The organism is Allorhizobium borbori, assembly GCF_014196535.1.
In the GTDB taxonomy this organism is placed as follows: Bacteria; Pseudomonadota; Alphaproteobacteria; order Rhizobiales; family Rhizobiaceae; genus Ectorhizobium; species Ectorhizobium borbori.
The window spans coordinates 1-56,950 of sequence record NZ_JACIDU010000014.1 but is presented as its reverse complement, the minus strand read 5'-3'; the positions used below and the strand labels follow the sequence as shown (position 1 = coordinate 56,950).

General features: G+C 62.1%; 50 protein-coding genes (1 of these 50 cut by a window edge). 24 read left to right on the top strand and 26 right to left on the bottom strand.

Annotated elements, in window-relative coordinates:
* Nucleotides 1–1,128, bottom strand: partial view of an ABC transporter ATP-binding protein gene (locus tag GGQ66_RS16360; RefSeq protein ID WP_183793879.1) — the 5' portion only. It extends 744 nt beyond the left edge of the window; only the first 1,128 of its 1,872 coding nucleotides appear in the window; the start codon lies at nt 1,126–1,128; its stop codon lies off the left edge, out of view.
* Between the two features lie 198 nt (nt 1,129–1,326).
* Between GGQ66_RS16360 and GGQ66_RS16355 the strand changes: the two genes are divergently transcribed.
* On the top strand, nt 1,327–2,643 hold the full coding sequence (locus GGQ66_RS16355; RefSeq protein WP_306414079.1) for a vWA domain-containing protein: 1,317 nt from the start codon (nt 1,327–1,329) through the stop codon (nt 2,641–2,643).
* A 72-nt stretch (nt 2,644–2,715) separates the two neighbouring features.
* Here GGQ66_RS16355 and GGQ66_RS16350 read toward each other — a convergent pair whose 3' ends face one another.
* Complete coding sequence (locus GGQ66_RS16350) at nt 2,716–4,587, bottom strand: ABC transporter ATP-binding protein (RefSeq protein ID WP_183793809.1); 1,872 nt, start codon at nt 4,585–4,587, stop codon at nt 2,716–2,718.
* A gap of 377 nt (nt 4,588–4,964) precedes the next feature.
* Here GGQ66_RS16350 and GGQ66_RS16345 point away from each other — a divergent pair, with 377 nt between their 5' ends.
* Nucleotides 4,965–5,423 carry a tRNA (cytidine(34)-2'-O)-methyltransferase gene (locus GGQ66_RS16345; RefSeq protein WP_183793808.1) on the top strand — a complete coding sequence of 153 codons (459 nt, stop codon included), beginning with the start codon at nt 4,965–4,967 and terminating at the stop codon, nt 5,421–5,423.
* A 30-nt stretch (nt 5,424–5,453) separates the two neighbouring features.
* Here GGQ66_RS16345 and GGQ66_RS16340 read toward each other — a convergent pair whose 3' ends face one another.
* Both GGQ66_RS16340 and GGQ66_RS16335 read right to left on the bottom strand, forming a co-directional pair.
* The gene (locus tag GGQ66_RS16340; protein WP_183793807.1) at nt 5,454–6,737 is read right to left on the bottom strand and encodes a hemolysin family protein; all 1,284 of its coding nucleotides are present in this window, start codon (nt 6,735–6,737) and stop codon (nt 5,454–5,456) included.
* A 106-nt stretch (nt 6,738–6,843) separates the two neighbouring features.
* Entirely contained in the window at nt 6,844–7,101 is a 258-nt protein-coding gene (locus GGQ66_RS16335) for a hypothetical protein (protein WP_183793806.1), read from the bottom strand.
* A gap of 177 nt (nt 7,102–7,278) precedes the next feature.
* Between GGQ66_RS16335 and hemF the strand changes: the two genes are divergently transcribed.
* Together hemF and GGQ66_RS16325 are read left to right on the top strand one after the other, a co-directional pair.
* Nucleotides 7,279–8,193 carry an oxygen-dependent coproporphyrinogen oxidase gene (gene hemF, locus GGQ66_RS16330; RefSeq protein ID WP_183793805.1) on the top strand — a complete coding sequence of 305 codons (915 nt, stop codon included), beginning with the start codon at nt 7,279–7,281 and terminating at the stop codon, nt 8,191–8,193.
* 215 nt (nt 8,194–8,408) lie between these two features.
* Nucleotides 8,409–8,663, top strand: a complete 255-nt coding sequence (locus tag GGQ66_RS16325) for a hypothetical protein (RefSeq protein WP_183793804.1) — start codon at nt 8,409–8,411, stop codon at nt 8,661–8,663.
* An 80-nt stretch (nt 8,664–8,743) separates the two neighbouring features.
* Here the strand turns inward: GGQ66_RS16325 and GGQ66_RS16320 are convergent, their stop codons facing one another.
* From GGQ66_RS16320 to GGQ66_RS16310, 3 genes are read right to left on the bottom strand one after another with little or no spacing between them, the layout of a single operon-like run.
* Nucleotides 8,744–10,003, bottom strand: coding sequence for a CCA tRNA nucleotidyltransferase (locus GGQ66_RS16320; protein WP_183793803.1), 1,260 nt, complete (start codon nt 10,001–10,003; stop codon nt 8,744–8,746).
* Nucleotides 10,000–10,635 (bottom strand): CoA pyrophosphatase, encoded by a 636-nt coding sequence (locus GGQ66_RS16315; protein ID WP_183793802.1) that lies wholly within the window; start codon nt 10,633–10,635, stop codon nt 10,000–10,002. The genes GGQ66_RS16320 and GGQ66_RS16315 overlap by 4 nt, the downstream gene beginning before the upstream one ends.
* Nucleotides 10,632–11,252 carry a DUF1285 domain-containing protein gene (locus GGQ66_RS16310; RefSeq protein ID WP_183793801.1) on the bottom strand — a complete coding sequence of 207 codons (621 nt, stop codon included), beginning with the start codon at nt 11,250–11,252 and terminating at the stop codon, nt 10,632–10,634. Before GGQ66_RS16310 ends, GGQ66_RS16315 begins: the two co-directional genes overlap by 4 nt.
* 118 nt (nt 11,253–11,370) lie before the next feature.
* Here GGQ66_RS16310 and GGQ66_RS16305 point away from each other — a divergent pair, with 118 nt between their 5' ends.
* Genes GGQ66_RS16305 through GGQ66_RS16280 form a run of 6 tightly spaced genes read left to right on the top strand, consistent with a single transcriptional unit; the run spans nt 11,371 to nt 19,107 of the window.
* Complete coding sequence (locus GGQ66_RS16305) at nt 11,371–12,381, top strand: AAA family ATPase (protein ID WP_183793800.1); 1,011 nt, start codon at nt 11,371–11,373, stop codon at nt 12,379–12,381.
* Nucleotides 12,382–12,426: 45 nt separating this feature from the next.
* Nucleotides 12,427–13,347, top strand: coding sequence for a DUF58 domain-containing protein (locus GGQ66_RS16300; RefSeq protein ID WP_183793799.1), 921 nt, complete (start codon nt 12,427–12,429; stop codon nt 13,345–13,347).
* Nucleotides 13,344–16,142, top strand: a complete 2,799-nt coding sequence (locus GGQ66_RS16295; RefSeq protein WP_183793798.1) for a DUF4159 domain-containing protein — start codon at nt 13,344–13,346, stop codon at nt 16,140–16,142. The genes GGQ66_RS16300 and GGQ66_RS16295 overlap by 4 nt, the downstream gene beginning before the upstream one ends.
* Nucleotides 16,143–16,146: 4 nt before the next feature.
* A complete protein-coding gene (locus tag GGQ66_RS16290) occupies nt 16,147–18,225 on the top strand; it encodes a hypothetical protein (RefSeq protein ID WP_183793797.1) in 2,079 nt (692 codons plus the stop codon).
* Nucleotides 18,222–18,644 (top strand): GNAT family N-acetyltransferase, encoded by a 423-nt coding sequence (locus GGQ66_RS16285; protein ID WP_183793796.1) that lies wholly within the window; start codon nt 18,222–18,224, stop codon nt 18,642–18,644. Before GGQ66_RS16290 ends, GGQ66_RS16285 begins: the two co-directional genes overlap by 4 nt.
* 31 nt (nt 18,645–18,675) lie before the next feature.
* The gene (locus GGQ66_RS16280; RefSeq protein ID WP_210287294.1) at nt 18,676–19,107 is read left to right on the top strand and encodes a GNAT family N-acetyltransferase; all 432 of its coding nucleotides are present in this window, start codon (nt 18,676–18,678) and stop codon (nt 19,105–19,107) included.
* On the opposite strand, the gene GGQ66_RS16275 is transcribed toward GGQ66_RS16280, so the two are convergent.
* The 4 genes from GGQ66_RS16275 to GGQ66_RS16260 all read right to left on the bottom strand — a co-directional run bounded on the left by GGQ66_RS16275 (nt 19,104) and on the right by GGQ66_RS16260 (nt 23,552).
* Nucleotides 19,104–21,029, bottom strand: a complete 1,926-nt coding sequence (locus tag GGQ66_RS16275) for a methyl-accepting chemotaxis protein (protein ID WP_183793795.1) — start codon at nt 21,027–21,029, stop codon at nt 19,104–19,106. The two genes, GGQ66_RS16280 and GGQ66_RS16275, sit on opposite strands and share 4 nt — an antisense overlap.
* Before the next feature lie 246 nt (nt 21,030–21,275).
* On the bottom strand, nt 21,276–21,782 hold the full coding sequence (locus GGQ66_RS16270; RefSeq protein WP_183793794.1) for a GNAT family N-acetyltransferase: 507 nt from the start codon (nt 21,780–21,782) through the stop codon (nt 21,276–21,278).
* Between the two features lie 202 nt (nt 21,783–21,984).
* A complete protein-coding gene (locus GGQ66_RS16265) occupies nt 21,985–22,941 on the bottom strand; it encodes an HD-GYP domain-containing protein (RefSeq protein ID WP_183793793.1) in 957 nt (318 codons plus the stop codon).
* 119 nt (nt 22,942–23,060) lie between these two features.
* Entirely contained in the window at nt 23,061–23,552 is a 492-nt protein-coding gene (locus tag GGQ66_RS16260; protein ID WP_183793792.1) for an NUDIX domain-containing protein, read from the bottom strand.
* Between the two features lie 40 nt (nt 23,553–23,592).
* Between GGQ66_RS16260 and GGQ66_RS16255 the strand changes: the two genes are divergently transcribed.
* On the top strand, nt 23,593–24,504 hold the full coding sequence (locus GGQ66_RS16255) for a metallophosphoesterase family protein (RefSeq protein WP_183793791.1): 912 nt from the start codon (nt 23,593–23,595) through the stop codon (nt 24,502–24,504).
* Here GGQ66_RS16255 and GGQ66_RS16250 read toward each other — a convergent pair.
* Nucleotides 24,501–26,078 (bottom strand): ABC-F family ATP-binding cassette domain-containing protein, encoded by a 1,578-nt coding sequence (locus GGQ66_RS16250; RefSeq protein ID WP_183793790.1) that lies wholly within the window; start codon nt 26,076–26,078, stop codon nt 24,501–24,503. The genes GGQ66_RS16255 and GGQ66_RS16250 overlap by 4 nt on opposite strands.
* Between GGQ66_RS16250 and GGQ66_RS16245 the strand changes: the two genes are divergently transcribed.
* A complete protein-coding gene (locus GGQ66_RS16245; protein ID WP_183793789.1) occupies nt 26,077–26,382 on the top strand; it encodes a hypothetical protein in 306 nt (101 codons plus the stop codon). The two genes, GGQ66_RS16250 and GGQ66_RS16245, sit on opposite strands and share 2 nt — an antisense overlap.
* On the opposite strand, the gene leuA is transcribed toward GGQ66_RS16245, so the two are convergent.
* The 3 genes from leuA to GGQ66_RS16230 all read right to left on the bottom strand — a co-directional run bounded on the left by leuA (nt 26,370) and on the right by GGQ66_RS16230 (nt 30,293).
* Nucleotides 26,370–28,088, bottom strand: coding sequence for a 2-isopropylmalate synthase (gene leuA / locus GGQ66_RS16240; protein ID WP_183793788.1), 1,719 nt, complete (start codon nt 28,086–28,088; stop codon nt 26,370–26,372). The genes GGQ66_RS16245 and leuA overlap by 13 nt on opposite strands.
* A 320-nt stretch (nt 28,089–28,408) precedes the next feature.
* Nucleotides 28,409–29,593, bottom strand: a complete 1,185-nt coding sequence (locus GGQ66_RS16235; RefSeq protein WP_183793787.1) for a benzoate/H(+) symporter BenE family transporter — start codon at nt 29,591–29,593, stop codon at nt 28,409–28,411.
* 109 nt (nt 29,594–29,702) lie between these two features.
* On the bottom strand, nt 29,703–30,293 hold the full coding sequence (locus GGQ66_RS16230; protein ID WP_370686367.1) for an ATP-dependent Clp protease proteolytic subunit: 591 nt from the start codon (nt 30,291–30,293) through the stop codon (nt 29,703–29,705).
* 167 nt (nt 30,294–30,460) lie between these two features.
* Here GGQ66_RS16230 and GGQ66_RS16225 point away from each other — a divergent pair, with 167 nt between their 5' ends.
* On the top strand, nt 30,461–30,958 hold the full coding sequence (locus GGQ66_RS16225; protein ID WP_183793785.1) for a GNAT family N-acetyltransferase: 498 nt from the start codon (nt 30,461–30,463) through the stop codon (nt 30,956–30,958).
* Between the two features lie 109 nt (nt 30,959–31,067).
* Nucleotides 31,068–31,796, top strand: a complete 729-nt coding sequence (locus GGQ66_RS16220; protein ID WP_183793784.1) for a DUF2076 domain-containing protein — start codon at nt 31,068–31,070, stop codon at nt 31,794–31,796.
* 54 nt (nt 31,797–31,850) lie between these two features.
* Here GGQ66_RS16220 and queF read toward each other — a convergent pair whose 3' ends face one another.
* From queF to GGQ66_RS16205, 3 genes are all read right to left on the bottom strand, one after another.
* The gene (queF, locus tag GGQ66_RS16215) at nt 31,851–32,315 is read right to left on the bottom strand and encodes a preQ(1) synthase (RefSeq protein WP_183793783.1); all 465 of its coding nucleotides are present in this window, start codon (nt 32,313–32,315) and stop codon (nt 31,851–31,853) included.
* Entirely contained in the window at nt 32,312–33,229 is a 918-nt protein-coding gene (locus tag GGQ66_RS16210) for a cation diffusion facilitator family transporter (RefSeq protein ID WP_183793782.1), read from the bottom strand. The genes queF and GGQ66_RS16210 overlap by 4 nt, the downstream gene beginning before the upstream one ends.
* A 259-nt stretch (nt 33,230–33,488) precedes the next feature.
* Complete coding sequence (locus GGQ66_RS16205; RefSeq protein ID WP_183793781.1) at nt 33,489–35,678, bottom strand: anthranilate synthase; 2,190 nt, start codon at nt 35,676–35,678, stop codon at nt 33,489–33,491.
* A 294-nt stretch (nt 35,679–35,972) separates the two neighbouring features.
* Between GGQ66_RS16205 and GGQ66_RS16200 the strand changes: the two genes are divergently transcribed.
* A complete protein-coding gene (locus tag GGQ66_RS16200) occupies nt 35,973–36,734 on the top strand; it encodes an extensin-like domain-containing protein (protein ID WP_183793780.1) in 762 nt (253 codons plus the stop codon).
* 56 nt (nt 36,735–36,790) lie between these two features.
* Here GGQ66_RS16200 and GGQ66_RS16195 read toward each other — a convergent pair whose 3' ends face one another.
* On the bottom strand, nt 36,791–39,091 hold the full coding sequence (locus tag GGQ66_RS16195) for a TonB-dependent hemoglobin/transferrin/lactoferrin family receptor (protein WP_183793779.1): 2,301 nt from the start codon (nt 39,089–39,091) through the stop codon (nt 36,791–36,793).
* Nucleotides 39,092–39,340: 249 nt separating this feature from the next.
* Between GGQ66_RS16195 and GGQ66_RS16190 the strand changes: the two genes are divergently transcribed.
* Nucleotides 39,341–39,859 (top strand): TIGR00645 family protein, encoded by a 519-nt coding sequence (locus GGQ66_RS16190; protein WP_183793778.1) that lies wholly within the window; start codon nt 39,341–39,343, stop codon nt 39,857–39,859.
* A 72-nt stretch (nt 39,860–39,931) separates the two neighbouring features.
* Here the strand turns inward: GGQ66_RS16190 and GGQ66_RS16185 are convergent, their stop codons facing one another.
* Together GGQ66_RS16185 and GGQ66_RS16180 are read right to left on the bottom strand one after the other, a co-directional pair.
* Nucleotides 39,932–41,047 (bottom strand): DUF2333 family protein, encoded by a 1,116-nt coding sequence (locus tag GGQ66_RS16185; RefSeq protein WP_183793777.1) that lies wholly within the window; start codon nt 41,045–41,047, stop codon nt 39,932–39,934.
* 148 nt (nt 41,048–41,195) lie between these two features.
* Nucleotides 41,196–42,206 (bottom strand): hypothetical protein, encoded by a 1,011-nt coding sequence (locus GGQ66_RS16180; protein WP_183793776.1) that lies wholly within the window; start codon nt 42,204–42,206, stop codon nt 41,196–41,198.
* A 215-nt stretch (nt 42,207–42,421) separates the two neighbouring features.
* Here GGQ66_RS16180 and GGQ66_RS16175 point away from each other — a divergent pair, with 215 nt between their 5' ends.
* From GGQ66_RS16175 to GGQ66_RS16145, 7 genes are all read left to right on the top strand, one after another.
* Entirely contained in the window at nt 42,422–43,372 is a 951-nt protein-coding gene (locus tag GGQ66_RS16175) for a choline ABC transporter substrate-binding protein (protein ID WP_183793775.1), read from the top strand.
* Between the two features lie 36 nt (nt 43,373–43,408).
* Entirely contained in the window at nt 43,409–44,284 is an 876-nt protein-coding gene (gene choW / locus GGQ66_RS16170; protein WP_183793774.1) for a choline ABC transporter permease subunit, read from the top strand.
* Nucleotides 44,281–45,321: a choline ABC transporter ATP-binding protein gene (choV, locus tag GGQ66_RS16165; protein WP_183793773.1), complete on the top strand. Its 1,041-nt coding sequence runs from the start codon at nt 44,281–44,283 to the stop codon at nt 45,319–45,321. Before choW ends, choV begins: the two co-directional genes overlap by 4 nt.
* A 244-nt stretch (nt 45,322–45,565) precedes the next feature.
* A complete protein-coding gene (locus GGQ66_RS16160; RefSeq protein ID WP_183793772.1) occupies nt 45,566–46,054 on the top strand; it encodes a HugZ family pyridoxamine 5'-phosphate oxidase in 489 nt (162 codons plus the stop codon).
* A 349-nt stretch (nt 46,055–46,403) separates the two neighbouring features.
* Nucleotides 46,404–46,721: an ArsR/SmtB family transcription factor gene (locus GGQ66_RS16155; protein ID WP_183793771.1), complete on the top strand. Its 318-nt coding sequence runs from the start codon at nt 46,404–46,406 to the stop codon at nt 46,719–46,721.
* Between the two features lie 123 nt (nt 46,722–46,844).
* Entirely contained in the window at nt 46,845–48,539 is a 1,695-nt protein-coding gene (gene ade, locus GGQ66_RS16150; RefSeq protein ID WP_183793770.1) for an adenine deaminase, read from the top strand.
* A 77-nt stretch (nt 48,540–48,616) separates the two neighbouring features.
* The gene (locus GGQ66_RS16145; RefSeq protein ID WP_183793769.1) at nt 48,617–49,366 is read left to right on the top strand and encodes an SDR family oxidoreductase; all 750 of its coding nucleotides are present in this window, start codon (nt 48,617–48,619) and stop codon (nt 49,364–49,366) included.
* Between the two features lie 61 nt (nt 49,367–49,427).
* Here GGQ66_RS16145 and GGQ66_RS16140 read toward each other — a convergent pair whose 3' ends face one another.
* From GGQ66_RS16140 to bglA, 5 genes are all read right to left on the bottom strand, one after another.
* The gene (locus GGQ66_RS16140; RefSeq protein WP_183793876.1) at nt 49,428–51,053 is read right to left on the bottom strand and encodes a cation acetate symporter; all 1,626 of its coding nucleotides are present in this window, start codon (nt 51,051–51,053) and stop codon (nt 49,428–49,430) included.
* A 41-nt stretch (nt 51,054–51,094) separates the two neighbouring features.
* Entirely contained in the window at nt 51,095–51,403 is a 309-nt protein-coding gene (locus tag GGQ66_RS16135; RefSeq protein ID WP_183793768.1) for a DUF485 domain-containing protein, read from the bottom strand.
* 454 nt (nt 51,404–51,857) lie between these two features.
* Nucleotides 51,858–53,528 (bottom strand): cation acetate symporter, encoded by a 1,671-nt coding sequence (locus tag GGQ66_RS16130; RefSeq protein WP_370686366.1) that lies wholly within the window; start codon nt 53,526–53,528, stop codon nt 51,858–51,860.
* On the bottom strand, nt 53,525–53,833 hold the full coding sequence (locus tag GGQ66_RS23110) for a DUF485 domain-containing protein (protein ID WP_237358956.1): 309 nt from the start codon (nt 53,831–53,833) through the stop codon (nt 53,525–53,527). The genes GGQ66_RS16130 and GGQ66_RS23110 overlap by 4 nt, the downstream gene beginning before the upstream one ends.
* Before the next feature lie 175 nt (nt 53,834–54,008).
* Nucleotides 54,009–55,640 carry a beta-galactosidase BglA gene (gene bglA / locus GGQ66_RS16125; protein ID WP_183793766.1) on the bottom strand — a complete coding sequence of 544 codons (1,632 nt, stop codon included), beginning with the start codon at nt 55,638–55,640 and terminating at the stop codon, nt 54,009–54,011.
* A gap of 144 nt (nt 55,641–55,784) precedes the next feature.
* Here bglA and GGQ66_RS16120 point away from each other — a divergent pair, with 144 nt between their 5' ends.
* A complete protein-coding gene (locus GGQ66_RS16120; protein ID WP_183793765.1) occupies nt 55,785–56,858 on the top strand; it encodes a glycosyltransferase family 4 protein in 1,074 nt (357 codons plus the stop codon).
* The last annotated feature ends 92 nt before the right edge of the window (nt 56,859–56,950 follow it).

The window sequence follows — 56,950 nt, the reverse complement described above, 5'->3', positions numbered from 1 at the left end:
GGTAACGTTTTCAAAGCGAATCTCGGGGCCTTTCACCACCAGCGCCCTGGCATCCGGCCTGTCGGTCAGGCCGATGGGTTCGGCGATCATCTCGGCCGCGTTCTGGATGGTGCCGATATTGCGCATCAGACCGTTGATCTGGCCCATGGTGCGCCCCAGCAGCATGTTGAACCGCAGCATAAGCCCCAGCGAAAAGGCGATACCGCCGGTCGTCACCTGCCCCTTCATCCATAGGTCGATGGCAAGAATCGCCAGTATCGCGATCATCACGCCGGCCAGAAGGGTCATCGTGGATCTTGCACCGACGATCAGCCGGGAAAAGGCCAGGGCGGCCCTGCGGCTGCGCTCGAACCCGTCCAGCACATAGGCGTCGCTGTCCTTCTCGCTGGAGAAAAGCTTGAGTGTCTGGATATTGGCGAAGGAATCGGTGATGCGCCCGTTGAGCATCGAGGCGGTGTCGGCATATTCCCGCGCCCGGACGCGGATGCGGGGCACGAAATAGCAGGCAATGAAACCGAATCCGACCACCCACAACAGGATCGGGATGGCCAACCGCCAGTCGAGCCCCACCATCAGCACGAGCGTGGACATCAGATAGATCGCCACGAACCAGATGTTCTGGATCAGCGTCGACACGAGATCGTAAACCGCCTGGGTGCCCTGTGCGATGCGGGTCACGATCCGCCCGGACAGATCGTTCTGAAAGAAGGACAGCGATTGCCGGGAGACGTGGCGGTAGGCTTGCCAGCGCGCGAGGAAAGCGAAACCGGGCGCCATGACCTGCTCGTCCGTCAGCGCGTTCAGCAGAACGATCGCGAAGCGCCAGAACACGACAACGGAAAGCATCAGGGCCAGTTCCCAGCCGTGATCGGCAAGAAGCCGGCTCCAGCCGCCCTCGCGGGCCGTGACATCGAGAATATCGACCAGACGCCCGGTGAAATAGAACAGTCCCGCCTCGATCAGCGCCGTCAGCCCGCCAAGAACGATCAGCGCGGCGGTCATGCCCTTGGCCTGCCGCACGTAAAACCAGACGAAGCCCCAGACCGTGGCCGGCGGCCGATGGTCCGCCCTGTCTGCGAAAGGTGAAATCCAGTTTTCGAAGGGGCGGAGAAGGGCGCGGATCAACATAAACGACCTATAGGCCGAACCGGCGGCGCGACAAAGCCACAAGCCGGACGACCGCACATTATATTTCCGTAATGAAGGCGAACGGGGGTGTTCCCGCACCTGTCGCGGTTTGGCACGCTTTGCCGGAAAAGCCGCAAATACTGCGTTTTTCAGTTCGGGACAGGGCGAAAAACCCTAAAATTGGCAGGCTTCACTAAAATGCAACCAAGCCTGTTAAGCCATAGCCTATCTTTTTCTTCTAATTTACCCGAGACAACCGGACGACTTCACGAGATCGGCAGAAAAGCGATGAAGACCGCAAGCAAAAGAGACGACCGCAAGTGCCGCTTCTGGAGCGACAGACGTGGTAACTTTGCCATCATGACTGCCTTGATCCTGCCGGCGGCGATTTTCACCGTGGGCGTGTCGGTCGATCTGATCTCGGCTCTTGACCTGAAATCCGACCTGCAATCGAGCGCGGATGCCGCTGCGCTGGCCGCGTCTTCGGCAATGATCAGCACGACCAAGACCTACACGAAGGCTCAGGCCGAAGCAGAAGCCAAGCAGCTTATCGTCACCCAGTTGAGCCAGTCGCTGGCCGCGAGCGGCAGTTCATCGCTTTCGGATCAACTGGCAGACAATACTGAGGTCACCGTCAGCAAGGTTCCAAGCCCGAAGGCTACGATCTATAACGCCGTGGTGACGACAAGTTTCAACATGCCGCTGACGCCGATGACGCGGCTGTTTGCCGGCGACACCATGACGGTCAAGGTCAATAGCAGTTCGCAGTCGTCACGCTCGAACACGGTCGGCCTGTCCATGTATCTGGCTCTCGATCGTTCGGGCTCTATGTCATTTCTGACCGATGAAACTGATCCTGACAGCGCCTCGTGTGACAACTATACGAGCACGAGCTGGCCGAACAAGGATACCGGCGTTGGTGGTTGCCGCATGCGCAAGGTGAAGGCGCTGAAGAAGGCTGCCGACAGCCTTTTCAAGGCATTTGACAAGATGGACCCATCAAAAAATCTCGTTCGCGTCGGCGCCGTCGCCTACACCCACGAGACATACCCGCCGCAGGCGATTACCTGGGGGACAAGCGCTGCATCTGCTTATGTCACGGCCATTCCGGATAAGCCGGAGGGTGGAACGGATTCCAGCGGTGCCATGCAGGTCACCTATGACGCACTGAAATCCTCGAATACGACGGAAGCAACCGCGCATAGCAGCGTCGGCAACACCTCGTTCAAGCGTTTCATTCTGCTGATGACGGACGGGGAAATGACCGGCTACAGCAACGCATGGAACGCCACACTCGATCAGGCGACCCGCGACATCTGTACCCGTGCCAAGAATGACGGCATCACCATCTATACCGTCGCCTTCATGGCACCGGCCAGAGGAAAGTCGCTGCTGAGCTTCTGCGCCACCGACGCCTCCTCGTATTATGAGGCGACCAACATGACGAGCCTCGTCAGCGCCTTCGAAGCCATTGCAGCCAAGGCCACCAAAAGCACATCGCTGCTCACGCAGTAAAGCCGCCAAGGAAAAGCAGAACAGGAAAGGCCCGCACTTGGCGGGCCTTTTCACGTTGCGGGAACCCGTGGGTCAGGGCTGAGCCGCTGCGGCCTTCTCCTCGGCCTCGGCGTCCGTCTGGTCGGCCAGAAAGCCGCCGGACTGGCGGTTCCAAAGATCGGCATAAAGACCGCCTTCGGCAACCAGCGCGTCATGCGTACCCTCTTCCACGACACGGCCACGGTCGAGAATGACCAGCCGGTCCATCTCGGTCAGCGTCGACAGGCGGTGGGCGATCGCGATCACCGTCTTGCCTTCCATCAGCGCGAAGAGGTTCTCCTGGATTGCCGCTTCCACCTCGGAATCGAGCGCAGACGTCGCCTCGTCCAGAATGAGCACCGGGGCGTTCTTGAGGAACACGCGGGCAATGGCGATACGTTGCCGCTGGCCGCCGGAAAGCTTCACGCCTCGCTCACCCACATGGGCATCGAGCCCCGTGCGCCCCTTCATGTCGGTCAGCGCCTCGATGAAGTCCCAGGCGTTCGCCCGCTTGGCCGCGTCGATGATATCGGCGTCGCTGGCATCCGGATGACCATACGCGATATTCTCGCGGATGGTGCGATGAAGCAGCGACGTATCCTGCGTGACGACGCCGATCCCGGCCCTCAGCGTATCCTGCGTCACCGCGGCAATATCCTCGCCGCCAATGGTGATGCGGCCCTTTTCCAGATCGTAAAACCGCAGAAGCAGGTTCATCAGCGTCGTCTTGCCGGCGCCGGAGCGCCCGACAAGACCAACCTTCTCGCCCTTGCGGATGACGAGGTTCATGTCGTCGATGACGCCTTTGGTCTTGCCGTAATGGAAGGTGGCGTGATCGAAGACGATATCGCCCGCTGCACTTTTCAGCGCCTTCGCGCCCGGCTTGTCGGTGATTTCGTGCGGCTTCACCATCATGTCCATGCCGTCATAGACCGTGCCGATATTTTCGAACAGCGCGGTCGATTCCCACATGATCCAGTGCGACATGCCGGTGACGCGCATGACGAGCGCGATCGCCGCTGCAAAGGCACCCGCCGTGACATCGCCGTTCAGCCAGAAATAAAGACCACCGGCAGCCGTCAGGCCCATCAGCGCCGCATTGTTGAAATCGACGGCAATATTCAGGCCCGTGATCTGCCGCATCTGCCGGTAAACCGTGTCGAGGAACGTATCCATGCTGTCACGGGCGTAGGCTTCCTCCCGCCCCGCATGGGAGAACAGCTTGATGGTGGCAATGTTGGTATAGGAATCGACAATCCGCCCGGTCATGGCCGAGCGTGCATCCGCCTGTTCGCTGGAAAGCCGGCGCAAACGCGGCACATACCAGCCGAGGATACCGATATAGATCGCCAGCCACAGAATGAGTGGCGCAACGAGCCGCAGATCGGCCGACGCCACCACGAACAGCATCGAGCCGACGAAGGAGATCGCATAGATGAAGACGTCGATGATCTTCATCACGCTTTCACGCACCGCAAGCGATGTCTGCATGACCTTGGTCGAAACACGGCCTGCGAATTCATTCGCGAAGAAGTTCATCGAATGGCGAATGAGATAGCGATGCATCAGCCAGCGCGCCATCATCGGATAGTTGCCGGCCAGAACCTGATGCATGATCAGGCTGTGCAGCGCGCCCATGCCCGGCAACGCCACGAAAGCGACGAACGCCATGAAGCCAAGCTTCCCCCCCTCGTTCTGAAGGAAGGTCGCCCGGTCGGCGGTCGAAAGCCAGTCGACGATGTTACCGAGAAAGCTGTAAAGCGCGGCTTCCGCCACCGCGATGCCGAACGACATGAGGCCGAGCAGAACAAGCCAGCCGGCGGCGGGCTTGCTGTAATGCCAGCAAAAGGCAACGAGCCCGCGCGGCGGCGCGGTCGGCGTCTCCGCCGGATAGGGATTGAGGCGCTGTTCGAACCAGCGATACATGGCACACTCCGAAATGAAACCCGGCTGAAACGCGCGGCCCGGAAAAGCCGTCATGCGGTCAGCCGCTGAAAAGGACTTAGAGATTGGGATTGACGACCCGATGAAGAAATTGACCCGCAAGGGCGGAATCAGGCGGAAATCGTTCGCTCAAGGAGGCGGATGATCAGGGTATATGTCATGTCATGCCTCCTTTCTTCACGGGTTACGTTGGGTGCAGATTAACCAATCGTTTCTCTTTTGGGAAGCGCCTGAAGGACAATCGGCCCATCTGTTGCCATGTCGCCACAGACAGGGGCTCCCCATCATTCCCTGCTTTCGCACGCAACAAGACTGGCAAAACAGCTTTTCAGTCGCGCTGAAAATGCTAAGCAGAGCCCATGAGCCAGCTTCGTATCGCCCTTTACCAGCCCGATATTCCCGGCAATGCCGGCACCATCCTGCGCCTTGGCGCCTGCCTGGGCATCGGCATCGATATTATTGAACCCGCCGGCTTCGTGCTGTCGGACGCCAATCTGCGCCGCGCCGGCATGGATTATATTGCCAAGGCCATGCTCACCCGCCATGTGAACCACGCGGCCTTCGAAGCATGGCGCGCCACCACCGGCCGCCGCATCGTTCTGGCTTCGACCAAAGCGGCCCTGCCCTACACGGATTTCCACTTCCGCCCGGATGACGTGCTGCTCGTCGGCCGCGAAAGCGCGGGCGTGCCCAACGATGTGCACGATGGCGCGGATGCCCGCATCCTCATTCCCATGCAGTCCGGTCAGCGTTCGCTGAACGTGGCCGTATCAGTGGCCATGATCGCGGGAGAGGCCCTGCGGCAGACGGGGTTCTGAGCGCGGACACTCCTGACCCCAAACGTCGCGTCAATTCTCTCCGTCAATTCGTGAGGCGAGAATCTTGTCGACGCGCCAGCCGTCCATATCGACGATTTCGAAACGCCACTTGTCGCTTTCCACAACCTCGCCGACCCGCGGCAAATGGCCGAGCAGTTCGATGACGAGACCGGCGGCCGTCTGGTAGGAGCGCTTTTTCGGCAACGGCACGCCAAGCTGGTCGGCCATTTCGTCGATCGGCATTTCGCCGGAAACCAGCCAGGAGCCATCCTCGCGCTGAACGAGATAGTCCTCGTCCTCCGCAAAATCGGCGCGGAACACACCGGCAATCGCTTCCAGCACGTCGGCGGGTGTCACCACGCCTTCGAAGTGACCGTATTCGTCGTGAACGAGCAGGATCGGTACCTGCGCCTGCCGCAGCGTTTCGAGCACGCGCGTTGCGTCCATCGTGTCGGGAATGATCGGCGCTTCTTTCAGCCAGTTGCGAATGTTGATCTCGCCGGTGCGCAGCACCTCGGCCAGCACGTCTCGCGTCTGCACCACACCCACCATGGTTTCCTGTCCGCCTTCCGAAACCGGAAGCCGCGAATGGCGCGCTTCCATCAGCGTGGCGCGAATATCCTCGTCGCTGTCGGAAAGATCAATCCAGTTGACATCCTTGCGGGTCGTCATGAGACCGCGCGCCGAACGGTCGGCAAAGCGCATGACCCCGGAAATCATCTCGCGTTCGCCGCCCTCGATGATGCCCGAGGCTTCGGCTTCGGCAACAAGGGTGCGGATTTCCTCTTCGGAAACGGTGCTTTCGCTTTCGGAGCGACCCATCAGCCGGAAAATGAGCTGGGTCGAGGCATTGAGCAGCCAGACCGCCGGCCCACCGATGCGTGACAGAAGGCTCATGCCCGGCGCGACCATGCAGGCGATCCGCTCCGGATTGGAGAGCGCGAGATGCTTGGGTACGAGTTCGCCTACCACCACGGAGAGATAGGTAATGATCGAGATGACGACACCGAAGCCGAGCGGGCCTGACACGCTGGCGGGCACACCGTTCTCGAGGAAAATGTCGCTCAGCCGTTCGCCGAGGGCGGCACCCGAAAACGCACCGGCGAGAATGCCGACGAGCGTGATGCCGATCTGGACGGTCGAAAGAAACCGGCCCGGGTCTTCAGCCAGTTGCAGGGCGGTGGCAGCCCCGCTGCGACCTTCGGAAATCATCGCCTTGAGGCGGGCCTTGCGGGCAGAAACAATGGAAAGCTCGGAAAGTGCGAAAACGCCGTTGAGCAAAATCAGAAAGATAGCGATGAAAAGTTCTAGCAAGACCTGTGATGCGCCGGATATGTTTTGGCAGGGCGCGCCTTCTGTTGATGATGACCTAAAGTAAAGACAGTTTCTTCTCTAATCAAGCGCCCCACCGAAGGCTCGATCAATCGGCGCTGGGCAAGCGGCGCATGGTGAACTCGATCCGGTCGCCCTCGATCTGCCGCCAGCTTTCCACTTCCGTCCAGTAGGCGGCTTTCGGAAAGGTATCGAACCACTCGCGCGCCTTCTGGCGTGCTTCTTCGCGCGTCAGGCAAAAGGTCTCGCGCACGAACATGCCCTCGCCCGCATTCTTTTCGCGGCGATGGTCGCGAATGCGGCGCTTCAGCGCCTCCATCTTCGGCGGCTGCATCGGTTTTGCCATTTCCCGCCTCCTTATACGCAATACAATAATGGGCAACGCGGCATTTGACCAGACATCACAACGGCCACGGCGCTTCGCCGTGTTCCGTCAATCTGGTCCAAACCTCTCGTTACTGATAAGCATGGTGAAATTATGGACGCCGAATCGTGGCCGTCATGACCCGAAACGGAGGAAGACATGGAGCGCCCCCATCTGCCGGCAGGCCTGCCGGACGATATTGAAGCCCGCAAGGACGAAGCCCGTCAGTGGTTCGAAACCCTGCGCGACACGATCTGCGCCTCCTTCGAGGCCATCGAGGACGAACTGACCGGGCCGTTGAGCGATCAGGAACCGGGCCGCTTCGAGGGCAAGGACTGGCTGCGCGACGAAGGTCGCGGCGGCGGCGGGCGCATGTCGATGATGACCGGCCGCGTCTTCGAGAAAGTCGGCGTCCACACCTCCACGGTACACGGCGAATTCGCCGAAGACTTCCGCGCCCAGATCCCTGGCGCCTCCGAAGATCCGCGCTTCTGGGCATCCGGCATTTCGCTCATCGCCCATCCGGTGAACCCAAACGTACCCGCCGTCCATATGAACACGCGCATGGTCGTCACCACCAGCCACTGGTTCGGCGGCGGCGCTGACCTGACGCCGGTGCTCGATCGCCGCCGCACGCAGGAAGACCCGGACAGCCAGCTTTTCCACCGCGCCATGGAAATCACTTGCCGCCGCCATGAGCCGGTGGCCGATTACGATGCCTACAAGGCCTGGTGCGACGACTATTTCTTCCTCAAGCATCGTAACGAGGCGCGCGGCATCGGCGGCATCTTCTTCGACTGGTTGCACCCTTCCGAGGACAAGGGCGGTTTCGATCCGACCTTCGCCTTCGTGCGCGATGTCGGCCGCGCCTTCAACATGGTCTACCCGAAGCTGGTTCGCTCGAACTTCAACAAGGAATGGACCGAGGATGATCGCGACGAACAGCTCGTGCGCCGGGGTCGTTACGTGGAGTTCAACCTGCTCTATGACCGGGGCACGATCTTCGGCCTGAAGACCGGCGGCAACGTCGATGCGATCCTCTCATCCATGCCGCCGGTGGTGCGCTGGCCCTGACCCAACCGCAAGCTGCGCATCCGCGTGACAGTTCGGATGCGTAATACGATCCGCGGATTTCGTGTCACACGTTTGTGAGCGTTTAAATCGTTTCAAAACCCAAAAAATCGGGCAAAAATTCCGATATCAACCCAAACTGCGCGGTTTTGTCCGTTTGCGTTCGCGCCTATCCATGGTAGCGTTCTCCCGGTGATTTCATCGGAGGAGGAAATACTATGGTTACGCAGATTAGCATGCCGTCTTCGGCTCAGGGAACACCCTCTGCCACCCCCCTCAACACGCCTGAATTCATTGATCGTCTGGCGACCGAACTGCGCAGTCAGGGCGATGTCGACCTGCCGCATTCCTACTATGTCGAGCAGGTCAAGCTGCGCCTGGCAGGTCAGACACCGGCTGAACCCGCGTCTGAACGGACCCCGGCACCTTACGAGTCGTCCGATTGCTTCCGTGCCTGGGCGCTGGGTGAATAAGCCCTGCCACCCGCCACGAATCTGAATGCGGATGAGAAGCCCCCGTCAAAAGCCGGGGGCTTTTTGGTATCGCGAAACCTTCAGCCCTCGCCGGCCAGTTTCTTCAACCGTTCCAGAAGCTTGTCGCGGCTCAACGAGAAATTCATGTCGACCCACTGGTTCTCCAGTGTCGCCAGCACCTCGCCCACCTTCGGCCCGGCAGGCAGGCCAGCCTTCAGCACATCCGCCCCGCTCAAGGGGAATTTCGGTTTTTCGAAACGTTCGGCAAGAGCCAGAAGCGTCGAAAGCCGGGCGGCGCGCAGCATGGCCGCATCATTGCCCCGCGCCTGCATACGCGCCGAGGCCAGCGAAAGCTTGAGCCGCGCGACAAGGCCCGGCGCACCGTGGCGATAGAGGAGCCGCGCGAAGACGGCATCCGTCACCTCGTCGGGAATGGCCGGCGCATTCGCCCATTGCTGTAAAAAAGCGGCCTCAGCCCTCGAAAGCCGCAGCCGGTCGGCCAGCGCCTCCAGACGCGCCGCATCCGGCGGGATAATGGCGATAAGCCTCAGCAACGGATCAGACGACCAGCCCAGCGATTGCTCAGCCTCGATCAGCGCCGGAATGGCGTCGATACCCCACTTCTCGCTTTCGGGAATGATATCGGTCAGAATGCCCGTCTGGCGCATCCACAGGAGCGCGCGGCCCGGATCACGAGCCGCCAGAAGCTTCTTCATCTCGCTCCACACCCGCTCCGCGGACAGCGTTTTCAGCCCGGACCTGCCGCGCACGCAGGCGCGCAGACCGTCGGCATCCGGACGCCCGTCGCCATACCAGGCGAAGAAGCGGAAGAAACGCAGGATGCGCAGATAATCCTCGGCAATCCGCTGCGCCGCCTCACCGATGAAGCGCACCGTCTTCGTCTCGATATCCGGCAGGCCGTCGACGAGATCGATAACATTGCCGTCCTTGTCCGCGTAAAGCCCGTTGATCGTCAGGTCGCGCCGGTCGGCATCCTCCTGCCAGTCGGTGCCGAACACCACGGTGGCGCGGCGTCCGTCCGTCTCCGCGTCGCGGCGCAGGGTCGTCACCTCGAAGGGCTTGCCGTCCACCACCAGCGTCACCGTGCCGTGGTCGATGCCGGTCGGCACCGCCCTGATACCGGCGGCCTCGGCGCGATCGATCACCGCCTGCGGCAAAAGCGTCGTGGCAATATCGGCATCGTTGATCGGATGCCCCATCAGCGCATTGCGCACCGCGCCGCCGGCAATGCGGGCTTCACCGCCATCGCTGTTCAGCAGGCTCAGCACCCGCTGAAGCGCGGCATCCTGAAACCAGTCCTGATGGGCGAGGTTCGTCATGCGTAAAGCCTTTCATAGAGGGTGCGCACGATGCTGGCCGTGATGCCCCAGATATTCCGCCCCTCATAGGGCATGCGATAATAGAAGCGGTCGGCGCCCGCGAAGGGGCGCGAGCCGCGCTCGTGGTGGGCCGGGTTCATGAGCCAGGACAACGGAACCTCGAACACCTCGTCCACCTCGTCCGGGTTCAGCGCAAGATGAAAGCCGGGCGTTACGACGGAGAGTACCGGCGTGATGCGAAACCCGGTGAAGGACAGATATTGCGGCAGCCGGGCCACGATCTCCACGCCTTCGCGCGGCAGGCCGATTTCCTCCTGCGCCTCGCGCAGTGCCGCCTGTTCGGGCGAGGCATCCTCGGGATCGATGCCGCCGCCGGGAAAGGCGATCTGGCCGGAATGCTTGCGCAGCTTGGAGGTCCGCTGGGTAAAGATCACCCGTGCCTCATCGCCGTGATCGACCACCGGCACCAGCACGGCGGCGTCCTTCAGCTTGAGGCCAAGCACGATCTCCTGCGCTTCCGGGTTGATGAGGTGGTCGCCATGGTCGCGCCAGGCAGTTTCCACGGGGCCACCACTCTGGGTCAGCGCCCGACGACGGAATTCAGCGGCGGAATAAAGCGGAAAGGCACTCATGCGGAAAGACGATCCAGTTCTGAAAGCGGCATGACGGGGAAGATCGCACCGGCCGAGCGCAGGCAGAAGGTTTCGACACCATCGATCTCAAGCACCTCGCCGAGCGCGGCGATGTCCTGCGTCAGCGCCCGCGTGGCGAGCGCCTCAAGCCGGCCGCGCACGAGAAGATAGGGCTTCAGCCCGCCATCCTCGGCCGTTGCAAATCGCAGCGGATGATCGGCATCAGCGGTGACGACATCGCCAAGATTGGTGCGGAAGGTCAGCCTCTGCGTCGCGCCCTCGCCCTCCACCGTCATCTCGACGGCAAGGAACGGCGCATCGACCACGCGAATGCCAACCTTTTCCACAGGTGTCACAAGATAGGTCTTGCCGTCCTCATCCCGGCGCAAAACGGTGGAAAACAGCCGAACGAGCGGCACCCGGCCAATGGGGGTTCCCATATAGAACCATTGCCCATCCGCCTTGATTTCCATGTCGATATCGCCGCAAAACGGCGGTTCCCAGCGTTCGACGGGCGGCAGACCGCGCCCTTCGCCGCCCGAAATATCCCGTGCGCGGGCAATCAGGGCAACGAGGCTGTCCGTGCTGTTGCCGCCGTGCTTTTCCTCTGCCGCCATTTTTGCGTCCCGGTTGATCTTTATTACGTCACCCTCACGAGATAGTCATTTCACACGCGCTTGTCAGCGCCCCGCAGGGGGATAAAGTTTTGAGGCAGTCTTTGATGAGGAGAACGGCATGGGTATGATGGCAGGCGCGGATGTGCTGGACGAGAAGACCATGATCGCAGCCGCTGAAAAGGCGCTGGCCGACATTGCCACCATCCGGCAGGAGGTCTCGAAGGCAATCTTCGGTCAGGAAGCAGTGGTGGAAAGCACCCTGCTTGCCGTGCTCTCCGGTGGCCATGCGCTTCTGGTCGGCGTTCCCGGCCTTGCCAAGACCCGCCTCGTCACCACGCTCGGCACCGTGCTCGGCCTCGATGCCAACCGCATCCAGTTCACGCCCGACCTTATGCCCTCCGACATTCTCGGCACCGAAGTCATGGATCAGGACGAGAACGGCCGCCGCTCCTTCCGCTTCGTGAAAGGCCCGGTCTTCGCCCAGCTCCTGATGGCCGACGAAATCAACCGCGCCAGCCCGCGCACGCAATCGGCACTGCTGCAATCCATGCAGGAATACCACATCACCGTTGCCGGCCAGCGTTATGACCTGCCTGCCCCCTTCCATGTGCTCGCGACCCAGAACCCGCTGGAGCAGGAAGGCACCTATCCCCTGCCCGAAGCCCAGCTCGACCGCTTCCTGCTGCAGGTCGATGTCGGCTATCCCGATCTCGCCGCCGAACGGCGCATCCTGCTCGAAACCACCGGCATTTCCGAAACCCAGCCGTCGGCCGTCATCCATGCGGCCCGCCTGCAGGAAATCCAGCGGCTCATTCGCCAGATGCCGGTGCCCGATGGCGTGGTCGATGCCATTCTCTCGCTCGTGCGCTCCGCCCGCCCCGGCGAAGGAAACGACCTGACCGACAGGCATGTGGCCTGGGGCCCCGGCCCTCGCGCCGGCCAGTCGCTGATGCTGGCCGCCCGCGCCCGCGCGCTCTATCACGGTCGCCTCGCGCCCTCCATCGATGATGTCCACGCTCTGGCCGGCCCGGTTCTGCAGCACCGCATGGCGCTCACCTTTGCCGCACGCGCCGAAGGCATTTCGGTGCGCGACGTGATTTCGGGTCTGGTGAAGGACGCACGCAAGTAATGCTGCCGCACGGCTTTTCGCGGCTCAGGAACGGAAGGATGCCTTTTGGCTTCGATCGGTGAAAGCGTCGGTTCCACACCCGCCCGGGATGCGCTGACGCGCGCGCGCCAGCGCGCCATGCTGGTGCCCGATTGCGTGGTCGAGGCACGCCGTATCGCCAACACCGTGATCGCCGGCTGGCATGGCCGCCGCCGTCGCGGCATCGGCGAGAATTTCTGGCAATTCCGCCCCTATGCCGAGGGCGAATCCATCGCCCGCATCGACTGGCGCCGCTCGGCCCGCGACGATCATCTCTACGTTCGTGACCGCGAATGGGAAGCCGCCCACACCGTCTGGCTCTGGGCCGACCTTTCGCCATCCATGACCTACAAGTCCCGCTTCGGCACCGTCTCCAAGGAAAGCCGCGCGCTCGTCCTCATGCTGGCGCTTGCCGAAATTCTGGCGCGCTCGGGCGAACGCATCGGCTGCCCCGGCATCATGGAACCCGTCGCCGCCCGCAACGCCGCCGAACGGCTGGCGACGGCGCTTATCCACGCGCCGGACACGCAGGGCCTGCCGGATACGCGCATGATCCGTGGCGCAAGCGACATCGTTCTGATCGGCGATTTCCTCGATGACCCCGACCTGCTGATGGAAAATATCGGTCCCTTGGCAAGACGCGGCCTGCGCGGCCATCTCATCGAGGTCTACGACCCCGCCGAGGAAGACTTTCCCTATAGTGGCCGCACCGAGTTTTCCGATCCGGAAACCGGCGCGAAGCTCACCTTCGGCCGTGCTGAAACGGTGCGCGAGGACTATCGCCGCATCTGGTTCGCCCGCCGCGAGGCGCTCGGCGATCACCTGCGCCATCTGGGCTGGAACTTCGTGCCCCATTCCACGGGTGCGCTCGCCTCGCAGGCGCTCATTGCCGTTCACGCCTATCTCTCGGGCCAGCCGACGGCACCGGCGCGAAAGGAGCGGACATGAACGCGCTCAGCTTCGCGACGCCCGCCGTCCTTGGTGCTCTGCTTGCCTTGCCGCTCATCTGGTGGCTGCTGCGTCTCACCCCGCCGCGCCCGCAGCAGGAAGTCTTCCCGCCGCTCAAAATCCTGGCCCGCGTGCTGAAGCGTGAGGAAACCCCGGCCAAAAGCCCATGGTGGCTCACAGCGCTGCGCATAGCGCTCGCTGCCGCCATCATTCTGGCGCTGGCCGGGCCGGTTCTGAACCGCGATACGACCGCCTTGTCGACCTCCGGCCCGCTGACCCTCGTCATCGACAATGGCTGGGCTGCGGCCCCCGACTGGGAGCGCCGCACCCAGACCGCCGCCACGCTGATCGACGCCGCCGAACGCGCCGACCTGCCGGTTTCCATCGCCTTCACCGCCGAACAGGCGCAGGATGCGACACCGGGCACAGCGGCCGGCGCCCGCGAAAAACTCGCCGCCGCCCGCCCGCGTCCGCTGGCAACGGATCGCGCCCGCACCGTCGAGACCGTGGCCGCCGCCCTCGATGGCGCGACGCCGGGCACGCTCGCATTCCTCACGGATGGCATCGAGACGGATGCGCAAACACCCGCGCTCGACCGCCTCGCCAACCTGCGCCCGGCGGATCTGCGTGTTATACAAGCCGACGCCGCCCGCATCGCAGCTCTGACCACCGTCACCAATGGTGCGACCTCCATGAGCGCGCGGGCCGTGCGCCTCGATGGCGCAGCCCCCCTCGTCGCCACGGTTTCGGCTCTGGATGCGCAGGGGCGCGTGATTGCCTCCGGCCCGCTCACCTTCGGCCCCGGCGAACGGGAAACGACGGCGGAACTGAACCTGCCGTTTGAACTGCGCAACGATTTCGCCCGCCTGCAGATCGACGGGTTCCAGACCGCCGGTGCCGTGCGACTTCTCGATGACGGCTTCAAGCGCCGCCGCGTGGCGCTCATATCCGGCGAAAGCGGCAGCGATTTCCAGCCGCTTCTTCAGCCGCTCTATTACATCGAGCGTGCGCTCGGCCCCTATGCCGATCTGGTGAAGCCGGACAGCCCCGATCTCGCCACCGCCATTCCCGCGCTGCTGGAACAGAACCCATCGGCCATCATCATGGCCGATGTCGGTCGCCTGCCCGCCGGCGTTTATGAGCCGATGCAGCGCTGGCTGGCCAATGGCGGCACGCTCATCCGCTTCGCCGGGTCGCGTCTGGCCGCAGCCCCGGCTGACGATCCGCTCGTGCCGGTGCTGCTGCGCCAGGGCGAACGCGCCTTCGGCGGCGCATTGTCGTGGAGCGAGCCGCAGCCGCTTGCCCCCTTCCCGCCAACCGGCCCCTTCGCCGGCCTGCCAAATCCCGATGGCGTGACCGTCACCCGTCAGGTGCTGGCCGAGCCCGTGCCCGATCTCGCCCAGCGAACGCTGGCAAGCCTTGCCGATGGCACTCCGCTCGTGACCATGAAGGATGACGGCGCCGGCCGCATCATCCTTTTCCACGTCAGCGCCGAGGCCACCTGGTCGAACCTGCCGATCTCCGGTCATTTCGTGGAAATGCTGCGCCGTCTCGTGCAGCTTTCCCGCTCCGGGGGCGTATCGGCGGAAGCGCAGGCTGCGGCAACCGCCACCCTGCCGCCCTGGCGTCTTCTGACGGCCAACGGCAGCCTGACGGCGGAAACCGGCAATGCCCGCCCGCTGACGCTGAACCCCGCAACACCGCCGAAGGCAAGCCACGATACCCCGCCCGGCCTCTACGGCTCGGAGGATGGCTTCACCGCGCTCAACCTGCTGCCTGCCGATGCGACGCTGGAGCCCATCGCCTCATCCGCCGCCATGCCCGTGACGCGGCTGGCGTTGGCCGGCGACAGCGCCCGTCCGCTCTCGCCCTGGCTTTATCTCGCGGCGTTCCTGATGCTTCTTGCCGATGGCCTCATCATGCTCTTCATCAACGGCGCCTTCCGCCGCCTGCCGAAGGCGGCTGCCGCGGCGGCGGCCCTTGCCGCACTTGCCTTCCTCGCGCCGCTCGCCCCTGACTATGCCCGCGCCGACGACAGCCGCCCCGGCGACGAACTCATCCTCGACCGGCTGAAAACCACCCGGCTTGCCTATGTCACCACCGGCGAACCGGAAGTGGACAGGATCTCGCAGCAGGGGCTGGCCGGCCTCACCGATTTCCTGCTCTGGCGCACAGCGCTGGAACCCGGCCAGCCGGTCGGCCTCGACATCGCCAAGGACGAACTGGCCTTCTACCCGCTGATCTACTGGCCGGTTTCAGCCACGGCGCCGATGCCCTCGCCCGAGGCGATCTCGCGCATCGACGCCTATATGCGCGCCGGCGGCACGGTTCTGTTCGACACGCGCGACCAGATCGGCGGCCTCGGCGGCACCCAGACAAGCCCGAACACCGAGCGGCTGCAGGCCATTCTCGGCAATATCGACATTCCGCCGCTGGAGCCGGTGCCGGAGAACCACGTTCTCGCCCGCTCTTTCTATCTGCTGCACGATTTTACGGGCCGTTACAACGGCAGCCCGCTCTGGGTGGAGGCGCGCTCTGACGGCCGGGCCTCGGCCACCTCGCTGTCGTCGTCGGGCGATGGCGTGTCGCCGATCCTCATCACCGGCAATGATTTTGCCGGGGCCTGGGCCATCGATGACGCCGGAAACGCCGTTCTGCCGACAGTGCCGGCGGATGAGACACAACGCGAGCACGCCTTCCGCGCCGGCGTGAACATCATGATGTATATGCTGACCGGCAACTACAAGGCCGATCAGGTGCACATTCCCGCCCTGCTCGAACGGTTGGGGCAATAGCATCATGGCGCTCACCTTCTCGCCTCTCCTGCCCTGGCCCCTGATTGCCGCGCTTGGCGTCGCCGCGCTCGTTCTCGCTGCGCTCGGCTTCTGGCGCGGCATGCGCGGCAGCGCCTTGCGCGCGCTGGCGCTCGCCGCACTGCTTGGCGCCATTGCCAATCCGCTGCTGGTGGACGAACAGCGCGAGCCGCTGTCCACCGTCGTTCCCATCGTGGTCGATCGTTCCGCCAGCCAGACGGCGACAGACCGTACCACCCGCACGGATGCCGCCCTTGCGGGCCTCATCGACCGGTTCAAGGCGTTCCCGCGCATCGAAACCCGCATTGTCGAGGCGAAGGACGACCCCGACACGGACACGCCCTCCACACGGCTGTTTTCCGCCCTTTCGGATGCGATTGCCGATGTGCCATCGGCCCGCGTGGGCGCGGCGATCTTCCTGACCGACGGCCAGATCCACGATCTGCCGGGACCGGATGCCAATCTCGGCTTCAACGCCCCCATCCACGGTCTCATCACGGGCAAGGCAGACGAATTCGACCGCCGCATCGAGATCATTCGCGGCCCCCGCTTCGGCATTGTCGGCGAGGAGCAGGAAATCACCCTTCGCGTCTTTGACGATGGCCAGCAATCAACGAGCGCACCGGATGCCGAGATCGCCGTGCGCATCAATGGCGAGGCGCAACCGCCGCTGCGCGCCATTCCGGGCGCGGAAGTTTCCTATCGCTTCAAGGTGCCGCGCGGCGGCGCCAATGTGCTGGAATTTTCGGTGGCGGAGCGTCCCGGCGAAATCACCGCCGCCAATAACCGCGCCGTCCACGTCATCGAGGGCATTCGCCAGAACCTGCGCGTCCTTCTGGTCTCCGGCGAACCGCATTCCGGCGAACGTGCCTGGCGCAACCTGCTGAAATCCGACGCTTCGGTCGATCTCGTCCACTTCACCATTCTGCGCCCACCGGAAAAGCAGGATGGCACCCCGATCAACGAACTGTCGCTGATCGCCTTCCCGACGCGTGAGCTGTTCGTGGAAAAGATCGAGGATTTCGACCTCATCATCTTCGACCGCTACCAGCACCGCAACGTGCTGCCGATCCTCTATTACGATTACATCGCCCAATATGTCGAAAAGGGCGGCGCGCTGCTGATCGCCGCTGGCCCCGAACATGCCAGCGAAGCCTCGATTGCGCTCACCCCCCTTTCGGCCGTCCTGCCCGCCGCCCCCACCGGCCGCATGAACGAGGCCCCTTTCTATCCGCGCCTGTCGGAAGCCGGGCAGAAACATCCGGTCACGCGCGGGCTGGAGGGTGCCGCCGTCGAACCACCGCACTGGGGTCGCTGGTTCCGCACCGTCGAGGTCGGCACCCCGCGCGGCCAGACGGTGATGGTCGCCAACGACAACAAGCCGCTGCTGGTGCTGAACCGTCAGGGCGAAGGCCGCGTCGCCATGCTTCTGTCCGATCAGGGCTGGCTGTGGGCACGCGGCTTCGAAGGCGGTGGTCCGCATGTGGCGCTCTATCGCCGCATCGCCCACTGGCTGATGAAGCAGCCGGAACTGGAAGAGGAAGCGCTCACCGCCCGCGCATCGGGCCGTTCGCTGACCGTGCTGCGCCAGACCATCGGCGCCGACCCCGGCCCGGCAACGGTAAAATATCCCTCGGGCCGCACCGAAAGCCTGCCGCTGACGCCGGCAGCGCCCGGTCTCTACCGCGCGGAAAAGCGCATGGAGGAAACCGGCCTCTACGAGATCACCAGCGGCGACTTGAAGACGCTCGTCCATGCCGGCGCGGTCGATGCGCCGGAATTCAAGGCCATGGCCTCGACCACCGAAACGCTGAAACCCTATGCGGACAAGACCCACGGCCTCGTCACCCGCATCGCCTCGGCCTCCGGCGATGGCGTGACCCTGCCCTCCATCCTGCCGGTCAATGGCGAAGTCCGCGTCAGCGATCCCGGTCGGCTCTCGATCCGCATGACCGGTGAAACCGTGCTGAAGGGCATCGATACGCTGCCGCTTTTTGCCGGGTTCCTGGGGCTTGCCGTGCTGCTGCTGGCGATTTCCGCAACCTGGTGGCGCGAGGGTCGATGACGATGATCGACCTTCTGCCCGAAGCCGACAAGGATGCCGAAAAGGCGGTCTATGACGCGCTCCGCGCCTATAATATCGACCGCTTCGGCCCGTCAGGTTACAAGGCACTGCAGATTGCGCTGCGCGATGACGATGGCAAGGTCGTGGGCGGGTTGATGGGCGAAACGGCGCGCGGCTGGCTGTTCATCAAGCTGCTCTTCGTGCCGGAGGAACAGCGCGGCAAGGGCCTCGCCACCCGCATGTTGCAGATGGCCGAGGACGAGGCCCGCGCCCGAGGCTGCGTAGGCCTGCAGATCGATACGATGAGCCCTGAGGCGCTGGCGCTTTACCTGCGCTACGGATTCACGATAGCCGGCAGGATCGAGGGGCTTGCGGGCGGACACGACCTCATCTGGCTGACGCGCCGCCTCGATGGCTGAACAGCCCGCAACCGCAAGCCGGAAACAGGCGATGACCGACCCCATTTCCCTGACCATTTCCGAAGAGGCCGATAACGCGGCCGAAGCTTTCATCGGCGGCGCGATCCGTAACTGGAACATCGCGCAGTTCGGCGAGAGCAACAAGCGCGACCTGAACATCCTTCTTCGCGATGATGACGGTACCGTCACCGGCGGACTGATGGGCCACACGGCGCGCGGCTGGCTGTTCGTCGCCCTGCTCTTCGTGCCGGAAGCGTTGCGTGGTCAAGGACTTGCCCGCCGCCTGCTCATTCTGGCGGAAGAAGAAGCGCGCCGACGCGGTTGCCTCGGCGCGATGATCGATACCATGAACCCGGACGCGCTGCGGCTTTACCGCAAGGCCGGTTACGATGTTTCCGGCGCCTCGCCTGCCTTCGACAGCGGGCATTGCATCACTTGGCTCGCCAAGCGCTTCGAGGCTTAAAACTCTTCCCACGCATTGTTGGCGCCACCAGCGGCCGCCGCACGCCTGGGCGCGGAAGCGGCGTGAGCGGGGGCCTGCTGGGCGGCTGGCCGCGCCATCTGCTGCGCCACCTGCCTCAGAGCCGCCGACGGATGGGCCTGCGCCTGACCAAGACGGAACTGGTTGACCAGATCGCGCAGCTTCGACACTTCGCTCGACAGTGTGTTGGAGGCGGCATTCGTCTCTTCCACCATCGCCGCATTCTGCTGCGTCGTCTGGTCCATCGCGTTGACAGCCTGGTTGACTTCCTTCAGCCCGGTCGCCTGTTCGCGGGCGGAAACGGCGATCGCCTCCATGTGCTCGTTGATGTCTACGATGAAGCCGCCGATGGTCTTCAGCGCCACGCCGGCATCACGCACCAGTTTCACGCCGCCTTCAACCTCGCTGGAGGAATTGTGGATCAGCGCCTTGATTTCCTTGGCGGCGGTGGCCGAACGCTGGGCGAGTTCCCGCACTTCCTGCGCCACCACGGCAAAGCCCTTGCCCGCCTCGCCGGCACGGGCGGCCTCGACACCCGCATTCAGCGCCAGAAGGTTGGTCTGGAAGGCGATCTCGTCGATGACGCCGATGATGTTGGAAATCTGCTCCGAACCATGCTCGATCTTGCGCATGGCATCCTCGGCATGCGTCACGACCTCGGCCGATTCCAGAGCCGAACGATTGGCGGCGGCGGCCACGGCGCGGGCCTCTTCCGTGCGCTTGGATGAGTTGGCGACGTTCGAGGTAATCTCATCGACGGCGGCGGCCGTCTGCTCCAGCGATGACGCCTGCTGCTCGGTGCGCCGCGAAAGATCGTCGGCGCCATCGGCAATCTCGCGGCTGCCGTTATCGATGGTAAGGATGCTTTCCGCAATGCTGGAGAGCGTGGATTCAAGCTGCTTTACCGAAGTGTTGAAGTCATGGCGCAGTGCTTCGAATTCCGGTGAGAACGCATCCGTAAGCTGGAAGTTGAGATCGCCGGAGGCCAGACGCTGAAGGCCGGTTGCGAGACCCGAGGTCGCGATCCGCAGGCGTTCGGCGGCAGCCTCTTCGGCTTGCTGCTGTGCGGCATTCCGGTCGGCTTCGGCCTTGCGGCGGCTTTCGGCGGCTTCGGCCTCCAGCCGCTTGTTGGCGATGGCAGCGCCACGAAACACCTCCAGTGCCTTCACCATATCGCCCACTTCGTCCCGACGACCGGCACCCTGCACGTCGACCGATGTGTCACCTTCCGTCAACCGCCGCATCGCATCGGTAATCTTTACCAGCGGGCGCGCGATATACAGCGCTCCGAAAAACGCCGTCGCCAGACCAATGACAAGGGCCAGCGTCAGTGCGATGTAATTGCCGACTGTCGCGAACGTGGCGTGACCGTGCGTTTCCACACCCTCGTTCTGCGTGTCTCCGGCCATATCGTCCACGCCGTCCTGAATGGACTTGCGCGCAGCGTCATAGGCTTCAAGGCTTGTGCCATAGAACAGGCCCCGGGCTTCATCGATATTACCACGGGTCAGCAGGGCATCGACATCGCTCCATTTGGCCTGGCTGTCGTTCCACTTTGTCTTGAAGCTGGCGAAGATGTCCTTGTCTATCTGGTCGACCAACAGCGGCTCATACTTCACTATTGTCGTCTCGACTGCCTTGACCGCTGCGCCAAGCTGTTCGGAAAATTGCGGTCTTTGCTCTGCCGTGCCGTTCAGCACCGCACCCTGAGCAATGCGGACCAAACCCAGATCCGTGTTCATCTGCCCGAGCAGAATGAACGAAGGGACACGATTCTCTACAATGACATTGATGCCCGCCTGCACGTTTGACAGGGAATAGGCCGTAAACAGCCCCTGCCCCGCCGCGACGGACACCATAAGGCCGGACATTCCAACAAGCATTCGTGCAATCGAAAGACGCATGCGTCCCTCCCAGGATTTGAATCTGGAAGCAAGATGGGCCTAAATATTTAAGAATATGATACGATTAACCATGTGTTATATGGCAAATCCCTCAACATTGCGCAAAGAAGGGCAATAAATAATAGAGCAAAATTGACATCTGCAGAATTGAAAGACGTCAATTCATACTGCAACGCAACAATACCGGGAGAAATGCAAAACGGCGCCCGAAAGCGCCGTCGACAGAAAACAGGAACTGTACTCGCCTCAGGCGTGGGCATCCCAGGCAATGACGCCCTTCAGACGCGGATGCACATCGTTTGCCAACGGCACGACCAGAACCCGACCGGGATCAACCGGCCCCGGAAAATCCAGCGCGCCATAGGCAACCTTTTCGAAGCCGAGCGGCATGTAATAGGGTGGATCGCCGATGAGGATGACCGCTTCGGACCCCTTGCGGCGCGCGGCCTCAATGGCAATGCGAACAAGCTCCCGGCCAATGCCCATGCTCTTGTGCGAAGGGCGCACCGCCAGCGGTCCCAGCATGTGTCCCTTGACGGAACCGGCCAGCACCGGCGTCATCCGCACCGAGGCGATGGTTTCACCATCATCGGCGCAGACATAGGAGAGAGAACGGTCGTGCGGACCCTGCTCGCGAATGCGCTGGGCGGCCTTGGTGAACCGCGCGGGTCCGAAGGCTTCATCGTTGATGAGTTCGATAACGGCGTCGTGCGACGCATCCTCGGTGAGGTAGACGAGTTCGTGCTTCTGCATGGAATGACCGAATATGAAAGGCAGACAGGACATGGATGATGCTTCGCCGCAAAGGACGTCAGGAGCATCAGCGTCGTCGCAGGGTCCGCATTTCGGTCATCAGGAACTCTTCCGTCTGGAGGTGTTGTGCATGGGTAACAGATTTTCCCGGTGTGTCCAGAGCAAAAATAAAAAGCCATGGGGTACGGTCACACCACCGATCCTAGAGAATCTCCCCCGTCAGGATCATTGTGGACACAAAACTGCGCAGCAATGCCGGATCGAAATGGCCGCTTGCCCGCATCATCATCTCGATCGTGTCCGCCTGGGACCAGGCCTTCTTGTAGGGCCGGATGGTTGTCATCGCCTCGTAGACGTCGCAGATCGCAGCCAGACGGGCGGCATAGGGAATATCCTCACCCGCCAGTCCTGAGGGATAGCCCGCACCATCATAACGCTCATGGTGATAGAGACAGATATCTAGCACGACGGGATCGATGCCCTCAATCTGGCGGAGAAGGTCATGACCACGCTGCGGATGCTGATGCATGATGGCCACTTCCTGCGCGGTCAGCTTGCCGGCCTTGCCCAGCACCTCCTTGGGCATCAACATCTTGCCGAGATCGTGCACCAGTCCGCCAAACCCCAGAAGCTGAAGCTCATTTTCGGAAAGGCCAAGCCTGCGTCCGAACGCAATCATCAAGGCGCTGACGGCAAGCGAATGCAGGAAGGTGGTCTGGTCTGCCTTCTTGAGCCGCAGAATGCCCAGAAGCGCACCCGGGTTGCGGGTTGCACCCGCCATGATCTGTTCGACGGCGGCGTTGGCGGAATCGACGGCAAACACGCCGTTCATGCGTGCTTCGCCCATCAGGCTGCGCACATGCGGCATCGTGCTTTCCACCGATTGCCGCGCCTCGCGGATCTCTTCGCGCGTAAATCTCGCCAGCAGTGATGCCTCCAGCCCTCGCTGGTCGGCCGACCAGATCGACACCCCGTCGCTGGTATCCACGCCGCGTTCGGTATTGATCACCGCGCTCAGGGCAGAGCTTTGCAGAACCCGTTCGACATCGGCAGCCGTCTCTACAAGAAAAGGGCCTGTCCGAAGTGCACGCGTGGTGCTCTCCAGTTCCTCCACAAACATCCCGATGCGCACCTGGCTAAGTCGTATTCTCTTTTTCATTCAAGAATCGCGCGGTCCATAGTCACCGTCCGGAACCACCCCCAACGGCACCAAACTTCTTTCCTGCCTCAGTTTTAGCGCCCAAAGGTTGAAATTGCGCAAACCGAACGATGAAATTCTCACCAGAAATCGGCGGGTGGACGGGTGCCCGCCAGTTCTGCCAGGCGGAAGCGCGTCGCATCCGTTGCATCTTCGGGTAGAGCGTCGGGGTGGAAAAAGCCGCATTCCGCAATTTCGCCATCCGGCGGACGCGGCGCCACCTGCTGCGCCTTCGTACGGTAGAGCAGGACGTGGTCACGCCGGCTCACGCGATTGTTGTAGTAGACATGAAACAGGGCCACCGGCGCCACGGGTTCAAGATTGCCTTCCTCCCGCATTTCCTTCAGCACGGCCTGTATCGCGGTTTCATTCCGTTCGACCCCGCCACCGGGCAGATACCATCCCGGCAGATAGGTGTGTTTCACCAGAAAGACCTCGCCTTTTTCGTTGAAACAGGCTGCACGAACGCCGAGCGTCATGCCGCGCGTGAGCAGGAAAAGCGGATGCATCAAACCTATAAGAAGTTTGTGGTGCAATTTAAGTTCGCTTTTGCTGCCACCGTTGACACTCATTTCACTTGCTCCCCCGTCGCACCGGCTCTATTGCTCGTGCATGTTCACGCTCGCCCATATTTCCGATGTGCACCTCGGTCCGCTGCCACGCCTCACATTGAGGGAACTCGCATCGAAACGCATCACCGGATATGTGAACTGGCATCGCAACCGGCGCAAGCATCTTGCCGGCGGCACGCTGGAATTGTTGCTGGCCGATATTGAAAGCCGCGCGCCCGATCATCTGGCCATAACCGGCGATCTCGTCAATCTTGCGACCGGCACGGAAATACGCAAAGCGGCGGAATGGCTCGACATGGTCGGCCCGCCTGTGGACGTATCGGTCGTTCCCGGCAATCACGATGCCTATGTGCGCGGCGCGGGCAGCCGTTCGACCACCGCCTGGTATCCCTATATGCGCGGTGATGCCGCCGCCGCCAACCGCGCCGACGAGGCGCACGTTTTCCCTTACATGCGCAAGCGAGGCCCGGTTGCACTCATCGGCTGTTCCACCGCCGTCGCAACGCCACCCTTTTCCGCCAGCGGCTATTTCGGCCCGCGCCAGGCCCGCGATCTCGTCAGCATGCTGCGGCAGGCCGGCGAGGAAGGGCTGTGCCGCATTGTCATGATCCACCATCCGCCGATCCGCGGCGCCACCACCATGTACAAGCGCATGCTCGGCATCCGCCGCTTCGCCGCAGCCCTTTCGCTGGGCGGCGCGGAACTCGTGCTGCATGGCCACACCCACCTCAACACACTGCACTGGCTGGATCTCAAGAACGGCCGCAAGGTACCGGTGCTCGGCATCGCCTCCGCCTCCCAGGGCCCCGGCAGCCATAAGCCCTGCGCGGCCTATAACCTCATCTCCGTCGCCGGCACGCCCGACCACTGGAAACTGGCCTGCGACCGCTACGGCCTCGATCCGCGCGCCATGACCATCAAGCTCGAACAGCGCCACGTCCTGCTCGGCTAAAGGGCGATCACGCGCGTGATACCGATTGACTCGAGAAAGGCGCGGTCGTGGCTGATGACGATCAGCGCGCCATCATAACGCGCAAGCGCGGCCTCCAGCGCCTCGATGGATTGAATGTCCAGATGGTTGGTCGGCTCATCGAGAAAAAGCAGCGGCGGCGGATGATCGCCGCCAAGCGTGCAGGCAAGTCCTGCCCGCAAACGCTGCCCGCCCGAAAGTGAAGACACCACCTGCATCGCGGCATCGGCGCGGAACATGAAGCGGGCAAGGGCCGCCCGTGCGGCCTCCTCGCCGCTGTTCGGGTTCAGTCGCCGGAAATTATCGCGAATGGTGGCAGCCCCATCGAGCAGGCTGACCGACTGATCGAGAACGGCAAAGCCAACCGGGCGCTGCACCGTGCCCGCCGATGGCACAAGACGTCCGCTCATCACCGACAAAAGCGTCGTCTTGCCCGCACCATTGGCGCCGGTGATGGCAATACGCTCCGGTCCCGTCACGACAAGCGACATATCCGAAATCACCGGCGAGCCCCCGGCATACCCGGCGCTGACGCCTTCAAGCCTCAGCACGACACGGCCCGGCAGCAGGTTGGTTGAAGCAATTTGCATGGATAGCGGTTGCAGCACTTCCACCCGCTTGCGGGCCGCAGACAATGCCTCCGTCGCCTGCCCATGACGCGCCTCGGCCAGCCGGGCATGTGCGCCGCCGGTCGCTTCGCTTCGGTCCTTCTTGGCATCCAGCAGAATGCGGGGAGCATCGCCCTTGGCCCGTTTACGCCGGCCGGCACCGTCACGACGGGCCTGACGCTCGGCGGTGGCCTGCGTCGCGCGCGCCAGTTCATCCATCTGGCGTTGCGCGATGGCCAGATCATGCGTTGCCGCCGAAAGCTCCAGCGCCCGGCAGGCCCTGTAATGGCTCCAGTTGCCGCCATAGCGGGTTGCCCCGAGCGTCGTCAGTTCGACAATGGCATCCACTTCGGCAAGCAACGCACGGTCATGGCTGATGACAATGGCGCCGCCACGCCAGCCGGCCAACAGATCGATCACCAGCCGCCGCCCCTCCTCATCGAGATTGTTGGTGGGTTCATCGAGAAGCAGGAAATCGGGCTTGTTGAAGGTGAGCGCGGCCAGTGCCGCGCGGGTTCTCTGGCCGCCGGAAAGCGTCGAAAGCCGCGCGTCGAGCGCCCAGCCAAGCCCGAAGCGATCGAGCGTGCCGGTCAGCCGCTCCCTCAAGGTCCAGTCGATGTCCGCCAGTTGTTCGATCGTCGCCGCCCCCGCCTCGGCGGTATCAAGCAGCGCCAGAGCCGGACGGGCGCCGAAAAGATCGGCCACCGTCTCCCCCGCTTGCGGGATAAGATCCTGCCGCAAAAGACCGATGGAACCCGTTATAACGACTGAGCCCGACGCTGGTGCAGTCAATCCGGCGATGATGTTGAAAAGCGTGGTCTTGCCCACACCGTTGCGGCCAATCAGGCCGGTTCGTTCCGCGGCAAAGCGAAAATCGAGGTGATCGAGGAGCGTCCGTCCGTCAGGCGTGGACCAGGTAATTTGAGAAAGCACTATCGAGGCAGGCATGGAAAACATCCCGTTGCGGCATCATCACGGCGAAGGCTGCGGGGTTGAAATCCATGTCGGTCGGCTCCTGTTATCTGGCTGGTGTGCAACGGGTCTGATCTGGAGCATTTCCGGTGATCACGGGATCACCGGAAATGCTCTATCTTTTTGTTTTTACCGCATTGTTCGATGCCGAAGCGATCACGCTTCGGCTGGAAATATTCTAGGCGTGCCGGGCGCTGCGATCAAGAGGGACGAAAATGGCGGCGTCCCTTCCGGAACGCCGCCTTTCTCAAACATTGAAGGCCGGGGTTACTTGCCCTGACGCTCCAGAACGTGGTTCGCGGCCGAGACGACCGCCGCCAGCGAGGCCGTCACGATGTTTTCGTTGACGCCGACGCCGAACAGCTTGCCGCCGGGATGCGCGATCTCGACATAAGCGATAGCCTGCGCGTTCGAACCCTGCTTCAGCGAATGCTCGGCATATTCCACCACCGACAGTTCAATGCCGATATAGTTCGACAGCGCATTGACGAAACCGTCGATGGGGCCATTGCCTCGGCCTTCGATCTTCTTCGTCTCACCCTTGTCGGTAATCTCGGCCTCGACAATCCGCACACCCTTGGCATCGGTTGCCGGATAGGTGTGATGATCGACGAATTTCAGGCGACCCTTCGGCTGGGCAACGTAGAAATCCATGAAGTGGTCGTAGATACGCTTCGAGGGCAGTTCCACGCCTTCCTCGTCGGTAATGCGCTGGATTTCCTCGCGGAATTCCACCTGCAGGTTGCGCGGCAGGTTGATGCCGTAATCCTCCTGCATGATATAGGCGATGCCGCCCTTGCCCGACTGCGAGTTGATGCGGATGATCGCCTCATAGGTGCGTCCGACATCCTGCGGGTCGATGGGCAGGTAGGGCACTTCCCACATGCCGGTATTCGACTTCTTGATCGCCTTCATACCCTTGTTGATGGCATCCTGGTGCGAGCCGGAGAAAGCCGTGTAGACCAGTTCACCGACGTAAGGATGACGCTCGGGCACGCGCATTTCGTTCGAATATTCGAACACATCCTTGATGCGCTCGACATCGGTGCAATCCAGTTCCGGATCGACGCCCTGCGTGTACATGTTCAGCGCCAGCGTCACCACGTCGACATTGCCCGTACGCTCGCCATTGCCGAACAGCGTGCCTTCAACGCGATCGGCACCGGCCATCAGGCCCAGTTCCGTGGCGGCGACGCCCGTGCCGCGGTCGTTATGCGGATGCAGCGAGATCAGCACGTTTTCGCGGTTGTCGATGTTGCGGCACATCCATTCGATCATGTCGGCATAGACGTTCGGCGAGGCCATTTCGACGGTAGCCGGCAGGTTCAGGATCAGCTTGTTGTCCGGGGTCGGCTTGATGACCTCGATCACAGCGTTGGACACTTCGAGCGCCACTTCCAGTTCGGTGCCGGTGAAGCTTTCCGGCGAATATTCGAAGCGGTAGCCGCCGCCGGCCTTGGCGGCCATGTCGGTGATCATCTTGGCGGCATCGACGGCGATCTGCTTCACGCCCGCGACGTCCTTGCCGAACACCACACGGCGCTGCAGCTCGGAGGTGGAGTTGTAGAAGTGAATGATCGGGCGGTTGGCGCCTTCCAGCGATTCAAAGGTGCGCGTAATCAGTTCCGGGCGGCACTGAACCAGCACCTGCAGCGAAACGTCGTCCGGCACATTGCCCTGCTCCACGCACCAGCGGGCAAAGTCGAAGTCGGTCTGCGACGCGGAGGGGAAGCCGATCTCGATTTCCTTGAAGCCCATATCCAGCAGCAGCTTGAACATGCGGGCCTTGCGGTCGTGGCCCATCGGGTTGACCAGCGACTGGTTGCCATCACGCAGGTCCACCGAGCACCAGATCGGCGCCTTGGTGATGGTCTTGGACGGCCAGGTGCGGTCGGGAATGTTGATCTGCGGATAGGCGCGATACTTCGCCGAAGCATCCGGCATGCCCTTGCTCTGGGCGCCCGTGTTCTGGGTGAATGCGTTCATGGTCTTTCTCCTCGTGCTCTCCGCTACCGGCCCGGTCGTTCTCGGGGGCTCTGGTGGTGCGAAGCGAACCGTTTTGGTTCGGAATACTGTCGATGGGGTGTTCTGGCGAGGAGCTTTTCAACCGGCGGGCTTGACGGCCGCCGGGCGCTCCTCAACGGACCCGGCAACCGCGAGTAAGGCTAAGGAGAAGAAGAGCGCCAAGAGCACGGAACGGCACGAACGCGGCGTCTGCACCGCGCACAATTTCCCCGTTCGTATTGAAGCTCTTGCTAACCATGGTGCTCCTTATACCCACGCCCTCGAAAATTGCAAGCGCCCGGTCAATTTTTCAGCGTTTGCACGAAATGCGACAGGCCCAGCATAAGCCCTCCGGCCAGAAGGCCCCAGAACGCGCCGGAAACGCCGCCAAACGCAATGCCGGAAGCCGTGACCAGAAAGGTGATCGCTGCCGCCTCGCGATCCTTGGGCTCCTTGAAGGCCGAGAGCGCGGAACCCGAAAACGCTCCGACCAGCGCCAGTCCCGCCACCGCCTGTATGAGAATGGGCGGCGCCAGCGCCACAAAAGCCGTGACCGCGCCGGCCAGCAGGCCGATGACGACATAGCCGAAACCGGAAATGATGGCCGCCCAGTAGCGTCGCTTCGGATCGGGATGGGAATCCTCACCCGCGCACATCGCCGCCGTGATGGCCGCAAGGTTCACCGCATGGCCGCCGAAGGGAGCGGACAGAATGGAAAACAGGCCGGTGACGGCAAAGAGCGAACCGGCGGCGGGCTCGTAATGATTGACCCGCAGCACGGCAATGCCCGGAATGTTCTGTGAGGCCATGGTCACGAGAAAGAGCGGCAGGGCGATGGAAACGACCGCCTGAAGATTGAACACCGGCGTGACGATTTCCACCGGCGGCAGGGCAGACGCCACAACATTGCTCCACGCACCCTCCGGCACGTCGATGCCGAACAGCAGCACCAGCACAAAAGCGCCAAGGGCCGCCGGCACGGCCCACAGCCGCTTGAAGGCCCCGACCACGATCCACGCGACGACAATGGGCAGGCCGAGCATCGGGTTGAAACCGACAGCCTTGACCGGCGCAAGGCAGAGCGACAACAGCACACCCGCAAGCATCGCATTGGCAAGCGATGCGGGAATGGCGCTCACAGCCCGGCCAAGCGGTTTGAAAAGCCCGGCGACAACGATAAGCGCGGCGCAGATGAGAAACGCGCCGACGGCGGCGTTGAACCCGCCTTCCACTACGCCGGTGGTCGCCAGAAGCGCAGCCCCCGGTGTCGACCACGCGATGGAAACCGGCATTCTGGTCACGGCGGACAGAACGATGGCGCAAAGCCCCATGGCGATGGACAGCGCCATCAGGCCCGAGGCCGCTTCGATATCGGTGGCCCCGACACCCTTCAGTCCCTGAAGCACGACGGCGAAGGAACTGACGAAGCCAACGAACGCCGTCAGCACGCCCATGAAAAAGGATTGGCCGGAAAAATCTCGAAACATGGCAATACCGTTTGAAAAGGATGCGAGGGCAAGTATGCCCGGCGCAACGGGCCTTCAGAAACGAAAAAAGCGCCGCGTCTTGCAACGCGGCGCTTCATCAATCGTCGGATCAGCCGATTTCCGACTGCGAGGTGATGACCTTGGAGACCAGACCGTATTCCACGGCGTCCTCCACGGACAGCCAGTAATCGCGATCGGTATCCTTGGCGATCTTTTCAACCGGCTGGCCGGTGGCGGCTGCGAAGATCTTGTTCAGGCGCTCGTTCATCTTGATGATCTCGCGGGCCTGGATCTCGATGTCCGAGACCATGCCGCGCGTGCCACCGGACGGTTGGTGCAGCAGGAAGCGCGTGTTCGGAAGCGCGAGACGGCGTTCCTTCGGAACCGAGACATAGATCAGTGCGCCGGCAGAGGCGACCCAGCCCGTACCGATGATCCAGACCTTGGGCTTGATGAACTTGATCATGTCGTGAATCGAATCGCCCGATTCGACATGGCCACCCGGCGAATTCACGAAGATGCGGATATCGTCGTCACTGGCAGCCGCCAGCGCCACGAGCTGTGCGCACACCTTGTGGGCCAGTTCCTGCGTAATGCCACCATAGATGAAAATAGAGCGTGACTTGAAGAGGTTGGCTTCCGCCTCCTTGCCCAGCGGCAGTTCGGTCGTCTTCTCGTCTTCGTTGTCGCTCATAGGCATGTCTCCGTTTTGGTGTTATACTTTCGTTCGAGCCATCCGAGTCCCGGTGCCGTCGGCCGAACGAACAAAGCGTCGTCCTGTCGTAAAACAATGCGGGAAAAAGACAAGCTGTTTGGGCACGGGGTTCACGGAAAGTCACGGAAACGGAGACATTCGAAAGAGGTACGATGACTGGCATAGTCGCAATCCGGCGCCTGACGGGCGATGATGTGGACGCGGTGGCCGATGTCTACAGGCAATCCTTCGGTCAACGCCTGCCTTGGCTTTCCGGCGTCAATGCGCGCGATGAGGATCGCCTTTTCTTCCGCGAAACCGTATTTCCGCAATGTGCGCTGTGGGGCGCCATTGATAATGGCCGTGTCATCGGCTTTGCGGCCGTGCGCGGCATCTGGCTCGATCACCTTTATGTGTTGCCGGAATTCCAGAGCCGGGGCGTCGGCAGCATGTTGCTGCGCCATTGCCAGGCACAATCCGGCGAACTGCAACTGTGGACCTTCCAGCAGAACTGCGGTGCCAGCCGTTTCTACGAGGCTCACGGCTTCGACCTGATCCGCACCACGGAAAATCCGGAGAGCAACGACAAGGAACCCGACGCGCTGTACCACTGGAAGCGCGCTCCGGGCCTCGACAGCGCCCCGCCCATCGAGGACGTGGTCGGCGTCTGACGGGCGGCTTCCCTTACCAAAATGTAACCCGCGCCACGCTTGGAAATGCCTTATTCCGTTTCTACCTCCTTGTTCGATCGCGGCAACCGTGACGATGAAGGAGAACGCCATGTCACCGGAAGAACGCCAGCTTCTGAACGATCTTTTCGCCCGCACCCGCACGGCCGCAACCGGTCCCCGCGACCGTGAGGCGGAGGCGCTGGTCGAGCAGGCGACGCGCGAACAACCCGCCGCCGCCTATTATCTCGCCCAGGCCGTCATCGTGCAGGAAAAGGCCCTGGCCGCTGCCGCCGAGCGCATGCAGGCGCTGGAAGCACAGATCGAAAGCCTTGAGCGCGGCGGGTCACAGCAGCAAACGGCTTCCTCCGGCGGCTTTCTTGGCTCCATCTTCGGTTCGGCCCCTGCCCCGGCCAGCGAACCCGCGCCGATCGGACCTTGGTCCCGCGCCGCCCGCAGCAGCTATGCGCCGCAGCAGGCTCCTGCGCCGCAAGCCTATGGCGGCCCGTGGGGTGGCAGCCAGCCGCAGCCGGCGTCAGGCTCCGGCGGTTTTCTGCGCGGCGCGCTCGGCACCGCTGCCGGTGTTGCCGGCGGCATGCTGCTCGCCAACTCGATTTCCGGCCTGTTCAGCGGCCATTCCGGCCTGTCGGGCATCGGCTCGCCCTTCGGCTCGGCGAGCTTGCCGGGAACGGAGGTGATCGAGGAAACCGTGGTGAACAATTATTACGGAAGCGATCCGGGCCGCGAAACGGCCGACACCGGCCTCAGCAACAACGATGTCCAGCAGGCCGATTTCGATGACGGCGCAGACGACTTCGACGGCGGCGACAGCTTCGCCTGAACCTGAATCGAAACATAAAAGGCGGGGCCCAACCCCGCCTTTTTCTTGGCTTTCTCAACCCCGCCCGCGATAGGTCGGCACGCCTTGTTCCGGCAGCCACACGCCCTTGGGCGGTTCGCCGGATTGCCAGAACACATCGATGGGTATGCCGCCGCGCGGATACCAGTAGGCGCCGATGCGCAACCATTTCGGGTTCAGCAACTCCATCAGCCGCCGCGCGATATAGAGCGTGCAATCCTCATGAAACGCACCGTGATTGCGGAATGAGGTGAGGAACAGCTTCAACGCCTTCGATTCGACCAGCCAGCCATCGGGAATATAGTCGATAACGATGTGGGCGAAATCCGGCTGGCCGGTCATCGGGCAGAGCGAGGTGAATTCCGGCGCGGTGAAGCGCACCACGAAGTTCATGTCGCTGTTGGTCGCCGGCACCTTTTCCAGCACCGCCGCTTCCGGGCTTGCCGGCATATCCGTTTTCGCACCGAGCTGGGTCAGCCCGGAAACATCGGTATGGCTCATTTTGCTTTCCTCTCCACCGCGATGCGCACACCATGCGCTTTTTCGCTTTCAGGCTCGACATGGATATTCGTCACCGCGCCGGCAACCACCTTGCCGATCGCATCTTCCAGACGGTCGCATATGCGGTGCGCCTCGCCAACCGTCATCGCCGCGGGAACGACAAGATCGAAATCGATGAAGGCGGCCGGACCCGCCCGACGGGATTTCAGCCCGTGCGCACCGAGCGAACCCATCGCATTGTCGGCAATCGCCTTCTTCAGCGCTTCCTCCTCCTCCGGTTCGATGGCCCGGTCCATCAATCCGCTGACGGAGTGGGAAATCACCTTCCAGCCCTGATAGAGAATGTTCAGCGCGACCAGAATGGCCAGCACGGGGTCGAGGATCGCGTAACCCGTTGCCACCGCACCGACCAGACCGACGAAGACACCCGCCGATGTCACCACATCCGACATGATGTGATGCCCGTCCGCCGTCAGCGCCACCGAACGATGCGTCTTGCCAACGCGGATCAGGATCGTCGCCCAGACAGCGTTGATGACGCCGGCTGCAGCATTGATGGCAAGGCCCAACACCGGCGCTTCGAGAAGTTGTGGAGCGCGCAGCGCGCCAACCGCCTCCTGAATGATGAGCAGGGCCGCGACGACAATCAGCACGCCCTCGAGAACCGCCGAGATATATTCCGCCTTGTAATGGCCGAACTGGTGATCCTCGTCCGGCGGTCGCTTGGCATAGCGAATGACGAAATAGGCGATGAAGGCGGCCACGACGTTGACGGTCGATTCCAGACCATCCGACAAAAGCGCCACGGAGCCCGTCACATACCAGGCGACGAGCTTCAGCCCCATCACCCCGAAGGATAGCGGGATACCCCAGAAGGCAAGACGCTCGACTGTATGGTCGCCATGCGCGCTCATCGTTCTCTCCTTTTGCAGATGCGAATGATTTGCAAAAAATGCAGCGTAAACAACGCGAAACCGCGCTCACGGGTACCCCGTGGCGCGGTTTCAACGGGCGCTTCTATGCACCCGAAGCGTTTCGGGGTCAAGAACGGCAAGCCTATTCCGGTAAGATTTTCTCAACAAATAAAAGGCCCCTTGCGCGCGCATCACCTGGAACCATCTTCAACGAAAAAGGCCCGGTTTCCCGGGCCAGATATCGTCGGGGCAGAAGGTCTCACGCCGCCTTGGTCTTGGCCTTGCGCGAGAGCTTGGACACCACGTTTTCGATCATCCGCATGCCGGCCTCGCCGCCAAGCGTCATGATCGATTCCGGGTGGAACTGCACGGCCGCGACCGGTTCCCTGGCATGCTCGATGCCCATGATCGTGCCGTCCTCGCTTTCGGCCGTGATGATGAAATCGCGGTCGAGCGTCGAGGGATCGGCGAAGATCGAGTGGTAGCGGCCGACCGTCACTTCCTTGCCGAGACCGGCGAAGACGAGGCCCGGTTCCAGAACACGGATACGCGAGGGCTTGCCGTGCATCGGCACCGCAAGCTGGCGAAGCTGGCTGCCATAGGCTTCCGCCAGCGCCTGAAGCCCGAGGCAGACGCCGAAGATCGGCAGGTTGCGGGCGCGCGCCTTCTTGATGGTGGCTTTGCAGTCGAAATCGGTCGGGCTGCCCGGTCCGGGCGAAAGCACGACGAGATCGGGATCGAGCCGGTCGAATACCTCTTCGGCCACCGGTGTGCGCACCGTCGTCACGATCGCGCCGGTCTGGCGGAAATAATTGGCCAGTGTGTGCACGAAGCTGTCTTCGTGGTCCACGAGCAGAATCTTGACGCCCTGCCCCACCCGGTTCACGCCGCCACGGCCAGCGGCATTGTCGCCGCTCTTGGCGCCACGGATGGCGGCCAGCATGGCGGAGGCCTTCAGTTCGGTTTCGGCTTCTTCTTCCTGCGGATTACTGTCGTTGAGCAGCGTCGCACCGGCACGCACCTCGGCAATGCCGTCCTTGACGCGAATGGTGCGCAGCGTCAGGCCTGTATTCATGTCGCCGTTGAAGCCGACCATGCCGATGGCGCCGCCATACCAGGCGCGCGGGCTCTTCTCATGGTTTTCGATGAAGCGCATGGCCCACAGTTTCGGCGCGCCGGTCACGGTCACGGCCCAGGCGTGGGAGAGGAAGCCGTCGAAGGCATCCATGCCATCGCGCAGGCGGCCTTCAATGTGGTCGACCGTGTGGATGAGACGCGAATACATCTCGATCTGGCGGCGACCGATGACCTTCACCGAACCCGGTTCGCACACACGGCTCTTGTCGTTGCGGTCCACGTCCGAACACATGGTGAGTTCGGACTCGTCCTTCTTCGAGTTCAGGAGCTTCAGGATCTGTTCGGAATCGGCAATCGGATCGTCGCCGCGCTTGATGGTGCCCGAGATCGGGCACGTCTCGATGCGACGGCCCGAAACACGCACGAACATTTCCGGCGAAGCGCCGATCAGATATTCCTGATCGCCGAGATTGATGAAGAAGGAATAGGGCGACGGGTTGATGGCCTTGAGGCGACGGGAGATATCCGACGGCTGGCTGTCGCACCGCTCCATGAACTTCTGGCCGGGCACCACTTCGAACAGGTCACCGCGGCGGAAGCTTTCCTTCGCCTTGACGACAAGTTCGGAATATTCGCCAGGGTGATGATCACCGCGCGGCGGGATCGTATCCGTCTTGCGGAAGGGATCGGCGGCGATGTCGGCGCTCTTGCCGGCAGTCGTCAGGCCACCCTTCTCGAAATCATAGGCATCCACCCAGGCGCGGGCGGAATAATGATCCACCACGAGGATCTCGTCCGGCAGATAAAGCACCATGTCGCGCTGGCCCTCAGGCCGCTCGAGCTTCAGCTTGATGGCGTCGAACTGGAAGGCGAGATCGTAGCCGAAGGCGCCGAACAGGCCGATGGCCGCATCTTCCTGGGAATAGAAGAGATCGACGATGGCGCGCAACACGGAGAAGACAGTCGGAATACGCGAACGTTCTTCCTCGGTGAAAACCCGGTCGGGCTCGCTGACGGTCAGGTCGATGCGGCGCTTCATGACAGCACCCAGAACGATGTCCTCGACCGTTTTCAGCTTTTCGGAAACGAAGGACAAGAGCACTTCGCCGCGCTCGTTATAGGCTTCGATCCAGACGGAACGGCCGAAGCAGAAAATGCCGAGCGGCGGATCGATGATTGCGGTATCCCAGCGCGTGTAGCGACCTGGATATTCATAGTTGGACGAAAAGACGGCGCCCCGGCGCTCGTCCAGTCTCGCCACGTAACCGTCGACAGCGCCCTCGTAAGCCACTTCGCGACGCTTGCGCCGAACCTTGATGCCGCCGCGCGTCTCGTAGGCTTCCGCGCCGTCGCTTTCAATCACCGTAACCATGCTGCTCGTCTCTCCGTCGTCTCTCAGCCCTTGAAGCAGACGGCTGGATACGAAAAAAGCCGCCTGAAGTTCGGGCGGCTTGGTGTCTCGTCCATGGACATGACTGGTCAAGGCCGCTTCGCGCAGACCCACCACCAGTTCGCAATGTTCACAGACAGGTTTCTCATGGGCAAAATTGTTAGCGCGGGTTTTTCCTGAGCGCAAGCGGCAATTGCCCGGGCCTCGACCAAATGCGCACGAGGCAACCGATCCCGTCGCCCGACGTTCCCCTCTGACGACAAGAGGGATCAAGCCATGTTCAAAGCCGTCTTCGCCCTTGCCGCGATTGTTCTTTTCACTTCGGCCGCGCCACCGCCCGTCGGCCCCGTACCGCCGGCCAAACCCGCCAAGGATGCACCACCGGTTCCGGAACCGAAGCCGCAGGCGGAAGCCGCGGCGGCCGAGACCGCGCCGTCCGTTTCCGGCAAGGATGACGAGGCGGACAGGCCTGCGCCGGAGGACCCCGCCGAACTGGCCGCCTGCCTGAAGGCACTGACCGAGAGCGGCGCCACCTTCAAGACTGTCGCATCGAAGGAGGATGCCGGCGCCTGTGGCATCGAGCAGCCCGTGGAACTCTCGGCGCCGGTGCCGGGCGTGCAGGTCGAACCGCCCGCCGTTCTGCGTTGCGCGGCGGCCCTTGGCATGGCCGAATGGACACGCGATGTCGTCCTGCCGGCCGCCAGACGCGCTTTTCCGGATCGGCAGGTCAAGACGCTCGCCAACGCTTCCTCCTATATCTGCCGCAACCGCAACAGCGCGGACACCGGCAAGGTTTCCGAACATGCGCGGGGAAATGCCATCGACATTTCCGCCATCGCTTTTTCGAACGGGGTTTCGCTACCGATGAAACCGCGCGGGGAAGACGGTGACATGGACGGCGCGTTCCAGCGCAGTGTCGCCACCGCAGCCTGCCTCTACTTCACCACCGTTCTCTCCCCCGGCAGCGACGCCACCCATCAGGATCATCTGCATCTCGATGTCCTCAAGCGGCGCGGCGGGTTTCGCTACTGTCGGTAAACGCAAAAAGGGCGGCCCCGAAGGGCCACCCTCATCGATGACAAGAAGTGGATCGCTTAGAACTTCTTCGTCAACGAAATCTTGAACGTGCGACCCGGCTCGGAGAAATACTCCTGGAACTGGGCGGAGTTGGTGTCACTCGGAACCGAGCTCATGTTCACGTTTCTGAGGGCGATTGCGTTGTAATAGGTCTTGTCGAAGACGTTGTAGACGCCACCCTGGACGCGAAGGCCCTTGATCTGCTCCGGTTCCCACCATGCGGTCAGATCGAAGATGCCGTAACCGGGTGCATCGAAGGTCGAGGCATTACCGTCGTCCCGCATGCCGGCCGAAGCAATCATCGAGAAGTCGGTCCCCCAGCTTGCCTGCTCATAGCCGACGCCGACCACGCTCTTGAAGGGCGCAACCGAGCGGAGATATTCGTCCGAGCCGGTATCCTTGCCATAGGCATAGGCAAGGCCCGCATGAACATTGAAGCCGCTGTCGAATTTCTTGTGTGCATTGAACTCGACGCCGGAAATTTCAACCTTGTCGCGGTTGAAGTTCTGCGTGACGCCGAAAGGGAAACCTGCGCTGACCGTCGTTTCCGTATCGATGAAGTTGCGATACCGGTTATGGAACAGCGTCACCTTGCCGCCGAAATCCTCATCGCCGAGATTGGCGCCGATTTCGAAGCCGTTCGCCGTTTCCGGCTTCAAATCCGCATTGCCGATAACGGCATAGCCCTGCGCCGGATTGGCGAAGTTCAGGTAAAGTTCACTGACGGTCGGCGCGCGATAGGCCATGGACCATTGCGCAAACAACTGGATGCCGGGGTTGAGATCGTAGGTTGCCAGAAGCTTCGGCGAGAAGCGGTTGCCATCGGAGCCGTCCGGCAGGCCAAAGGAACCGTAACCCGAATTGGATGTGTAACCGGCAGAGGCCTTCGTATTGTAGTCGTACCAGTCAAAGCGGACACCTGGCGTCAGGGCGAAGCCGCTGTTGCCGAAGGCAATGTGGTCTTCCACATAAAGGCCGAGGCGCGTGCCGTTCACATCCGGCATGTCGGACTGGTTCGAATGAAGGGCCGGGCACGAATAAAGCTGGGCAATCGGGCTGGCCGTGCCCAACGTGCACGCATCGATGCCGGTCAGGAACGAGGTCGATCGGAAGAAGGATAGATCGCCGCCAAGGGTGATCTCGTGCTTGAGTGCGCCGGTCTCGAAGGTTGAGGAGCGAACCGCACCCGAAACGCCGATCGAACGCTCCTGCAACTCATTATCGCGCAGCCACGGACCCGCAACCGTGCCCACACGCTCACCGCTGGAACCGGCATTTTTCGTCAGGCGTTGCAGATAAAGGGTCAGGTTGGCAGAGTTGATGAAGCTGTCGGTGCTTTCGGATTCGTAGGCGTAATTCGCCGAAATCCGTTCGCGCCTGGTATCGTCCTGCCCCCAGTAATTACCCGTCTTGTAAACGCGCGAGGAGCCCGACGTCGCGCCCTGAAGGGTTTTGAGATCGGTGTCGACGTCACGGTCGAAGCGCTCGGCGGTAAAGCCGATGCTGTGGCCACCCGCCAGATCGCGCTTGAGCTTGAACAACAGGTTGTTCTGATCGTAATCCGCCGGGTTGGCCTTGGTGCGGACAGCGCCGATACCTCCGGCATCTCCGTTGTTATCGCGCTCATGCCCCTTCTTGTAGCCGCCCTGAAACAGCACGGAGGTATCGCCGATGCGCTTGGCAACAGCAACCGAGCCGCCAAAGCTCCGGTCCGCGCTGTCGAAGGTCGTCTTGGCGATGCCGCCCCAGTTCCGGCCGGCGGGGATCAGGTCTTCCGGCTCCAGCGTGCGCAAAACCAGCGCACCGGCCAAAGCGCCTGGGCCGACGCGGCTGGAATCCGCGCCGCGCAGCACGTCGAGCGAGGATAGCGATGAGAAATCAAAACTGTCACCGCCGCCCTGCGCATTGGTCGTGCTGGTCGGGCCGGCGCCGCTGCGGGCATCGTTGCTCAAGAAGGGAATCGGAATGCCGTCGATCAGCGTCGTCACGCGAGCGCCGCCAAGACCACGGATAAACAGACCACCTTCGTTCTTGACCCAATCGACGCCCGGCTCGGTCGTACGTCCAAGATCCTGAATACTGCCGATGTCTTTCTTGCGAAGAGTGTCACCGCTTGTTTGGGAAGCAAGCGGTGTATCGGTCGCTGCATTTTGAAGTTTCTGGCGAGCCGTCTTCGTGGTCGTTTTCACCACGATCGTCTCCAGAGTCGAACCCGCCGAGGCATTGCCTGCCTCCTGCGCTTCAGCCGCAGCACCGAGCAAAAGTGCGGCGATCGCCGTGCAGCCCATCAGCGCAAGCCGATAATTCCGGTACTTCATATAACCAGTCCCCTGTCTAGGCATGACCACGGCACGGCACGGACCCAAGATCCGGCGCCTTTCCGGGCAACGAAACATTTACTTGATTCATTAACTCAAGTTATATCGGGACGTATTATAAGATGACATTTAGAGTCAAGATAACAATTGAAAAATTCCGCCACATTTCGCAACCGCGAAGGCCCCTCTTGCGAAGACAGGGCAAATGCCCCTATCTGCCGGTGTTTGAAACCGGAGAAATTCGCCCCCATGAAGTCTCTCGAAACCCTTGTCGAGCGGATCATCCTTTCGAGCCGCTGGCTGCTGGTCGTGTTCTATCTTGGCCTTGTTGCGGCACTCGCCGTCTATGCCGTGTCCTTCGCCTACAAGTTCCTGAAGGTCGCCGGAAACGTCTTCACGCTTGGCGAAGCGGAGATGATCCTCGCCATGCTGGGCCTCATCGACGCGGCGCTGGTCGCCAGCCTGATCGTGATGGTGATGATTTCGGGCTACGAGAATTTCGTCAGCCGCTTCGATGATGCGGATGCCGACGTGTCCTTCCTCGGCAAGCTCGATTCCGGCAGCCTGAAGATCAAGGTCGCCTCCTCCATCGTCGCCATTTCCTCGATCCACCTGCTTCAGGTGTTCCTGAACGCCAACCAGTACAGCGACGGCAAGATCATGTGGCTGACGCTGATGCACCTCGCCTTCGTCGTCTCGGCGGTCATGCTGGGTTACCTGGAAACGCTGATGATTTCGATCAAGAACGGCGGCAAGGCGAAGCACTGACCGCCGGAAGGCTCCCGAAACGGAAAAGGCCGCGTCCGGGACGCGGCCTTTTTGATTTGATGCGCACTGCGATTACCGGTCGAGAACGCCGCGCAGTTCGACGAGGTTGGAGCGAACGCGCAGGATGCGGAAGCCCATGGTCGAAAGGTGCGAGGGCATGAACATGCCGTCTTCCTTGCCGTTGGAAATGATCCACGGCTGAACGTTCAGCGCCGCGCGCGTCTGGGCAAGCGTGCCGGCCCAAACCTGCGTCAGATTACGCTCGCGGATGACCTGCGAGAAATCAGCACCCGCCGCCGAAAGCAGGCCGTAATAGCCGTAGAGCTGGCCATAGGCGAACCAGAAGCGGTCATCGGCGCGGAAGTCGAACCAGCCCCGCGCCGCCGTTTCCGATCGATCGGACAGGATCTGTGACGTCGAGCCGAGGTCGCTGGCGATACGGTCGAGGAATTGCACGAAGTTGTCGGCGCGGGTGTCGAACGTCGCGCCACAGGCGGCAAGGCTCGTGTTGAACTTGCGCAGGCTCTTCTCGGCAGCGCGATAATAGCTCGGCGTCGGCGTCTTGGGGCCGAAGGGCGAAAGGCCGAAATACCAGGAATATTCATCGAACTGCATGTTGCCACGCGCATCCTGAAGGTCCGGATTGATACCCGAGGTACCGCGCACACGACCGAGTGAATCGACCAGTTCCGTCGCCGTGCGGCGCACGGCCTGGTTAATGCCACGCTGGAAAGAGGCCTTGTTGTCGAAGAAAGGCGTATTGTCCCAGTCAACGCCGAAGAAGCCGGCGCGATAGGCCAGCATGGAGGAAATCCACGCATTGTCATCGACATTGAACTTGATGAGGTCCGCCGTCACGTCAACGATCGCGGAGGGCTGGCATGCCTTCGCACCGGTGGTCGAGGGCAGTTCCTGCCCGGCCACGGTGGTGCGCGCGGCAAGGTCGTACTTTGCAACGTAATCCGGGTCGAAACCGGTCCAGCGCTGCGTTTGCCAGAAGAAATAGGCGTTGAAGCCAAGGAACAGGACGATGATGCCGCCGACCGCCGCCTTGATGATCAACCCGCGATCCCTGTACCAGCCATGCACGGCCAGAAAAGGCCAGACGATCGCCGCAAAGGCGAGCCCGAAACCGCGGCGAATGCCGGCCAGAAGGCTTCGGAAAAAGGCATAAACGGGATCGAGCATTCTTCTCTCCTCAACAGACCGCGGGCAAACCATGCCCGCTCATGAGATAGGCTTCCACCGCCCGCCTGACAACAGAGGCGGCGCGTCTTTTCAACGAAGGCTTGCACAAAGCCACCCGGCGGTGTGAGGCGATCGGGTCTCACCGGGATTACTGCCCGCCTTCTGCCTCGCCGAACCGCAGGAAGAAAGCCGCATCGGCATGCGCCTTTCGCCGCATGGTTTCGGCATGGTTCAGCCATCCCTTTTCGGCAAGCGGCAAAAGCCGGCCGACAGGCCCGGCGGGATCGAGGGCCCGGAACAATGCCTTCGCGGCGTCACCGGATTGGCCCGCCATGCCGATAGCGGCCTGTAACGCCCGGCCAAGCAGGACACAGCGCTCCACATCGGCCGAAAGCTTGGCCACCACCGCATTGCTGACAGCGCGCTGCCCGTTCAGCGCCCCCATGTAAAGATCAAGCAGCGCGGCGAGATCATCCAGCGACCGGTATCTTGCGAGAGATTCCCGCTCGCCGGCCTGCGCCGACGCCAGATCGGCCTCCAGCCGCCTGCATTCCTCTTCAAGCGATGCGCGCGCCGCATCATCACCACAAGCCGCAACACGCAGGCGCATCGCCGTCAGTGGTGGACGCTGTTCCTCCGACGCCCTTTGCGCCGCCTCAAGCCCCGCCAGCGCGGTGCGGCGACGCTCAACCACGTCGCCCAGTGTCGTTTCAGCCCCGGCATGGCAGCGCTTGAGTGCGCCGGTCAGGTGATCCAGAAGGCCCAGCGCCTGCTCGGCCCCGGCCAATGCGGCGGCAAGGCCTGCCAGAAGAGCGGAAAGGCCCTCGGCCTCATCCCCGGTTGCGGCGGCCTTGCGACGTTTCAGAAAGCCTCCGCTCATCACGGCAGCGCCTCGGCCCGTCGTCACGGCTTCGAAAGCGGCGGCAAGGCGCCCGATCTCGGCGTCAAAGCGCCGGGCAAAGCCAGCAAGATCTGCCTCGATCCCGGTGCGGCGGGCCAGAACATCCGCGACGCGGACCCGGCCGGAACCCTGGCTGTCGTCGCCGTCCCGCGCCTGACGCTCGAGGGCAGCCCCAGCCAGCCCCGCCGCTTCCTCGAAGTCGCTCACCCCGGTGCGTATCCGGGCCATATCGCCATCCCTGCCGATGGAAGCCGTCATCTGGGCCTGTTCCTCCGTGTCGGCCTGTTCTAACCGACACGCCCGGTCAAGCGCACCCCCAAAAGACGTGCATCCCCGGCATTGAATCACTATTTTTCGGTGACAGAGCTTGAAGCACGCTGTAATGGCAGCGGGAGGCGATAGCCTTTCTTTCCGGCCGGAGCCGCCATTTGCGGGTAAAGGCGCGGCTGGACGAACCATCGGGAGACAGGGACATGACAGCATCTCATTCGCACCGTGTTGCAGCAGCAGCCATTCTGATCGCGGGCCTTTCGACCAGTGCCTTCGCCGCCGAACCGCAAAGCTGCGCCACCGTGCGTTTCTCCGACGTCGGCTGGACGGACATTGCCGCCACCACCGCCACCGCCTCCGTCGTGCTGAAGGCTCTGGGCTACCAGACCGAGACCAAGCTTCTCTCCGTTCCCGTCACCTACGCATCCCTGAAGAACAAGGACATCGACGTCTTCCTTGGCAACTGGATGCCGACCATGGAAGCCGATATCGCCCCCTACCGCGCCGACGGCTCGGTCGAGACGGTGCGCGAAAACCTGCAAGGCGCGAAGTACACGCTCGCAACCAATGCCAAGGGCGCTGAACTCGGCATCAGGGATTTCAAGGATATCGCCGCCCACAAGGCCGAACTCGACGGCAAGATCTATGGCATCGAGCCGGGCAATGACGGCAACCGCCTCATCCTCGGCATGGTTGAAAAGGACACGTTCGGCCTGAAGAGCTTCGAGGTGATCGAATCCTCCGAACAGGGCATGCTGGCCCAGGTTGCCCGTGCCGAAAAGGAAGGCCTGCCGGTCGTCTTCCTCGGCTGGGAACCGCACCCGATGAACGCCAATTTCAAGCTGACCTACCTCACCGGCGGCGATGAGGTATTCGGCCCGAACCTCGGTGGCGCAACCGTTCTCACCAATGTCCGCAAGGGCTACACCAGCGAATGCACCAATGTCGGCACGCTGCTGAAGAACCTGGCCTTCACGCTGCCCATGGAAAACCAGATCATGGGCAAGATCCTCGATGACGGCAAGGAGCCGGAAGTGGCCGCGACGGAATGGCTGAAGGCCAACCCGTCGGTGATCGCGCCGTGGCTCGCCGGCGTTTCGACCGTCAAGGGCGAAGACGGACTGGCTGCCGTCAACAAGGCTCTCGGCCTCTGATCCTGCGATAGCGGCAAGCAAGGCGGACCCATAATCTTGGATTGGCTCACCGAAACACGCATCCCGATCGGTCCCTGGTCGAAAACGGCCGTCACCTGGCTGACGACGCATGGCGGCGGCGTTTTCGACAGTATTTCCGCCGTGCTCGGCGAAGGCATTGCAGGCATTCTCTGGTGCCTGCAAACGCCCTCGCCGCTTGTCGCAATTACTGCCTTTACCGGCTTCGTCTGGTGGTATCGCCGCTCCATCGGCGTAACCGTCTTCACCGCGCTTGGCCTCCTGCTCATCCTCAACCAGGGTTACTGGAAGGAAACGACAGAGACGCTGGCGCTGGTGCTGGCCTCCACCGCCGTATCAATGGCCATCGGCATTCCGATCGGCATCGCCGCCGCACGGCGGGTATGGATCTACACCGTGCTCAGGCCCATTCTCGATCTGATGCAGACGATCCCCACCTTCGTCTATCTGATCCCGGCCCTCATCCTCTTCGGTCTCGGCATGGTGCCCGGCCTCATCGCCACGGTTATCTTCGCCCTGCCCGCCTCCATCCGCCTCACCCGCCTGGGCATCATCTCGACGCCGGAAGCGCTGAAGGAAGCCGCGGTCGCCTTCGGCGCCACCTCCTGGCAGGTGCTGCGCAAGGTCGAACTGCCCTGCGCCACACCGCAGATCATGGCCGGCCTGACCCAGACCATCATGCTGTCGCTGTCCATGGTGGTCATTGCCGCGCTGGTCGGCGCCAACGGTCTCGGCGTTCCCGTCGTTCGGGCGTTGAACACGGTCAACATCGCCAAGGGTTTCGAAGCGGGCCTTTGCATCGTGGTGCTGGCCATCATCCTCGACCGTATGCTGCGCGTACCCGGCCAGGCACCGCCCAAGCGCACGCTCAGCTTCTGGAAAGACCGTCCATGAACGGCGCCGTCATCCTCAAGAACGTCGATATCGTCTACGGCGCCAAGCCGAAAAAGGCCTTCCCGCTGATTGACGAGGGCGCGACGCGTGACGAAATCAACGCCCGCACCTCGCTGATTGCCGGCGCCCTGGACGCCTCGCTGACCGTCGAGGCCGGCGAAATTCTCGTGCTGATGGGGTTGTCCGGTTCCGGCAAGTCCACCCTTTTGCGGGCCGTCAACGGTCTGGCGCCTGTCGTGCGCGGCAGCGTCACCGTCATGACATCGCGCGGGCCGGTCGATCCCTACCGGGCGTCGGCAAAGGTGCTGCGTGATCTGCGCCTGTCGACCGTCTCCATGGTGTTCCAGCAGTTTGCGCTTTTGCCGTGGCGTACGGTGGCCGACAATGTCGGCTTCGGCCTGGAGATTGCAGGCGTTGCCGAAGCCGCCCGCAAGAAGGCCGTGGATGAACAACTTGAACTGGTAAACCTCACGGCCTGGGGTTCCCACAAGGTCGGCGAACTTTCGGGCGGCATGCAGCAGCGTGTGGGGCTGGCCCGCGCCTTCGCCACCGGCGCACCGATCCTGTTGATGGACGAACCCTTCTCCGCGCTCGATCCGCTTATTCGCGCCCGCTTGCAGGATGAACTTCTCGAATTCCAGCGTCGGCTGAAGAAGACGATCCTCTTCGTCAGCCACGATCTGGACGAAGCCTTCCGCATCGGCAACCGCATCGCCATCATGGATGGCGGCCGGATCGTGCAGTGTGGCACGCCGCGCGAAATCATCGATCGGCCGGCCAGCCAGCACGTCGCCGATTTCATCGCCGGCATGAACCCGGTCACCCTGCTGACCGCCGCGGACGTCATGCGTCCGGGCCTTGCAGACACCGCCATGCCGGTCTCGGGAACTGCCGCACCGCAGACGCCACTGGCCGACATCATCGACGCGCTTGCGCGCAATCCCGGCGTTATCGGCGTGATTGAAAAGGGCGCCGTGATCGGCGCGATCGATGCGAACGATGTGGTGCGCAGCCTCAGCCGATATCACCGGCATTGACAAAGATGTGAGATTTACCGGATCAACCGGTACGGCTTGAAAAATACCTTTTGAGAACAAGCGCATTGGAATTGCGCATCGTCAAATAACGACGCGTAAAAGCGCGCCATTTGCATAAAATTTAACATAAAGTGTAGTCTTTTTTTAACATTAGATGACAAATCATCGCAGGCTGCGGCTTTTTGTTACGCAAAAAAGCCGAGTGCTGTATATTTTATCAACAATCTGTTAAGGAAACGATGTCGTGGCCGATAAACCCTCCGTCATTCGCGATACCGATCATGAAGCGCGTGAGCTTGCGCGCAACGTGCTGAATGAAGCTCGGTTTGCCGCGATTGGCGTACTCGATCCGGAGACCGGCTATCCGTCGGTCAGCCGCATCATTTTGATGACGACGAATGGCGTTCCCGTCATTCTCGCATCACGGCTCGCGGCGCATACGCAGGGCATTCTGAAGGACCCGCGATGCTCGCTGTTGGTTGGCGAGCCCGCGGACAAGGGCGACCCTCTGGTTCACCCGCGCATGACGGTTCAGTGCCTGGCAGAGCAGGTGGACCGTGAAAACGAAGACCACGGAGCATTGCGGGAGGCATTCCTCGCCCGGCACCCGAAGTCAAAGCTTTACATCGATTTCCCTGACTTCAGTTTCTTTCGCCTGATCCCGCAAAAAGCCGCACTCAATGGCGGCTTCGGACGCGCGTTCTGGCTGACGCCGGCAGACCTGCAAGCGTGACGAAAGCAATGCGGGTTCGGAGCATGCATATGCGACGGGCCCAACCAACGAGAACAGGAGAATGAACCACTCGCGCACCCAGCGCCAACACACTCATTGGTTGTGTTTTTATCTATTACGCCGACCGCCCGTTTCGGAAATACCATCGGAGATAATAGATATTTTTCAGCTAATTGAGGAAAATCTAATAATGTTGGCGGCGCTTCTGCGTACCCATTTTATCTGTATACAAACCCGCAAGTATGTTGCTAGAGTTGCATCGACGGTCCAAAGCGACGTCGAGAGCAGAAGCCAGAATGGTTCTGTTGCAACAGAAGCCGCAAAGGTTCTGTGGAGGTGTTGATCGAGTATGACAATGTTGCATTTATCCGAAAATGCCACGGCGGCGGCTGGAATGCTGTCGGCTATGGCTAACCCTAAACGCCTGATGATCCTGCTCAATCTTGTGCAGGGGGAAATGGCTGTGGGCGTTCTCGCCGGGCGTGTTGGCCTGAGCCAGTCCGCCCTGTCCCAGCATTTGTCGAAGTTGCGGGCCAAGAAGATGGTGAATACCCGCCGCGATGCGCAGACGATCTACTATTCCGCCAATTCCGAGGCGGTCCTGAAGGTTCTGCAAACGCTGGACGAAATCTACAAGCAGCAGGAACAGAACAAGTCGGCTGCCTGATGAACCGACCGCCAACGGCGGTCATTCTTTCAGGGCTCAGAGCCAACAAACATCGAAACCCGTTCACAAATTTCTTCGAAGATGCTCTAAGTCCCGTTGTCCTTACGAGAATGGAGATGCGGCATGGCGAGCGAACTGGAACGGCGGATTGATCAGGGTGCGGGGCGGGTTGCCGCCGACATCGTTCTCAAGGGCGGGCGTTACTTCGATCTCGTCACCGGCGAACTGGTCTCATCCGATATCGCCCTTTGCGGCAACACCATCATCGGTGTGGGCGAAGCCTATGAGGGCCTCCGCGAAATCGACATTTCGGGCCGCATCGTCGTTCCCGGCTTCATCGATACCCATCTGCATATCGAATCCTCCCTCGTCACACCCCACGAGTTCGACCGCTGCGTGCTGCCCTATGGCGTGACCACGGCGATCTGCGATCCGCATGAGATTGCCAATGTGCTGGGCGAGGAAGGCATCCGGTTCTTCCTGGACTCGGCGCTGGAAACCATCATGGACGTCCGCGTCCAGCTTTCCTCCTGCGTGCCCGCCACGCATCTGGAAACCGCGGGCGCCGATCTGCCCATCGAAAAGCTTCTGCCCTTCCGCGATCACCCGAAGGTCATCGGGCTTGCCGAATTCATGAATTTCCCCGGCGTCATCCACAAGGACCCCGGCTGCATGGCCAAGCTCGAGGCCTTCCAGGGCCAGCATATCGACGGCCACGCTCCCCTTCTCTCCGGCTACGGCCTCAACGCCTATCTCTCTGCCGGCATCCGCACCGAGCATGAATGCACCAACGTGCCGGAAGCCTTGGAAAAGATCCGCAAGGGCGTCCACATCCTCGTGCGCGAAGGCTCGGTCTCCAAGGACCTGCACGCGCTGCTGCCGATCATCACCGAGCGCCTCTCCCCTTACCTCGCGCTGTGCACCGACGACCGCAACCCGCTCGATATCGCCGAGCAGGGTCATCTCGACTACATGATCCGCGAAGCCATCGCCAACGGCGTCGAACCGCTCGCCGTCTATCGCGCCGCGTCCATCTCTGGCGCGCGCGCCTTCGGTCTGCGTGACCGGGGCCTCATCGCGCCCGGCTGGCGGGCCGATCTCGTCGTCATCGACAGCCTCGAAAACTGCAAGGCGGAAATGGTCTTTTCCGCCGGTCGCGAGGTCAATGATGCGCTTTTCGCCACCCGCAAGCCGGTCGCCCCCGTCGGCCTTGACAGCGTCAAGGCGCGGCCCGTCAAGGCCGGCCATTTCGCCGTGCCGGTCACGGAAGGCGAAGTGCCGGTGCTCGGCGTACTGCCGGGCAAGATCATCACCGAGTTTCGCCGCTTCCACCTGCCGTCGGAAGGCAACGAAACGGTGCCGGACCTCGACCGCGACATTATCAAGGTCGCCGTTATCGAGCGCCACGGCAAGAACGGCAACCATGCCAACGCATTCGTGCAGGGCTTTGGTCTGAAGAAGGGCGCGATTGCCTCCACCGTCGGCCATGACAGCCACAATATCTGTGTGGTCGGTGTTTCCGGAGAGGACATGGCGATCGCCGCCAACCGTCTCGGCGAAATCAAGGGCGGCTTCGTGGTGGTGGAGGACGGCAAGGTCACAGGCGAAATCGCCCTGCCCGTCGCCGGCCTGATGAGCACCGAGCCTTACGAGACGGTGCGCGACACGCTGCACCATCTGCGCCAGGCGGCCTACGCGCTCGGCACCACGCTGCAGGAACCCTTCCTGCAGGTCGCCTTCCTGCCCCTGCCAGTCATTCCCCACCTCAAAATCTCGGACCGCGGGCTGGTGGATGTCGACAAGTTCGAGCTGATCTGACACACCGCGCAAGGATCGGGTGGCCCGGCCGCCCTCACCCCGATAGGTGGAAACCTCCATCAACACAGGAGGTTTCCATGCCGCTTCTTCAAAGCAAGGTCGCCATTATCACCGGCGCGTCATCCGGCATCGGCCGGGCCGCTGCCCGGCTCTTTTCCGCCGAGGGCGCACGCCTCGTCCTCAATGCCCGCAATGCCGATGCGCTTGAAGCCACTGCCGCCGAAATCCGGGCAGCAGGCGGAGAGGTCGAAACCGTGGCCGGCGACACCGCCGAGGAAGGCACCCACCACCATCTCGTCGCACGGGCGATCTCCCGTTTCGGCGGGCTCGACATCGCCTTCAACAATGCCGGCACCGTCGGCCCGATGAAGCCGCTGGCCGAGATCACGCGTGAGGAATGGCAGCGCACGCTGGATGTGAACCTCACTGCCGCCTTTCTCGGCGCAAAACACCAGATCCCCGCCATGCTGGAGCGCGGCGGCGGTGCGCTCGTCTTCACCTCGACCTTTGTCGGCACCAGTGTCGGCCTGCCCGGCATGGCGGCCTATGCTGCCTCGAAAGCTGCCATTTCCGGCCTCGTGAAGGGGATTACCGCCGATTACGGCGCGCAAGACATTCGCGCCAACGCAGTCCTGCCGGGCGGCACCGATACCGCCATGGCCGGCAACGAAGAAAACAAGGCCTGGGCTGCTGGCCTTCATGCCCTCAAGCGCATTGCCCGGCCGGAAGAAATCGCCAGTGCCGCGCTGTTTCTGGCAAGCCCCATGGCGAGTTTCGTGGCCGGCACCTGCCTGTTTGCCGATGGCGGCAATGCCGCGGTGAAATGAAACGCAAAAGGCCGGGGCTTTCGCCCCGGCCAATTCATAGCTTGAAAAGTCTCTTCCGGTCTCAGTGATCGGATGCCGCAGCGGCACCAAGGCCGGTTTCGGAGCGGATGAACTGTTCCGGGAAGCCGGCCTTGTCTTCCGCCGCGCGGGCGCTCTTGTCCGTAACCGAGAAGAACCAGATGCTTACAAACGCGATCGTCATGGAGAACAGGGCATACTGTTCATAGGGGAAGATCGGCTTTTCATGATGCAGCAGCGATACCCATACGGTCGGGCCGAGGACCACGAAGGCAATGGCCGAGATCAGGCCCAGGAAGCCGCCGATGAAGGCGCCACGCGACGTCACGTTCTTCCAGAAGATCGACAGGAACAGCACCGGGAAGTTCACCGAAGCCGCCACGCCGAAGGCAAGGCCCACCATGAAGGCGATATTCTGGTTTTCAAACGCCAGACCAAGCACGATACCGAGTGCGCCGATCGCAAAGGTGGCGATGCGCGAAACCCGCATTTCCTGCGCGCCGGTTGCCTTGCCCTTCATGATCACATTGGCATAGAGATCGTGCGACACGGCAGAGGCACCGGCCAGCGCCAGACCCGAGACGACTGCGAGGATCGTTGCGAAGGCGACCGCGGAGATAAAGCCGAGGAAGGCATCGCCACCCAGCGCCTTGGCCAGATGCACCGCCGCCATGTTACCGCCGCCGATCAGCTTGCCAGCCGCGTCGAAGAAGGCCGGGTTCGTGCCGATGATGGTGACGGCGGCGAGACCGATGGTGATCGTGAGGATATAGAAGTAGGCGATGAAGCCTGTGGCATAGAACACCGACTTGCGCGCGGCAACCGCATCCGGAACGGTGAAGAAGCGCATCAGGATATGCGGCAGGCCAGCGGCGCCGCACATCAGCGCCAGACCGAGCGAAACGGCGTTGAGCGGATCGGCAAGCGTCGCCGAAGGCTGCAGCATCGCTTCCTTGCGCGGATGGTTGTCGATGGCGCTCTGGATGAGGGCGCTCGGGTTGAAGCCGAAATAGGCGAGCGCGAGGCCCACCATCACCGTGCAGCCGAGCAGAAGCAGGATCGCCTTGGTGATCTGCACCCAGGTCGTGGCCAGCATACCGCCGAAGGTGACGTAGAGCACCATCAGCACGCCGACGAGCACGACGGCATAGGCATAGTCGAGGCCGAAGAGAAGCTGGATGAGCTTGCCCGCACCGACCATCTGGGCAACCAGGTAGAACAGCACCACCGACAGTGCGCCAAAGGCCGACAGCGAACGGATGCGCGTCTGGTCGAGACGGTAGGAGGTGATGTCGGCGAAGGTGAAGCGGCCGAGATTGCGCAGGCGCTCGGCGATCATGAACAGGATGAGCGGCCAGCCGATGGTGAAGCCGGCGGCATAGAACAGGCCATCGACGCCCGTGCCGAAGATCATGCCCGAAATGCCGAGGAACGAGGCGGCCGACATGAAGTCGCCGGCAATGGCCATGCCGTTCTGGAAGCCGGTGATGCCGCCGCCCGCCGTATAGAAGTCGGAGGTCGAACGGGTGCGCGAGGCAGCCCAGTAGGTGAGGCCCAGCGTGCCGGCCACGAAGACCAGGAACATGATGATGGCGGTGACGTTGATCGGCTGCTTTTCGACGGCGCCGGAAATCGCCTCACCGGCAGCAAACGCGCCTGTGGAGAACATCAGGCCGGAAAGGCCGGACGCGAGGAGGAGGTTGAAACGCTTCACTTCGTGGCCTCCGCGATGATGGAGCGGATCGCCGGATCGAATTCGCCATTGGCACGCAGCGTATAGACGCCGGTGATGAGGAAGGCGAAGATCTGGATGAGCCAGCCGGCGATCAGACCCCAGGTCCAGGCGGACCCTGCATCGATGCGGGCGGAAAACACGCCGGGCAGCGCCACGGCGACGAACACGAAAGCCGAGAAGACGGCCAGAACGATGAGTGAAAGGGCAACCGCAAAGCGGTTCCTTTTCGAGACCAGATCCGCAAAACGCGGGTCCTTGGCAATTTTTGCATAAGCAGGCTGCATGGAACTCTCCCATATTGAACCAATGGACCATTCAGGGCTCTGGCAGGAAAGGCGCGTCATCGCGGATGGACCTGAACGCAGGAACCGAGTGGCCCGTAATTCCACAGGGACGCTGACACATTCAGCAGACCAGCCCGCCGCACAAGCGTTGACACGGACACATCCTCGATATGCCGGTCCGCAATCGATCCGCCCGTCACGCAAGCGGATCGTCCTTCTCCTCCCGAGAGCCGGTTTGGCCCTGCACCTCCGCCTTTCCGGCGGCAGCCGCATAAATTTGCATAGCAGCTATGCTGCAATGCAAAAACCCAACTTAAGTCTTTCGACTTTAGTCGGGTTTTCGGCAATTTCAGGCACTTAGCGAAGTGACCGCCCCCCGCCGAACACCGCAATGCAGCATTCTCCACAGTCTGCCATCAAGGGAAAGCCGGGACCCGGCTTTCCCTGATGAACCTTAGTGACTGGATGCGGCAGCCGCGCCCAGGCCGGTTTCGGAGCGGATGAACTGCTCCTGGAAGCCTGCCTTGTCGAGGGCGGCACGCGCGCTCTTGTCGGTGATCGAGAAGAACCAGATGCCGGTGAAAGCGATCGTCATGGAGAACAGCGCATACTGCTCATAAGGGAAGATCGGCTTTTCAAAGTGCATGACATTGACCCACACGGCCGGGCCAAGCACCACGAAGGCGACGGCGCTGATAAGGCCGAGGAAGCCGCCGATGAGCGCACCGCGCGAGGTCATGTTCTTCCAGAAGATCGACATGAACAGCACCGGGAAGTTCACCGAAGCGGCCAGACCGAAGGCCAGACCCACCATGAAGGCGATGTTCTGGTTTTCGAAGACAAGGCCGAGAACGATGGCCATGACGCCGAGGAACAGCGTTGCGATGCGCGAGACGCGCATTTCCTGCGCACCGGTTGCCTTGCCCTTCTTGATGACCACCGCATAAAGGTCGTGCGACACGGCAGATGCACCGGCCAGAGCCAGACCCGAAACAACCGCGAGGATCGTTGCGAAGGCGACGGCCGAGATGAAGCCGAGGAACACGTTGCCGCCGACTGCCTTGGACAGGTGAATGGCCGCCATGTTGCCGCCGCCGAGGATCTTGCCGGCGCTGTCGAGGAAGGCAGGGTTGGTGCCGACGATGGTGATGGCCGCAAAGCCGATCATGACGGCGAGGATGAAGAAGTAGGCGATGAAGCCGGTGGCATAGAACACCGACTTGCGGGCTGCCTTCGCATCCGGAACGGTGAAGAAGCGCATCAGGATATGCGGCAGGCCGGCCGGGCCGCACATCAGGGCGAGACCGAGCGAGATGGCCGACAGCGGATCGGCGATCGAGGAGGACGGCAGCAGGATCTTCTCATGCGACGGATTGTTCGCAATGGCCGACGACAGCAGGGCGCTGGGGTCGAAATTGAAGTGCCAGAGCGACAAAAGCACGAGAATGGTGCAGCCGCCGAGCAGCAGAACAGCCTTGGTGATCTGCACCCAGGTCGTGGCCAGCATGCCGCCGAAGGTCACGTAGAGCACCATCAGCACGCCGACCAGAACAACGGCATAGGAATATTCCAGACCGAAGAGAAGCTGGATGAGTTTGCCCGCGCCCACCATCTGGGCGATCAGGTAGAAGATCACCACGGTCAGCGCGCCGAAAGCCGACAGCGAACGGATGCTCGTCTGATCGAGACGATAAGACGTGATGTCCGAGAAGGTGAACCGGCCGAGGTTACGCAGACGCTCGGCGATCATGAACAGGATGAGCGGCCAGCCGACAGTCCAGCCGACGGTGTAGAAAATGCCGTCCACGCCCTTGCCGAACACCATGCCCGAAAGGCCGAGGAAGGCCGCAGCCGACATGTAGTCGCCGGCGATGGCGAGGCCGTTCTGGAAGCCGGTGATGCCGCCGCCGGCCGTATAGAAGTCGGAGGTCGAGCGCGTCTGGCGCGCGGCCCAGTAGGTCAGGCCAAGTGTGCCCGCAACGAAGGCGAGGAACATGATGATGGCCGTGACGTTGACCGGCTGCTTCTCGACAACGCCGGTAATGGCGTCGCCGGCGGCAAAGGCGGCCGAGGCGCTGAAAAGAGCGGCGGAAAGCGCCGCAGCGAACGAGGAAACGCGCTTCACTTGGTGGCCTCCGCGACGATGGACTTGATCAGGCTGTCGAACTCGCCATTGGCGCGGGCCGTGTAGACGCCCGTGATGAGAAACGCGAAGATCTGGATGATCCAGCCGCCGATGATGCCCCAGGTCCATGGAGACCCCTCGGCGAGCGGTGCGGCGAAAACGCCGTGACCGGCGACAGCCACGAACACGAACGTCGAGAAGACACCGAGAACGATGAACGAAAGCGCGAGCGCAAAGCGATTGCGCTTGGAAACCAGTTCCGCGAAACGCGGATCCCTGGCGATCTTTTCGTATGCTGGTTGCATGAAACTCCCCCAACTGAGAACCAACAAGCCCCCACGCAGGGCGGAAGCCTTCAAAATGTTGGATATCAAGGGATATTGCGCTGCGAAATCAGACTTAGGTCTTCTGACTTAAGTCTCCAGACGAAAGTCGCGTTTCAGGGCATTTTACCCGCTAAAACGCTGCTGAATGTCAATTTCAGGAGCATTTCGCGGCAAATGCCTCAAACGGCTCAAGATCGATGCGTCCGTTCGATTCTTGCACTGCATAACCCGGAAGGGCCAGCGGCACCGCGCGACCGAGGTTTGAGGGAATGACGAACGCGGCGACTTCCCGGCTCATGTTGAACACGAACAACAACCTTTCCGTGTCGCCCTCCCGCACGAAGGCCAGCACGCCATCCGGCGCATCGAGGAAGGTCATCGCACCATCGCGAAGGGCCGGATGCGCTTTGCGGAAGGCAAGCGTCGAACGGTAGTGGTGCAGGATGGAGTGCGGGTCGGCTTCCTGCGCATCGACCGCCATCACCGCATGTTCATAGGGAACCGGCAGCCACGGCCGGGCGGTGGAGAAGCCGCCATGGGCGCGGCCGGCGTCCCACACCATCGGCGTGCGGCACCCGTCGCGGCCCTTGAAGGATGGCCAGAAGCGGATGCCATAGGGATCGCGCAGATCCTCGAAAGCGAGATCAGCCTCCGGCAGGCCGAGTTCCTCGCCCTGATAGAGGCAGACGGACCCCTTCAGCGTGGCGATCAGTGTCGCCGCCTGTTTGGCCACACTCTCACGCTCCGCCTCACCATCGATGAAGCGTGAGACATGGCGCTGCACATCATGGTTGGAGAATGCCCAGCACACCCAGCCATCCGTCACCGCCTCGTGGAACCCTTCCACCGATCGGCGGATGTGCTCCGCCGTGAAGTCGGGGCCGAGCAGGTCGAAGGTATAGCACATGTTCAGCTTGTCGCCGCCCGCGGTATAGGCCGCGACGGTTTCCAGCGAACGCGCGCCATCGCCCACTTCCCCCACGGTTGCCCGGTCGTCGTAGTGATCGAGCAGGTTACGCATACGCTGCAGGAAGGCAATGTTTTCGGGTCGCGTCTTGTCGTAGAGGTGGTTCTGCATCCCGTAGGGGTTCACATCCGGCGCATCGAGACCGAAGCTGCCCTCGTCCGAATGCGGTGGGTTGTCGCGCAGCTTCTCGTCGTGGAAGTAGTAGTTCACGGTATCGAGGCGGAAGCCATCGACGCCGCGTTCCAGCCAGAAGCGCGCCGCATCCAGAACCGCATCCTGAACCTCCGGATTGTGGAAGTTGAGGTCCGGCTGGCTCGCCAGGAAATTATGCATGTAATATTGCTTGCGGGTGCCGTCCCACTCCCAGGCCGGACCGCCGAACACCGACAGCCAGTTATTGGGCGCGGTGCCATCCGGCTTGGGGTCGGCCCAGACAAACCAGTCCGCCTTCGGATTGTTCCGGCTGGTGCGGCTTTCCTTGAACCACGGGTGCTGGTCGGAAGTGTGGGAGATCACCTGATCGATGATGACCTTGAGACCGAGGCGATGGGCCTCCGCCATCATCGCATCGAAATCGGCCAGTGTGCCAAACTGCGGATCGACGTCGCAATAATCGGAAACGTCATAGCCCATATCGGCCTGCGGCGAGGTGAAGAAGGGCGAAAGCCAGATGGCATCGACGCCAAGCGAGGCGACATGGCCGAGCCGGCGCGTGATGCCCGGCAGGTCGCCGATGCCGTCGCCACTGTCATCCTGAAACGAGCGTGGATAGATCTGGTAGACCACCGCGCCGCGCCACCACTCCGTCTTCTTCGCCATCTTGCCCGTTCTCCCCTGAAGCTTCGCGCCAAACTTAATATCAAAACCGTTGCGCTGCGATGAACAAGGGAAATCCGCCTGTCACCGGCCTGACATGGGATTGTAATAAACGGCCAGCAGACGCACGTAACCGAGAGCGGTGCCATGACCCGAATCACGATTGTTTCCGATGCCTGGTATCCACAGGTGAACGGCGTGGTGCGCTCCATCGAGAACACAAATCGCGAACTGGAGCGAATGGGCGTGGAAGTGGCGATGATTACGCCGGCGGATTTCCGCTCGCTGCCCTGCCCCACCTATCCGGAAATCCGCCTTTCCGTGGCGCTGCCGGGCCAGATCGCCGCGGTCATGGAACAACATCAACCGGCTTACGTGCACATTGCCACCGAAGGCCCGCTGGGGATGCTTGCCCGGCGCTGGTGCCTGCGTCACCACATGCCCTTCACAACCAGCTATCACACGCGCTTTCCTGAATACGTCGCCGCGCGTTTCCCCATCCCGCAAAGCTGGCTCTATGCCTATATGCGCTGGTTCCACAATGCCGGCGGCGCCTGCATGGTCGCCACCCAGAGCCTTGAGACGGACCTTCTCAGCCATGGTTTCCGCAACCTGAAACGCTGGAGCCGGGGCATCGACGCCACACTCTTCCATCCCCGTCCGCAAACACCGGCGCCCCTTGGCCTGCCCCGCCCGCTGTTCATGACCGTCGGCCGCGTCGCCGTCGAAAAGAACCTCGACGCATTCCTTTCGCTTGATCTGCCGGGGTCCAGAGTGGTGGTCGGCGATGGTCCCGCCCGCGCCGATCTTCAGGCCGCCTATCCCGGCGTGCATTTCACCGGCGCAAAATTCGGCGAGGAACTGGCCGCGCTCTATGCCGAGGCCGATGTCTTCGTCTTCCCCTCGAAGACCGACACCTTCGGCAATACGATCATCGAGTCGCTGGCCTCCGGCGTACCGGTGGCCGCCTTTCCCGTCATGGGACCGGTGGATATTCTGGGCGACCATCCACAGGCCGGCGCGCTTGGCGATGACCTGAGGGCCGCCTGCCTTGCCGCGCTCGATTGTTCCCGTGAGGCGGCCCGTGCATTGGCGCTCACCTATAGCTGGGAAGCGGCAAGCCGCCAGTTTCTCGACAATGTGCTGGAAGCCAACAAGGCCCGGGCCTCGACCCGCTTCTTCCGCATTCCCCTGCCCGCCCGGCTGAAACCGAGGGCATAGAGTATCCGTTTTGATCAAGCTGGTTTTGGGGTCCATTTGCGATTGTTTTTCAGCAGTGCGTTAGCGAGAACGATGAGTTTTCGCATGATGGC

Excerpts from the sequence above, each read along its gene's own strand:
- leuA (WP_183793788.1), bottom strand. The coding sequence starts at position 28,088 with ATGAACGCATTCACCCAGAACACGGGCGCCCAGAGCAAGGGCATGCCG.
- GGQ66_RS16285 (WP_183793796.1), top strand. The coding sequence starts at position 18,222 with ATGACGATGATCGACCTTCTGCCCGAAGCCGACAAGGATGCCGAAAAG.
- GGQ66_RS16155 (WP_183793771.1), top strand. The coding sequence starts at position 46,404 with ATGACAATGTTGCATTTATCCGAAAATGCCACGGCGGCGGCTGGAATG.
- GGQ66_RS16275 (WP_183793795.1), bottom strand. The coding sequence starts at position 21,029 with ATGCGTCTTTCGATTGCACGAATGCTTGTTGGAATGTCCGGCCTTATG.
- ade (WP_183793770.1), top strand. The coding sequence starts at position 46,845 with ATGGCGAGCGAACTGGAACGGCGGATTGATCAGGGTGCGGGGCGGGTT.
- GGQ66_RS16230 (WP_370686367.1), bottom strand. The coding sequence starts at position 30,293 with ATGCCTATGAGCGACAACGAAGACGAGAAGACGACCGAACTGCCGCTG.
- GGQ66_RS16255 (WP_183793791.1), top strand. The coding sequence starts at position 23,593 with ATGTTCACGCTCGCCCATATTTCCGATGTGCACCTCGGTCCGCTGCCA.
- GGQ66_RS23110 (WP_237358956.1), bottom strand. The coding sequence starts at position 53,833 with ATGCAACCAGCATACGAAAAGATCGCCAGGGATCCGCGTTTCGCGGAA.
- GGQ66_RS16210 (WP_183793782.1), bottom strand. The coding sequence starts at position 33,229 with ATGAGCGCGCATGGCGACCATACAGTCGAGCGTCTTGCCTTCTGGGGT.
- GGQ66_RS16315 (WP_183793802.1), bottom strand. The coding sequence starts at position 10,635 with ATGAGTGCCTTTCCGCTTTATTCCGCCGCTGAATTCCGTCGTCGGGCG.
- GGQ66_RS16350 (WP_183793809.1), bottom strand. The coding sequence starts at position 4,587 with ATGTATCGCTGGTTCGAACAGCGCCTCAATCCCTATCCGGCGGAGACG.
- GGQ66_RS16205 (WP_183793781.1), bottom strand. The coding sequence starts at position 35,678 with ATGGTTACGGTGATTGAAAGCGACGGCGCGGAAGCCTACGAGACGCGC.
- GGQ66_RS16270 (WP_183793794.1), bottom strand. The coding sequence starts at position 21,782 with ATGCAGAAGCACGAACTCGTCTACCTCACCGAGGATGCGTCGCACGAC.
- GGQ66_RS16305 (WP_183793800.1), top strand. The coding sequence starts at position 11,371 with ATGGGTATGATGGCAGGCGCGGATGTGCTGGACGAGAAGACCATGATC.
- GGQ66_RS16175 (WP_183793775.1), top strand. The coding sequence starts at position 42,422 with ATGACAGCATCTCATTCGCACCGTGTTGCAGCAGCAGCCATTCTGATC.
- GGQ66_RS16245 (WP_183793789.1), top strand. The coding sequence starts at position 26,077 with ATGGAAAACATCCCGTTGCGGCATCATCACGGCGAAGGCTGCGGGGTT.
- GGQ66_RS16225 (WP_183793785.1), top strand. The coding sequence starts at position 30,461 with ATGACTGGCATAGTCGCAATCCGGCGCCTGACGGGCGATGATGTGGAC.
- GGQ66_RS16195 (WP_183793779.1), bottom strand. The coding sequence starts at position 39,091 with ATGAAGTACCGGAATTATCGGCTTGCGCTGATGGGCTGCACGGCGATC.
- GGQ66_RS16290 (WP_183793797.1), top strand. The coding sequence starts at position 16,147 with ATGGCGCTCACCTTCTCGCCTCTCCTGCCCTGGCCCCTGATTGCCGCG.
- choV (WP_183793773.1), top strand. The coding sequence starts at position 44,281 with ATGAACGGCGCCGTCATCCTCAAGAACGTCGATATCGTCTACGGCGCC.
- GGQ66_RS16325 (WP_183793804.1), top strand. The coding sequence starts at position 8,409 with ATGGTTACGCAGATTAGCATGCCGTCTTCGGCTCAGGGAACACCCTCT.
- GGQ66_RS16295 (WP_183793798.1), top strand. The coding sequence starts at position 13,344 with ATGAACGCGCTCAGCTTCGCGACGCCCGCCGTCCTTGGTGCTCTGCTT.
- GGQ66_RS16335 (WP_183793806.1), bottom strand. The coding sequence starts at position 7,101 with ATGGCAAAACCGATGCAGCCGCCGAAGATGGAGGCGCTGAAGCGCCGC.
- GGQ66_RS16180 (WP_183793776.1), bottom strand. The coding sequence starts at position 42,206 with ATGACGGCTTCCATCGGCAGGGATGGCGATATGGCCCGGATACGCACC.
- GGQ66_RS16310 (WP_183793801.1), bottom strand. The coding sequence starts at position 11,252 with ATGGCGGCAGAGGAAAAGCACGGCGGCAACAGCACGGACAGCCTCGTT.
- queF (WP_183793783.1), bottom strand. The coding sequence starts at position 32,315 with ATGAGCCATACCGATGTTTCCGGGCTGACCCAGCTCGGTGCGAAAACG.
- GGQ66_RS16135 (WP_183793768.1), bottom strand. The coding sequence starts at position 51,403 with ATGCAGCCTGCTTATGCAAAAATTGCCAAGGACCCGCGTTTTGCGGAT.
- GGQ66_RS16145 (WP_183793769.1), top strand. The coding sequence starts at position 48,617 with ATGCCGCTTCTTCAAAGCAAGGTCGCCATTATCACCGGCGCGTCATCC.
- bglA (WP_183793766.1), bottom strand. The coding sequence starts at position 55,640 with ATGGCGAAGAAGACGGAGTGGTGGCGCGGCGCGGTGGTCTACCAGATC.
- GGQ66_RS16345 (WP_183793808.1), top strand. The coding sequence starts at position 4,965 with ATGAGCCAGCTTCGTATCGCCCTTTACCAGCCCGATATTCCCGGCAAT.
- hemF (WP_183793805.1), top strand. The coding sequence starts at position 7,279 with ATGGAGCGCCCCCATCTGCCGGCAGGCCTGCCGGACGATATTGAAGCC.
- GGQ66_RS16185 (WP_183793777.1), bottom strand. The coding sequence starts at position 41,047 with ATGCTCGATCCCGTTTATGCCTTTTTCCGAAGCCTTCTGGCCGGCATT.
- GGQ66_RS16200 (WP_183793780.1), top strand. The coding sequence starts at position 35,973 with ATGTTCAAAGCCGTCTTCGCCCTTGCCGCGATTGTTCTTTTCACTTCG.
- GGQ66_RS16280 (WP_210287294.1), top strand. The coding sequence starts at position 18,676 with ATGACCGACCCCATTTCCCTGACCATTTCCGAAGAGGCCGATAACGCG.
- GGQ66_RS16140 (WP_183793876.1), bottom strand. The coding sequence starts at position 51,053 with ATGTTCTCCACAGGCGCGTTTGCTGCCGGTGAGGCGATTTCCGGCGCC.
- GGQ66_RS16220 (WP_183793784.1), top strand. The coding sequence starts at position 31,068 with ATGTCACCGGAAGAACGCCAGCTTCTGAACGATCTTTTCGCCCGCACC.
- GGQ66_RS16260 (WP_183793792.1), bottom strand. The coding sequence starts at position 23,552 with ATGAGTGTCAACGGTGGCAGCAAAAGCGAACTTAAATTGCACCACAAA.
- GGQ66_RS16120 (WP_183793765.1), top strand. The coding sequence starts at position 55,785 with ATGACCCGAATCACGATTGTTTCCGATGCCTGGTATCCACAGGTGAAC.
- GGQ66_RS16355 (WP_306414079.1), top strand. The coding sequence starts at position 1,327 with ATGCAACCAAGCCTGTTAAGCCATAGCCTATCTTTTTCTTCTAATTTA.
- GGQ66_RS16265 (WP_183793793.1), bottom strand. The coding sequence starts at position 22,941 with ATGAAAAAGAGAATACGACTTAGCCAGGTGCGCATCGGGATGTTTGTG.
- GGQ66_RS16320 (WP_183793803.1), bottom strand. The coding sequence starts at position 10,003 with ATGACGAACCTCGCCCATCAGGACTGGTTTCAGGATGCCGCGCTTCAG.
- GGQ66_RS16250 (WP_183793790.1), bottom strand. The coding sequence starts at position 26,078 with ATGCCTGCCTCGATAGTGCTTTCTCAAATTACCTGGTCCACGCCTGAC.
- GGQ66_RS16190 (WP_183793778.1), top strand. The coding sequence starts at position 39,341 with ATGAAGTCTCTCGAAACCCTTGTCGAGCGGATCATCCTTTCGAGCCGC.
- GGQ66_RS16235 (WP_183793787.1), bottom strand. The coding sequence starts at position 29,593 with ATGTTTCGAGATTTTTCCGGCCAATCCTTTTTCATGGGCGTGCTGACG.